This is a genomic window from Streptomyces sp. NPDC041122 (assembly GCF_055592445.1).
Window position 1 is genome coordinate 387,120 of sequence record NZ_JBVIYQ010000004.1, and the last position, 56,373, is coordinate 443,492.

Here is a 56,373-nt window from a genome sequence, read left to right on the forward strand (position 1 = left end):
CCGCCTCGGCACCGCCCCCGCGGCGCGCCCCCGCCCCGTCCGCACCGCACCGAGGAGACCGTCGATGACTTCCCCCGCCTCCCATCCGGCCGGACGTGCGGCACTCGTCGCGGCCGCCAGGAAACTGGCCGCCCGCGGTCTCGTCCACGGCGGCACCGGCAACGTGTCGCTGCGCACCGGCGACGGCACCATCCTCATCACCCCGACCGGCGCCGACCTGGCAACGGTGGAACCGCACGAGCTGTCCGTCGTCGACGGCTACGGCGTCCACCTCGACGGACTCCCGCCGTCCAAGGAGGTGTTCGTGCACACGGCCGTGTTGCGGGCGCGCCCCGACACGCGTGCCGTCGTCCACACCCACTCCCCGCACGCCGCGGCAGTGTCGTGCCTCGACGGCCTCGATCCGGACGATGCGCTGCCGCCGCTCACCGCCTACTTCGCCCTGCGCGTCGGACGGCTCTCGCTCTTGCCGTACTTCGCGCCCGGCGACCTCCGACTCGCGGATGCCGCCGAGGCCGGCGCCCGTACGCACACGGCTCTGCTGCTGCGCCACCACGGGCCCGTGGTGGCCGCGCCCGGTCTCGACGCCGCCGTCGAGGCCGTCGAGGAACTGGAGCAGACCGCGCGGATCCACCTCCTGTTGCAGGGCACGGACCACGCACGGCTGACCGAGGAGCAGCGCACGGCCCTGGCGCCCCGGCCCTCTCGACCGGTCGCGCTGTTCAGCGCCCTGGCCATCAAGAAGGCGCTGGACGACACCGTCCTGGAGTCATTCACCAGTACCTGCGGCATCGACGTCGACGGTGTCTACGAACCCACGAACGTCCTCCTCGAACGGATCGCCGAGGGGGCCCGCCCCGACGTGCTGGTCGGCGTGTCAGGCGCGGTGGACAAGCTGGCCGCCGCCGGAGTGCTCGACGCGTCCTCGGTGTGCCCGCTCGCCCGGGTGGGCATCGGGGTGGCCGTACCGCCCGGCTCACCCGACGTCGACCTGTCGACCACTGGCGCGCTGGTGCGGACGCTGACGTCCGCGCGCTCGGTGGCGTACTCCCGCACGGGTGCGAGCGGTGTCGCCTTCGCCGGTCTCTTGGCGCGGCTCGGTATCGCGGATGAGGTCAACTCCCGCGCCACGGTGGTCGAGAAGGGGTTCACCGCGCTCGCGGTGGTCGACGGCCGGGCCGATCTGGCGGTGCAGCAGTTGAGCGAGTTGCGTTTCGTGCCGGACGCCAGGGTCGTCGGCCCGCTGCCGGACGATGTCCAGCACTACACCGACCTCTCGGTCGCGCTGGGCGCGGACGCGGTCGGCCACTCCGGGGCCTGGGCCCTGCTGCGGCATCTCACGGGGACATCGGCGCTGGACGCCTACCGCGCGGCAGGCCTGGAAGACCCACGCCGATGAACGCCATCCTCGCGTTGGTCGCGTTCATCGGGGTCATCATCGTGTGGAACGTGGCGTTCAAACGGAACATCGGCGAGGCCATGATCCTCGGATTCCTCGCGAGCGCCGCGTTCGGTGGCGTCCAAGCGCCGCGGGTGGCCTGGGAGTGCCTGGTCGAGGGGCTGAAGTCGGAGATCACGTTCGCCGCCCTCGCGTTCGTCTTCGTCAGCGAACTCCTCACGCGCACGGGGCTCGTCCAGCGGATGATCGACATTCTCAGTTCGCTGCTGGGGCGCCGCAAGGGCGGCTCCGCGTATGCGGCGACGGTCGCCTCCGGACTGTTCGGCGCCGTCGCGCACAACGGCGCGGCGATCGTCGCCACCGTCGGCTCGCTCGCCATCCCGTGGATGAAACGGTCCCGGGCCAGCGGTGAGACGGCCGCGCTCGTGCTGTCCGGCAACGCGGGCGTCGGTGCCACCTTCCCGTTCAGCGGCGCCTTCTTCGTGCTGCTCGCCGCGCCGACCGTGGTGCCCGTGCTGACCTCGCACGACGTCGTCGCCACGCTGTTCGTGACGGGAGCGTGGATGGTCGCGATGCGGCTCGTCATCGCGTACGTGATCGTGCGGCGGCGAGGGGTCGGCACGATGGCGTCGCAGGACATCAGGCCGTTGCGCCAGTCGTTCGGCGCGGGCTGGACCTCGCTGCTCGTCCTCGCCGCGGTCGCGGTGCCGGTCCTGCTCACCACGTCACCGGGGAGCGACTGGGCGACGGACCGGCTCGGCGGGCTCGACGCGGCCGACGTGGTGCCGCTGCTGGTGTGGTTGCCGGTGATGATGCTGCTCGCCGGGCTCGTGGTGGAGCGGCGGGCGCTGCCGCACGGGACGGGCGAGTGGTGGCGGATGCTGGGGGAGATCGGTCCGAAGCTGGGGCTCGTGGGCGTGACGATGGTGTCCGCTTTCGCCGCCTCGGAAGTGCTCGGCCGGCTTGGCCTCGGCGAGCAGCTCGCGCCGCACCTGGAGGATCTGCAGGGCGTGCCGCCGGTGGTGGCGGCGCTGGTGGTGGGGCTGGTCATCGTCGTCGTCGCGGGGCCCCTCAACACGACCTCCACCCTGGCCGCCGTCGGCCCCGTCGCCTTCGCGGCGCTCACGGCGGCCGGGATCCCCGCGCATGTGGCGTTCGCCGCGGTCATCGTGTGGGCCTCGTCCGAGGGGTGCTCACCACCGGGCGCGGCCCCGCTGTACGTGGCCGCCGGTATCGCCGACATCAATCCGGCACGCATCTTCCTGCCCGTCGCCCTCTACTACCTGGTTCCGTCGTACCTGTTCGGCGTTCTGATCGCCGTGGGCGCGCTCTGGATACCGGGGTGAGTGGCGTACGGAGACGTACGGAGAAACGGAGAGTCGCCATGCGAAGTTCCCCGCGGAGTTCCGCGCAGAAGGTCACCCAGGGGCCACGACGTCCCCTGATCCGTACGTTCCTCTCGGGCGCGACCCGTGTCCTCCTCGTCGCCTTCCTCCTCGGCGGCTGCGCGGTGGTGGCGGGGCAGGTCGTGGCGCTCGCCACGGGAGACCGGCGGGTGATGGAGGTGTTCGGCACCGAGGTCACCGAGGTGGTGTGCATCGTCGCGGGCGTGGCGGGACTCTGCTCGTTCCTGCATCTGTACGTACGGGAAGGAGGCATGGGAGCGCACGGGAAGAACCGCGAGGACAGCTGAGCCGAGGGGCGGTCCTCCCCCGGCCCCGACGGTCTCCCACAGGCGCCGACAGGCCCGCTGCGGTCAGCCCAGGAAGCTCAACCGCACCTTGCGGTCCGGATTGTCGACGTTCGTGTCGACCAGGCACACCGACTGCCACGTGCCGAGCTCCAGGCTTCCGCCGACGACCGGCAGGGTCGCGTGCGGCGGGACCAGCGCGGGCAGGACGTGGTCGCGGCCGTGGCCCGGGCTGCCGTGCCGGTGCTGCCAACGGTTGTCCGCGGGGAGCAGCGTGTGCAGCGCGGCGAGCAGATCGTCGTCGCTGCCCGCTCCCGTCTCCAGGATCGCGATGCCCGCCGTTGCGTGCGGGACGAACACGTTGAGAAGGCCGTCGCGGCCGCCGGCCGCCTCGCGCAGGAAGGCCTCGCAGTCGGCGGTGAGGTCGGCGACCGTCTCGGAGGAGCCGGTGGTGACCCGCAGGACCCGGGTGGTGAATGCATCGGACATACGCCCATTCTCCCGCACTCACCCATCCATTCGCTGATACTGGGAGTCCGTCTGTCGAGACGCCATTGACCGTGCGTGCGCGATCTGGCTACGTTCTGCGGCATGTTGCGTTCAGCCCTGCTCACCACGCGCGGTCACATCGACCTGCTGCGGGTGGCCTCCTCCGCGTGTCGCCGCGGCTGCTGACGCCCTTTCACCCGCTTTCGCGTTTCCCTCTCCGCCCGGTTGCCCGATGGGCGCCTCGTGCCGCTCGCGTGTACCGGCAGGAGTACGCATCCCCCTGTGCCTCACGGCCTCCTTCTCGGCCTGATCCGCAGGGCTGACCCTCGGGCGTGACCCGCTGGTCGCCGCGTACCCCTGTCCCGCCGCACACCCGAGCGCCGTCCCGCACCCGGCTCCCGGCGCCCCTCGGCCCGAAAGCCACCCTCCCTCCTGCCTCCACGGAGTGCCTGTGCGCATCAGTCATGCCCCGCCGCATCCATCGACGCCCGACATATCCGGCATCACCCTCTCCAAGGGTGAGCCCACACCCCCCGACACCGGCCCCCGCACCGAGTCACTCCCCGGACCGGCCTCCACGCCGGGCCCCGACCTCGTCGCCCTCGTCCCCGCCTCCCGCCGCCGCACCCGCGTCCCCCGCTGGCTGCGCCGCACCTCGGGGCCGCTCGCCCTGCTCGCCCTCTGGCAGGTCCTGAGCGTCACCGGGGTACTCGCCGGGGACGTGCTCGCCTCGCCCGGAACCGTCGCCCGGGTCGCCGGTGATCTCATCCGGGAGGGGTCACTGCCCACCGCCATGGGAGTCTCCCTGCAACGCGTGGCCCTCGGGCTGCTGTTCGGCACCGTCGCCGGCACGGCCCTGGCGCTCGTCGCGGGACTCTTCCGGCTCGGCGAGGACCTCGTGGACGCCAGCGTGCAGATGCTCCGCACCGTGCCGTTCGTCGGGCTGATCCCGCTCTTCATCATCTGGTTCGGCATCGGTGAGGCACCCAAGATCGCCATCATCTCGCTCGGCGTCTCCTTCCCGCTCTACCTGAACGTGTACGCGGGGATCCGCGGCGTCGACGCCCAGCTGATCGAGGCCGGAGAGTCGCTCGGGCTGTCGCGCTGGGGTCTCGTGCGGCACGTCATCCTGCCCGGCGCGCTCCCCGGGGCCATGACGGGGCTGCGGTACTCGCTGGGCGTCTCCTGGCTCGCCTTGGTCTTCGCGGAACAGGTCAACGCCGACGCCGGCATCGGCTTCCTCATGGTCCAGGCCCGCGACTTCCTGCGCACCGACGTGATCGTCGTGTGCCTCGTCGTCTACGCCTTTCTCGGCCTGACCGCCGACTTCGTCGTCCGCACCCTCGAAAGGCTGTTGCTCCAATGGCGACCGACGTTCACCGGCCGGTGACCACCACCGCACCCGCTCCCCGGCGCCCCACCCACGCCACCGCGCCGTCCGCCGTCCGCGTCGACGGGCTGACCCGCAGCTTCGACGGCCGCGCCGTCATCGACGACCTGCGCCTCGACGTCAGGCCCGGCGAGTTCGTGGCGCTCCTCGGCCGCAGCGGCTGCGGCAAGTCGACGCTGCTGCGGATCCTCGCCGGCCTCGACCGCGACATCGAGGGCACCGTGCTGGTGCCGCGCCGCAAGGCCGTCGCGTTCCAGGCACCCCGGCTGATGCCGTGGAAGCGGGTGTGGCGCAACGTCCTGCTCGGGCTGCCGGGCAAGCCGGACCGGGATGTCGCCGAGCAGGCGCTGACCGAGGTGGGCCTGAAGCACCGCACCGACGCCTGGCCCAAGACGCTCTCCGGTGGCGAGGCCCAACGCGCCTCGCTGGCCCGCGCGTTGGTGCGCGAACCCGACCTGCTGCTGCTCGACGAGCCGTTCGGGGCGCTCGACGCCCTCACCCGCATCAAGGCACAGCGCCTCGTCGACGAACTGTGGCAGCGGCGGGGCTGCGCGGTGCTCCTCGTCACGCACGACGTCGAGGAGGCTGTGCTCCTGGCCGACCGAGTGCTCGTGATGGACGACGGCGTCATCGCGTACGAGACCGAGATCGATCTGGAGCGTCCGCGCGGCATCTCCGACCCCCGCTTCGGCGAACTGCGCGCGGAGCTGCTCCGGCGGCTCGGCGTCGACGCCGACACATCCGCCCCCTGACCGCAGTCCGCGCCGCCCTCCCGTCCCCGCCCCGCGCCTCGACCGAACCGAACGGAACCGCCATGCGACCACCCCGCTCCGCCCTCTCCCCCACCCTCCTGCTGCTCCCCCTGGCCCTGCTGCTCAGCGCCTGCTCCGGCACCTCGTCCGCCGGCACCTCGATCGGGGGTTCCGGTGGCGGCACCGACGGCAAGGGGTCGCTGACCCTCAACGTCGGCGATCAGCGCGGCGGTTCGGAGGCCGTGCTGCGCGCGGCCGGTGAACTCGACGATCTGGACTACAAGATCCACTGGTCGACCTTCACGTCCGGTCCCCCGCTCCTGGAGGCCATCAACGCCAAGGCCGTGGACGTCGGCGCCATCGGCAACACCCCGCCGGTCTTCGCCGCGGGCGCCGGCTCGAAGATCACCGTCGTCGCCGCGACCCACGGCACGGCGGCGGGCGACGCGATCCTCGTGCCCGACGACTCGCCCCTGAAGAAGCCCGAGCAGCTCAAGGGCAAGTCCGTCGCCGTGGCCCAGGGTTCCTCGGCCCACTTCCAGCTGGTCGCCTCCCTGAAGAAGGCCGGGCTCGACTTCAAGGACGTGAAGGTCAAGTACCTGCAGCCCGCCGACGCCCTGGCCGCCTTCACCAGCGGCAAGGTGGACGCCTGGGCCGTCTGGGACCCGTACACCTCACAGGTCCTGCGCGGGAAGAAGGGACGCGTCCTCACCGATGGCGACGGGCTGGTCAACGGCCTCGGCTTCCAGGCCGCGGCCCCCGGCGCCCTCGCCGACAAGAAGAAGTCCAAGGCGATCTCCGACTACCTGGAGCGGCTCCGCCGGGCGCAGGACTGGGTCTTCAAACACCCGGAGGCCTGGGCGAAGGTCTGGGCGAAGGACACCGGTCTTCCCTACGAGGTCGCGCTCGACGCGGTGAAGCGGACCAACGGCACCCGGGTGCCGGTGGCCGTCGACCATGACGTCGTCACCTCCGAGCAGAAGATCGCGGACACCTTCAGCGCCTTGAAGCTGATCCCGCGCCGCATCGACTTCGGCGACTACGTCGACACCCGCTTCAACGGCGACCTGCCGCCCTCCACCACCGAGCCGCGCTCGTACCGCAAGGAGTCCTGACCATGACCGTCCACCTGCACTGGTTCCTGCCGACCGGCGGCGACGGCCGCACCCTCGTCGACCGGCACGCCTACACCGACGGCGGCATCACGCGCTCCCGGGTCACCCCGGTGAGCGGCGTGCGCGCGCCCGACATCGAGTACCTGGCGCAGATCGCCAAGGCCGCCGAGCAGTTGGGCTTCGAAGCGGTGCTCACGCCGACCGGCACCTGGTGCGAGGACGCCTGGCTGACCACGGTCGCCCTCGCCCAGCACACCGAACGGCTGAAGTTCCTCGTCGCCTTCCGCCCGGGCGTGCTCTCCCCGGTGCTCGCCGCCCAGATGGCGGCGACGTACCAGCGCATCACCCGTGGCCGGCTGCTGCTCAACGTGGTCACCGGCGGCGACTCGACCGAACAGCGACGGTTCGGCGACCATCTGGACCACGACCGCCGCTACGCCCGCACCGACGAGTTCCTCTCGGTCGTCCGCGGAACCTGGAGCGGCAAGCCGTTCGACTTCGCCGGCGAGCACTACCAGGTCGAGGGCGGGCTGACCGCGCTGCCGCCGGACCCCCTGCCGGAGATCTTCTTCGGCGGCTCGTCGGCGGCCGCGGGACCGGTCGCGGCGCGCCACTCGGACGTCTACCTGACGTGGGGCGAGCCCCCGGAGCAGGTCGAACAGAAGATCAACTGGATTCGCGGGCTCGCCGAGAAGGAGGGGCGCACGGTCCGCTTCGGCATCCGCCTGCACACCATCTCGCGCGATTCGGCCGCCGACGCGTGGGCGACCGCGAACCGGCTGCTCGACGACCTCGACCCGGACACCGTCGCCGCCGCGCAGGAGGCGCTCGGGCGCAGCGAGTCGGTGGGCCAGCAGCGCATGCTGGCGTTGCACGGCGGCTCCCGCGACAAGCTGGAGATTTCGCCGAACCTGTGGGCCGGTGTCGGCCTGGTGCGCGGTGGGGCCGGCACGGCGCTGGTCGGCGCGCACGCCGATGTCGCCGACCGGATCGAGGAGTACCACGCGCTCGGCGTCGAACACTTCGTGCTGTCGGGCTATCCGCACCTGGAGGAGGCGTACTGGTTCGGTGAGGGTGTCCTTCCGGAGCTGGCTGCGCGCGGGCTGCTGCCGCGGATCCCGGCGTCTCCGCTCGCGGGCGTCCCGGCAGCGAACGGCCGTCCGGCGTCCGCTCCGGGCGGGGCTCCCTTGCTGGTGGCGGGGGGCCGCTGAGCCTCGCCGGCCGTTCCGGGGGGGGCTCACCGTTCGCAGGGATCCCGTGCGTCGCATCGGGAAGATCCCGAACCCCGACACAGTTAGTAGAAGCGTGAACGACATCGGGGTACGAGACGCGGCCGCCACGACGGCGGTCCAGGACGTGGACGCGGTCGTCATAGGCGCCGGACAGGCGGGTCTGTCCGGCGCCTACCACCTGCGCCGGGTCGGCCTCGAGCCGGACCGGGACTTCGTGGTCCTCGACCACGCGCCCCGGCCCGGCGGCGCCTGGCAGTTCCGCTGGCCCTCCCTGACCTACGGGAAGGTGCACGGCATGCACGCTCTGCCCGGCATGGAACTGACGGGCGCGGACCCCGCACGCCCGTCGTCGGAGGTCATCGGGGAGTACTTCGCGGAGTACGAGCGCCGCTTCGACCTGCGGGTGCGGCGCCCCGTCGACGTGCACCGGGTCCGCGAGGACGGTGCCGGCTCCGGCAAGGACGGGCGGCTGCGCGTCGAGACGTCGGCCGGCACCTGGTCGACACGTGCGCTGATCAACGCGACGGGCACCTGGGACCGGCCGTTCTGGCCGCGCTACCCCGGTCAGGACACCTTCCGGGGACGGCAGTTGCACACCGCGATCTACCCGGGGCCCGAGGCCTTCCGGGGACAGCGTGTCGTGGTCGTGGGCGGCGGAGCGTCCGGCACGCAACACCTGATGGAGATCGCCCCGTACGCGGCCTCGACGACCTGGGTCACCCGGCGGCCTCCGGTGTTCCGGGAAGGTCCGTTCGACGAGAACTGGGGCCGCGCGGCCGTCGCCCTGGTCGAGGATCGGGTGCGCAGGGGCCTGCCGCCGCAGAGCGTGGTCTCCGTGACGGGGCTGCCGGTGAACGACGCCATCCGGCAGGCCCGGGCGGACGGCGTACTCGACCGCCTGCCGATGTTCGACCGGATCACGCCGACCGGGGTGGCATGGGACGACGGGCGGCGTATCGACGCGGACATCATCCTGTGGGCGACGGGTTTCCGCCCGGCGATCGAGCACCTCGCACCCCTGCGGCTGCGCGAACCGGGCGGCGGCGTCCGCCTCGAGGCCACCAGGGCCGCCGCCGACCCGCGCGTCCATCTGGTGGGGTACGGGCCATCGGCCAGCACGATCGGCGCCAACCGTGCGGGCCGTGCGGCGGTCCGCGACATCCAGCGGTTGCTGGCGGGGGCGCCCGCCGCGGTGTGACCCGGGTCAGGGCGCGGCGACGTTGACCAGGCTCTTGTACGGGAGGTAACGCGGCACGCTGGGCAGGGTGGGGGCCGGAGTGACACCCTCCAGGCTGTCGATCATCATGGCCAGTTCGACGGTGCCGCCGCCCTCGTTGAAGCGCCGCCACGACGCCATGTCCGCCCACTCCGCGTGGTTGCGCACCCGCCGGCCGTCCTTGCTCGTATGGAAGTGCGCGGCGAGCAGCCCGGGCGGGCGGGTCCGCTCCAGGATCCCGATGACTCCGTCGACGAACGACCGCTGGCTGTCCGGGCCGTCAGTCTCGAACATGGGCGTGACCAGCGCACCGGGGTCCCGGTCCGCTCCCTCCTCGGGCGCGTAACTGCGATAGATCGCGTAGCGCACCTCGCCGGGCCGCTCGATGCCCAGCACCATGCGGTCGAGCCTGCCCAGGTCCTCGGAGCTCCTGGCCGCCCGTGTCCACCGGCGGTAGGAGTCGTCGTCCGTCCACTGCGCGTAGTTCAGGACCTCGCGGCCGTTCTCGCTGAGGAACGTGGTGAACGAGAGCATGCCCGCCGGGCGTTCCTGCTGCTCCCACTCCTCGATCACGAGGTCCGCGGCCTGCTTCTGGACCCCTGGGGCCGGCAGCGTCCAGGAGCTGACGAGGATCGTCCCGGCGTCCGCGCGCCGGACGTCGGGGAAGGTACGTGATATCGGTGCGGCCACGGTCGGCTCCTCTGCATACTGAGCGGTATGGTCGGTGAAAAGCGTTGTACCTGAACCACGGTTGAGGTCAAGGCGGAGCCGGCCCGGCGGCCGAAACACCCCCCCCTCCGGCCTCCCGCTACTTCGCCTTGTTGAACTCCCCCACGTTCTTCTGGTGTTCCTCGAAGCTCGCTGTGAAACGTGTGTCCCCCGGCTTCACGGTCACGAAGTACAACCAGTCCCCCGGGGTCGGATTGGTCGCCGCCCGCATCGCCTCCTCGCCGGGGTTGCCGATCGGCGTGGGCGGCAGCCCCATGCGCGCGTAGGTGTTGTACGGGCTGTTGATCTGCGTGTCGCGTTCGCTGGTGGCCAGGGTGGAACGGTTGAGCGCGTAGTTGATGGTGGAGTCCATCTGCAGCGGCATCCCCCGGTCGAGACGGTTCTGGATGACCCGGGCGACCTTGCCCATGTCCTCCTTGGAGCCCGCCTCTGCCTCGATCATGCTCGCAATGGTGACGGTCTGGTAGCCGTTCGCGGCATTTTGGTCGGCGCCCGCCGTGACCTGGCCGACGCTGAACTTCTGTTGGGCCGTATTCACCATGTAGGAGAGCACGGATGCCGGAGTCGACCGGGAATTGATCGGATACGTCGCCGGGAACAGATAGCCCTCGGGGTTGCCGTGGGCGTCCGGGGGAAGTTTGAGCCCGGCTTTCGGGAGGGCCTTCTTCGTGGTGCCCTCGGGCACCTTGAGGGCCTTGTCCACGGCCGCGTACACCTGACCCGAACGCCACCCTTCCGGGATGGTCAGGGTCTGCGGCTTCGCGTCGCCGTCAGGAAGCAGCAGCGGCACCGCCACGGCGGTGGCCGCAGCGGCGGCTCCGATCGCGATCAGGGCGATCTTGCCCCGCCGCGTCAGTCGAATCGTGCCCCGTCGCGGAGTCTTGGTCTGCATGGAGGCACGGTAACCCGCACATGCCCACATTCCGGACATATCTTCATGTCGCGGGCTCCAGTTGGGCCTCTCTGCGGACGAGGGCCGCGTAACGGCCGTCCCGCGCGATGAGCTCCTCGTGGGTACCGCGCTCCGCGGTGCGTCCGGCGTCCAGGACCACGATCTGGTCGGCGCCGCGGACGGTGGAGAGCCGGTGGGCGATGGTGAGGGTGGTCCGGTCGGCGGACAGGGCGTCGATGGCCTCCTGGACCGCCCGCTCCGTGCCGTTGTCCAGGGCGCTGGTCGCCTCGTCGAGGATGAGGACCGGAGGGTCGCGCAGGATGGTGCGGGCGATGGCGAGGCGCTGCTTCTCGCCGCCGGAGAAGCGGTGCCCGCGCTCGCCGACCACGGTGTCGTACCCCTCCGGGAGAGAGGCGATGTGGTCGTGGATCTGGGCGGCACTCGCGGCGGCCACGAGCTCCTCGTGGGTGGCTTCCGGCTTGGCGAAGCGGAGGTTTTCGGCGACCGAGGCGTGGAAGAGGTACGTCTCCTGGGAGACCACGCCGACGGCGCGCGCCAGGGTGTCGAAGTCGAGGTCGCGCACGTCGACCCCGTCGAGGGTGACGCGGCCGCCCGTGACGTCGTACAGCCGGGGGACGAGGTGACTCAGGGTCGACTTTCCCGAGCCGGTGGGGCCGACCACGGCGAGGCTGCCGCCCGCGGGTATCGCGATGTCGATGTCCTGAAGGGTGGGGGCCGACGTCTCGTCGTAGCGGAACTCGACGCCCTCGAAGCGGACCTCGCCCTTGATCTCGTCCAGGCGCACCGGCTCCCCGGGCTCGGTGATGTCGATGGGCAGGTCGAGGTACTCGAAGATGCGCTGGAAGAGCGCGAGCGAGGTCTGGATCTGCACACCGGTGGAGAGCAGGCTCACCGTCGGCCTGAACAGTCCCTGCTGGAGCGAGACGAAGGCGACGAGGGTGCCGATCGAGACGGTCGGGCCGCCCAGCCGGAAGGCGAGGCCGGCGGTCCAGTAGATGACGGCGGGCATCGCGGCCATGACGATCGAGATGACGGACATGCGCCAGCGGCCCGCCATGTTCGACCGGATCTCCAGGTCCACCAGCCGCTCGGACTCGTCGGCGAAGGACTTGGTCAGGGAGTCGGCGCGCCCCATGGTGCGGCCGAGCAGGATGCCGCTCACGGAGAGGGACTCGGTCACCGTCGCCGCCATCACGGCCATCTGCTTCTGCCGCTGCGTGGCGATCTTCTTGCGCTCGCGGCCCACACGCCGGCTGATCCAGACGAAGACGGGCAGCAGGAGCAGCGAGACGACGGTGAGCCGCCAGTCCAGGGCGAGCATGGCGACGATCGTCGCGATGACGCTGGTGAGGTTGGAGACCAGGGAGGTGGCGGTGGAGGTCACCGTCGCCTGCATGCCGCCGATGTCGTTGGCGATGCGGGACTGGACCTCGCCCGTGCGGGTGCGGGTGAAGAAGGCCAGGGACATGCTCTGCAGCCGGCCGTAGACCGCGGTGCGCAGGTCGTGCATGACGCGCTGGCCCACAGAGGTACTGATCAGGGTCTGCAGGACGCCGAAGACGCTGGTGACGACCGCGCTGAGGATCATGCCGAGCGCGAGCAGGCTCAGCAGGCCCGTACGCCCCTCGGGCAGCGCGGTGTCGAGGATCTCCTTGAGCAGGAACGGGGTGGCGACCGAGACGAGCGAGGCGGCGCAGACCAGCAGGCCCACGATCGCGAGGCGGCCTCGGTAGGGACGGAAGAGGCGGAGGATGCGGCGCATCTGGCGCGGCTGCGGCTCCTCGACGCCGGGGGCGGAGGGCTGAGGCGTCCAGGCGGGTTCGTCGTGGCGCATGGGCTCCTTCGGGATCTCGGACGACGATGACTCAGGGAGCATAGCTCACTGTTACCTATACTCACAATGCACAAGGTCCTGATAATGTTCCGGCATGAACACCCCGGACCCCGACGGCCTGCTCGCCGAACAGTTGCTGCGGCTCACCCGCAGGCTGCAGCGGATCCAGAAGCGCCATCTGGTGCCGATCGGCATCACGCCCGCCCAGTCCCGCCTGCTGCGCACCCTCGCGCACTACGAGACCCCGCCGCGGATGGCCGACCTCGCCGAGCGCCTCGAAGTCGTCCCCCGCGCCGTCACCACCCTGGTCGACGGCCTGGAGTCCGCCGATCTCGTGCGGCGCGCGCCCGATCCCACCAACCGCCGGGTGATCCGCATCGAGCTCACCGACGCCGGGCTCAAGGCGCTCGGCGAGCTGCGCAGCGCGCGGCGCTCCGCCGCGGAGGACATCCTGGCTCCGTTGGACACCGAGCAGCGCGCCCAGCTGGGCGTCCTGCTGAACGCCCTGTTCGACGTGCCGGGAATCCGCCGCTGCTGAGGCCTCCGGTCCGCCGGGCACGACCGTCCGCACCGCCGAGCACCACCGCCGGGTACGCCACCGCAACCGCCGAGGAGAGCTCATGCCCCTGCTGGAGCCCGAGCCGGACGCCCTGCGCCCCGGTCCCGCGTCACGCCTCCAAGGCCCGTCGCACGACCGCGTGCCCGACCGGCGGGCCGCCGGCACCCCCGAGCCGCTGCGCTCCGGGCTGACCGTGCTGCTCGGCGCGGACAAGGTCCTGACGAAGGTCTCCGACCTGGTGCGGTACGCCTCGGACGCCAGCCCCTACCGCTTCGTGCCCCAGGTCGTGGTCGTCGCCGAGGACATCGACGATGTGTCGGCCGTCCTGTCGTACGCGCGCGGCAACGGCCGTGAGGTCGTCTTCCGCGCGGCGGGCACCTCCCTGAATGGCCAGGCGCAGGGCGAGGACATCCTGGTCGACGTCCGCAAGCACTGGTCGGGCGTGGAGGTGATCGGCGGCGGCGAGCGGGCCCGGATCGGCCCCGGCACGACGGTGGTGCGGGCCAACGCCACGCTCGCCCGGTGCGGCCGGGTGCTCGGCCCCGACCCGGCCAGCGCGATCGCCTGCACCATCGGAGGCGTCGTCGCGAACAACGCGTCGGGCATGACCGCGGGCACCACCCGCAACTCCTACCGCACCGTGGCGTCCCTGACCTTCGTCCTGCCCTCCGGCACCGTCGTGGACACGGCGGCCCCGGACGCCGACGCCCGACTGGCGCACGCGGAACCGGAGCTGTGCGAGGGCCTGCTGGCGATCAAGCGTGAGATCGAGGCCGACGCCGCACTGGTGGCCCGCATCCGCGCCAAGTACGCGATCAAGAACACCAACGGCTACCGCCTCGACGCCTTCCTCGACGGCGCGACCCCCGTGGAGATCCTGCGTGGCCTGATGGTCGGTTCCGAGGGGACCTTCGGCTTCATCTCGGAGGTCGTCTTCGACACGCTGCCGCTGGACCGGCACACGAGCACCGCCCTGCTGTTCTTCCCCTCGCTGCCCGCGGCGGCGGCCGCTGTACCGCTGTTCAACGCGGCCGGTGCGCTCGCCGTCGAACTGATGGACGGCAACACGCTGCGCGCTTCGGTGGCCGTGCAGGGGGTTCCCGCCGACTGGGCCGGGCTCCCGAAGTCGACCGCGGCACTCCTTGTGGAGTTCCGCGCTCCGGATCAGGCCGCACAGGACGCGTACGAGGCGGCCGCCTCCCAGGCTCTCGAAGGGCTCGAACTGGTCGCGCCCGTGGCGTCGGTGACCAACACCTTCACGCGCGACGCGAAGACGATCGGCGGCTACTGGAAGGCGCGCAAGGCCTTCGTCACCGCGGTCGGCGGCTCCCGCCCCTCCGGCACGACGCTGATCACCGAGGACTTCGCCGTCCCGCCGGGGCGGCTCGCCGAGGCCTGCGAGGCCCTGCTGGACCTCCAGACGCGGCACGGCTTCGACGCAGCCGTCGCGGGCCACGCCGCGCACGGCAACCTCCACTTCCTGCTCGCCTTCGACGCCGGGGTCCCCGCCGACGTGGAGCGGTACGCCGCGTTCATGGAGGAGTTCTGCCGGCTGACCGTGGAGCGCTTCGACGGCTCGCTGAAGGCCGAACACGCCACGGGCCGCAACATCGCGCCGTTCCTGGAGCTGGAGTGGGGCCCGCAGGCCACGGAGTTGATGTGGCGCACGAAACAAGTCATCGACCCGGACGGCGTCCTGGCCCCGCGCATCGTCCTCGACCGTGACCCGAAGGCCCATCTGCGCGGCCTCAAGACCATCCCGAAGGTGGAGCTCATCGCCGACCCGTGCATCGAGTGCGGCTTCTGCGAACCGACCTGCCCGAGCGAGGACGTGACCACGACGCCGCGCCAACGCATCGTGCTGCGCCGCGAGATGATGCGCCAGCCGGAGGGTTCCCCGGTCGAGAGCGGCCTGGTGGCGGCGTACGGCTACGACGCCGTGGACACCTGCGCCGGCGACTCGACCTGCCGCATCGCCTGCCCGGTGGGCATCGACACGGGCGCCCTGATGAGGGACTTCCGGCACGCCCGGCACTCCCCGCGCGAGGAGAAAACGGCGGCGCTCGCCGCGCGGAACTTCAAGGCCGTCGAGGCGGCCGCGCGCCTCGCGGTGGCCGCCGCCGACCGGATCAGCGACCGGCTGCTCACAGCGGTGACGCGTACCGCGCGCAAGGCGGTCCGCCCCGATCTCGTCCCGGAGTGGCTGCCGCAGATCCCCGCGGCCGCCGCGCGCAGGCTGCCGCGCACCGCGCGTATGGACGCCACCGCCGTCTACTACCCGGCCTGCGTCAACCGCATCTTCGCGGGCCCGGGCGACCGCTCCCTTGCCGAGGCCGTGGTCGCCGTCTCCGCGCGCGCGGGCAGGCCGGTCTGGATCCCGGACGACGTCGCGGGGACGTGCTGCGCGACGATCTGGCACTCCAAGGGGTACGAGGCGGGGAACAGGGTCATGGCCAACCGCATCGTCGAGGCGGCCTGGGGCTGGACCGCCGGCGGGCGGCTGCCGCTGGTGGTCGACGCGTCGTCCTGCACGCTCGGCATCGCGCACGAGGTCGTGCCCTACCTGACCCCGGACAACCGCGAGCTGCACCGGGAGCTGACCGTCGTCGACTCGATCGTCTGGGCCGCCGACGAGCTGCTGCCCCACCTGACGGTGCGCCGGACGGTCGGTTCCGCCGTACTGCACCCCACCTGTTCCATGCAGCACTTGGGCGACGAGGCGCACCTGCGCGCCGTCGCCGAGGCCTGCGCCGACGAGGTGGTCGTCCCTGACGACGCGGGATGCTGCGCCTTCGCGGGCGACCGCGGCATGCTCCACAAGGAGCTCACGGAGTCGGCCACCCGCAAGGAGGCCGCGGAGGTCACGTCCCGCTCCTTCGACGCTCACCTCTCGGCCAACCGCATGTGCGAGGTCGGCATGGACCACGCGACGGGCCGCGGGTATTACTCCGTACTCCTGGAGCTGGAACGCGCGACGCGCCCCTAGGGCGGCCCCCGGACTCACACCCCCGGGGATCAATCCACGACGTCCGCGGCAGAACGCCGCGGCGCCCTCGCTGACACCACGAGAAGTCCAACTCCACGACCACTTCGGCCTCTTGCGCACCGGCCCTCCCCCCACCAGGGTGGCTTCCACCCCAGTGGTAGAGACCAGCCGCTCATCAGCTACGGAGGTCCGATGCACGACGAGAACGCGACACCGACTCCCGACGGCACCCACCCCGACGACTCCGCCGAGGGCACACGGGGAGACGGCCGCTCACGCCGTGCGGTGCTCCGGACGGCCGGCCTCGCCGGCGCGGGTCTGGGGGTCGGCGCCTTCACGGCCGGGACAGCGCACGCGGACACGCCCACGGCCGCCGAAGCCGCCGCTGCCGCGGACGAAACGGTGCCGGACACCGCTCAGGCCCCCGCCCGCAAGGGCAAGACCATGATCGGCGTGCCGTTCCAGCGGCGTTCCACGGTCCGGGTCGGGATCATCGGGCTCGGCAACCGCGGCGGCAGCATGATCGACCTGTTCCTCGCGATACCGGGCGTCCGGGTCGTGGCGTTGTGCGATCCGGTCAAGGAGAAGACCGCGGCCGCCGCGAAGAAGGTGACGGCCGCGGGTCAGCCCGCCCCGGCGACGTACACCAAGGGCGAGCACGACTTCGAGAACCTGTGCAAGCGCGGTGACATCGACTTCGTCTATGTCGCGTCACCCTGGGACTTCCATTTCGAGATGGCCAAGTCGGCGATGCTGAACGGCAAGCACGTCGGTGTGGAGTGTCCCATCGCCCTGCGTCTGGACGAGCTGTGGGAGCTCGTCGACCTCTCCGAGCGCACCCGCAGACACTGCATGCAGCTGGAGAACTGTTGTTACGGCAAGAACGAGATGCGCGTCCTGCGGATGGCGCACGCGGGCAAGTTCGGCGACCTCCTGCACGGCGCGGGCGCCTACAACCACGACCTGCGCGGTCTGATGTTCGACCCCGACTACTACGAGGGACCGTGGCGGCGCCTGTGGCACACCCGGCTGCGCGGCGACCTCTACCCCAACCACGGCTTCGGCCCGGTCGCCAACTACATGGACGTCAACCGCGGCGACCGCGTCACGCACATCTCCAGCTTCGGCACGCCCTCGCTCGGTCTCGCCGAGTACCGCAGGGCGCACATGCCCGCGGGCGACCCCAGCTGGAAGGAGACCTACATCGAGAGCGACCGCACGATCAGTCTCGTCCAGACGGCGAAGGGCCGGGTGATCCGCCTCGAACACGACGTGTCGACGCCCCATCCCTACAGCCGCATCAACAGCCTGGGCGGCACACGCGGCGTCTTCGAGGACTACCCCGAGCGCATCTACATCGAGCCGGACCACACGAACGACGAGTGGGGGGACTTCGCGAAGTACGCCGACTTCGACCACTGGCTCTGGAAGGAGCACGCGAATCCGCCCGGCGGGCACGGCGGCATGGACTACATCATGGTCTTCCGTCTGATGCAGACCATGCGGCTCGGCCTGGTGCCGGACTTCGACGTGTACGACGCCGCGACGTGGACCTCGCCCGTGCCGCTGAGCCATCTGTCGATCAAGGCGAAGGGCGCGCCGCAGGCGATCCCCGACTTCACCCGCGGCCTGTGGAAGAAGGCACGCCCCGGCATGGACTCGGAGAAGCCGGCGGAGGCCTGACGGGCGCCCGCGGCCCTACGCGGTCAAGGGCCGGTCAGCAACGCCGACGGTCCTCGGTGAGGGTGCCCTGGACGGTGGACAGGGTGCGGTCGTAGCAGCCCGTGTCGCCGATCAGCCGGTAGCGCTCGCGTGACGTCCCCACGGCGTGGCGCTGGTCGCGCGGAACGTTGGCGGTGTAGGTCGCGTCGCCGTCGTAACGATCGTCCCGCACCGACCAGTTGACGCGCCGTCCACCGCCGCTCGTGCGGCTCTCGGACCGGTCGCCGAGAGAGATCTCGGTCCGCAGCCGGTCACCGGCTCCGAGGGTCGTCGTGCCGTCCATGGTGTACGTGCGGTCGGTGCGCACGGCCCGGCGGCCCGTCGTGACCGTCTCACGGTCGGTCCATGCGGCCTCGAGCGCGTCCATCGCCTCGCCGTCGGTCCAGCGGTGGACGGAGGTGTCGGCGAGCGTGCGGTCCACGGTCGTCGTCACACGGCCGTGCGAGGTGTTCACGTACCCCGAGACGCTGAGCCGATGGCCGCCCGTGGTGTCCAACCGGTGCGGCTCCTGGCCGGAACCGGGCTTGTACGTCGACTCGTTCACCGGCGCGTCCTCGCTGTGACGGATCAGCCGGCCCGTGACGTGGTCGCTCTTGTCGTCCTGCCAGACCAGGACGTTGACCGGGGTGCTCCAACCGGTCTGCGCCGCGGGGACACCGACGACGGAGACCTCCACCTGGTGCGGGCGGCCGTCGTTGAGGATGCCGGCGAAGGGTGTCAGGTCGTACTCGACGGGCTTGATGTCGAAGGCGCGGGGGCCGGGGATCACGTACCAGAGAAAGGGGTTGGACCAGCCACCGGTCCAGACCGTCGGGAACGGCGCGGCGATGCCCGCCAGTTGGCCGTCGACCGTGACCTGAACCTCGCGGTAGGGGCCCTTGTCGGCCTTGCAGGAGTAGGGCGCGGTGTCCGGCACGGTCAGATACCAGTACTCCTCGCAGCCGCCGCCGGAGCCGGTGGCATACACCTCGGCGACGATGCGTTCGCTGTTGCGCGGGGTGGTGAGGGAGGTGCCGTCCCCGAGCGGAATGACACGATCGGGGGCCGACTGCGGCGTGGCGCGGCGCTTCTGCTGCTGCGCGTAGAACGTCAGCGTTGCCTTGACGTCGATGATCCCGGTGTAGGTGTCGTCGACGACGTTGCCGATGAGCATCTCGACCTGCTGGTCCCGGCTCAGCGTCTCGCTGTAGCGGGTGACGTCCTTCTCGACGGACCACTTGATGCCGTCGGCCGACGGCTCCGGCGTCGAGGTGCGGAAGACCTCGACACCACCGATGCGCAGATAGCCGAGCCGGTCGTACTGCCGACCCTTCACCTTGCCGTCCAGGCGCAGGACCACCTTGCCCCAGCGCCCGGGGCCGCACTTCTTCGGAGGGCTGAAGGTCCCTCTGTACGGGGTGAAGTCCTTGAACCGGGCCTCCGCGACGGTCACTTCGCATGACCTGGTGTGCGGTCTCGGCACCGGCGGGGCCGCGGTGACCGGATCGTGCCAGTCGGAGCCGAATTCCGGCGGGGGCGTAGCGGCCGGGCGCACGCCCTCGGCCGTGGCCGGGCCGGCGCCGAGGAGAGTGCTCGCGGCGAGGGCCGCACCGGCGAGCATGGACATGACGCGTCTTCTCATGGGGGATTTCTATGGGCAGTTCCCGATCACCGCAATGGTGCTGCCCGACGCTTCACTTCCTCGTGATGCCTCCCGAGGCTGAGCTCCCACATGGTGCTGCCCGACGGCTCACGCCCGAAGGTTGGCCTTGTCGCCCATCACCACGACCGGGTGCTGCTTCGGGTCGAGGGTGCGCAGCAGTGACTCCATGCCCGCCTTGGACAGGCTCACACAGCCCGACGTGCCGCTGCCGTGGTCCATGTGCAGCCAGATGCTGCCGCCCTTCTCCTGCCCCTGCGGCCGGGTCGGGTCGTTCGGCGGTGTGCCCTTGGCGCGGTTGTAGTCGATGGCGATGACGTAGTCGAAGTCGTGCCAGTGTGTCTTCGGCCAGTAGTGCGGGGCCTGGATGGACACCGACTTCGTGTACGGGACCTTGGCGCCCGGGTCGGCGAGAACCCCGCCCGCGTCGGTGAGCGTGAACACGCCCACCGGGCTGCGCTTGTCGTTCTCCCTGTGGTCGGTGGTCCAGCCCTTCTTGCCGTTGTGCGCGGGCCAGCTGCGGGCCTTCTCCCAGGTCTTGTCCTGGTCCGACGACTTCGTGTAGAGCACGACCGTCGAGTCGGCCGAGTCGACGCCTTCGCCGTAGACCGCGACCACCTGTCGGGAGTTCCCGGGGATCTTGGACTGCAAGCGGTCACCCACGTCGGGGATGCGCCGGAGATCAGCGGCGGCGGCGCCCTTTCCGCTGCCCTGGGCCCCCTTGCCGTGCCCGGCGTCGCCGTCCCCCGGACCGTCGTCGTCCCCACTCGCGCAAGACGTCAGAAGAACACCGCAGGCCGCTGCCGCGACCCCGATTCGCACCACACCGGCTATACGCATCCGCCCATGGTCGCACCTGGTCCGCGCTACTCCCGCGCGGCCCCACGGCCCACGCCGGGACAGGGCCGATTCTTTACCCCGGGGCGGAAAACCGTTTGCCTCGGACTACCGCGCGAGGTGAACCTTTCACGGTTTGCAATCGCCGTCCGCTCCCTGGCCATGGTCCGGAGCGACGGCCGCCGCACCGAGCCCTGGGACGTCATGCAGATTCGCGACCTTCCGTTCCCCGACCCCGGCGTCCCCGATGCCCGGTCGGGGCCGCGCTTCCTGCTGTGGCTGGGCCGCAACCAGCTCGGCGGGCAACTCAAGTCCCTCGCCTGGGGCCTGCTGCACTTCTCCTGCATCGCGGGGCTGCCGTACATGGTCGGCGTCGCCGTCGAGGCCGTACTCGACCGCTCCGGCGGCCGGCTCGCCTTCGCGGGCGCGCTGATCGGTCTACTCGGCGTCGGCATCGCCCTGGGCGACACGATGCTGCACCGCACCGCGGTCACCAACTGGATCACGGCCGCGGCCCGCGTGCAGCAGCTGCTCGCCCGCAAGACGGCCGCACTCGGCTCCGCGCTCACCCGGCGTGTCGCCGCCGGTGAAGTCGTGGCCGTCTCCACCGGCGACGTCGAGAAGATCGGATGGTTCGTGGAGGCGCTGTCGCGGTTCGCGGCGGCCGCCCTCACGGTCGTCCTGGTCTGCGTCGGGCTCGTCGTCTACCAGCCCGCCCTTGGCGTCGTGGTCGCCGTGGGCATCCCGATGCTCGCGCTCGCCGTGCTCCCGCTGCTGCCCCGCGCCACACGTCGGGCGGACTTCCAACGGGAGAAGGCGGGCCGGGCCACCGAACTGGCATCGGACACCGTCGCCGGACTGCGGGTGCTGCGCGGCATCGGCGGCGAGGAACTCTTCCTCGACCGCTACCGCCGCGCCTCCCAGGAAGTCCGCACCGCGGCGGTGCGCAGTGCCCGGATGTGGGCGGTCATCTCGGCGATCCAGGTCTTGATGCCCGGCCTGCTGCTGATCGCCGTCGTCTGGTACGGCGTGCACCTGGCCCGTGAGGGCCGCATCACGGTGGGCGAACTCGTCACCGTCTACAGCGCGATCATGATGCTCAACTACCCGCTGCGGCACTTCGAAGAGATCGCCATGGCGTACTCGTTCTCCCGCCCCTCCGCGAAGCGGGCGGCCCACGTCCTCTCGCTGAGTCGGGCGGCGGAGGAGCCGCGGGGTGAGGCCGAGGCAGGCCTGCCCGGAGATGCCCGCGCGCACCTGTCCGCGGACGTCTCCGCCGCGCCCGGCGGCGACCTGTACGACCCGGCGACCGGCCTGCTCGCCCCGGCCGGCCGGCTCACCGCCGTGGTCTGCGGCGACCCCGACGAGGCGGGACGGCTGCCCGAACGCCTCGGCGGCCACCCCGCAGTCGAGGACGCCGCGAACCTGCCCTCCGTACGGCTGGGTGACGTGCCCCTGGACGACGTGCCCCTGGACACCGCCCGCACCGCGGTCCTGGTCCAGGACAAGGATCCTGTTCTGCTCTCCGGGACGCTCCGGAGCCTGCTCGACGTGCCGGCCTCGGGAGCCGTCAGCCCTGAGGCGGCCCTCAGCGCCGCCCAGTGCGCCGACGTCCTCGACGCACTGGCCCAGGCATCCGTCGACGACGACCCGATGACCGCCCACCTCACGGAACGCGGCCGCTCCCTCTCCGGGGGCCAGCGCCAACGCCTCGCCCTGGCCCGCTCGCTGGTCACGGACCCGGAGACGCTGGTGCTCGACGAGCCGACCTCCGCCGTCGACTCGCACACAGAGGCCCGCGTCGCCGACGGCATCCGGCGACTGCGCCGCGGCCGCACCACCGTGGTCCTGACCTCATCGCCGCTGCTCCTGGACCGTGCCGAGCGCGTCGTGTTCCTGGCCGACGGCGAGGTCGCGGCCGTGGGCGAACACCGTGAACTGATCCACAGCGAACCGCGGTACCGCGCGGTCGTCACCCGCGAAACCGACGCCGAACGCGTCACCGCGGAGTCACCGACAGAAACGGATGCCCTGACAGATTTCGACACGGAACTCGACACCGACTTCGACATCGAGGAGACGGCATGATCGGCCTGGCGCCCCCGGAGTACGATCCGGCGGCCCCCACGACGACGGAGACCCTGCCCGTCGGGTCGGCCGCGACCGTACGCGCCTACGTGAGCGACCTCTTCCGACGGCACCGCCGCCCCTTCCTCCTCCTCATCCTGGTCAACACGCTGGCCGTCGTCGCCTCGATGGCCGGCCCCTATCTGCTCGGCAACCTGGTCGAGAAGGTCTCGGACGACGCCCGCGCACTCCATCTGGAACTCACCATCGGGATGTTCGCCCTCGCGCTGCTCGTCCAGGCCTACTTCGTGCGCGAGGTACGGCTGCGCGGTGCGATGCTCGGCGAGCAGATGCTGGCGGACCTGCGCGAGGACTTCCTCGTACGCTCCGTCGGGCTGCCGCCCGGTGTCCTGGAACGCGCCGGCACCGGCGACCTGCTCTCGCGCATCACCACCGACATCGACCGACTCGCCAACGCCATGCGCGAAGCGGTGCCGCAGCTCGCCATCGGCGTGGTCTGGGTCGTCCTGCTGCTCGGCGGGCTCGCGGTGACCGCGCCACCGCTGGCGCCCGCCGTGCTCATCGCCGTACCGCTCCTCGTCGTGGGCTGCCGCTGGTACTTCAAGCGGGCGCCTGCCGCCTACCGTTCGGAGGCCGCCGGATACGCCGCCGTGGCGGCCGCCCTCACCGAGACCGTCGACGCGGGGCGCACCGTGGAGGCCCATCGACTCGGCCCCCGCCGCATCGAGATGTCCGAACGTCGCATCAAGGAGTGGACCGCCTGGGAGCGATACACCCTCTACCTGCGGTCGGTCCTCTTCCCGGTGATCAGCTTCACCCATGTGACGGTCCTCTGTTCCACGCTGATGATGGGTGGCGTCTTCGTCCTCCAGGGATGGATCGGCGTGGGCCAACTGACGACCGGCGTGCTGATCGCGCAGATGCTCGTGGATCCGCTGGGGATCATCCTGCGCTGGTACGACGAGCTTCAGGTCGCCCAGGTCTCGCTGGCCCGGCTCGTCGGTGTACGCGACATCGAGCCCGACACCGGCGACTCCTCCGTCGTCCCGGAGGGCCGCCTCGTCGTCGCCGACGACGTGCACTTCGGTTACCGCGCGGGCGTGGACGTGCTCCGCGAGGTTTCCCTCGCTGTGGAGCCCGGCTCCCGCGTCGCCCTGGTCGGCCCGTCGGGCGCGGGCAAGTCCACGCTCGGCCGGCTTCTCGCGGGCATCTACGGGCCGCGCATCGGTCATGTCACCCTGGGCGGCGCGGCGTTGGCGGCCATGCCCGCGGAGGAGGTGCGTGCCCACGTGGCCCTGGTCAATCAGGAACACCACGTCTTCGTGGGGTCCCTGCGCGACAACCTCCTCCTGGCGCGGACCGGTGCGCGGGACGCCGAACTCTGGGCCGCGCTGCGCGCGGTGGACGCGGCCGACTGGGCACAAGGCCTGGATGACGGCCTCGACACGGAAGTCGGCTCCGGCGGCTTCGCCTTGACGCCGGCGCAGGCACAGCAGATCGCCCTGGCCCGCCTGGTCCTCGCCGACCCGCACACCCTGGTTCTGGACGAGGCGACCTCGCTCCTCGACCCGCGTGCGGCACGACATCTGGAACGCTCCCTTGCCAGGGTGCTCGACGGCCGCACGGTCGTGGCCATCGCACACCGGCTGCACACGGCACACGACGCGGACGTGATCGCGGTGGTCGAGGAGGGGCGGATCAGCGAACTGGGCACCCACGACCAACTGGTGACGGCGGACGGTGCGTACGCCGCACTGTGGCGGTCCTGGCACGGGTAGGAGCAGCACGTCCGGACCTGACGTCAGTTGCATGGACGCCTGGTTGACTGCCGGCGCGATGTGCGGGCGAGCGGTCACAGTGGGGACAGCTCGCCCTGTCCCCGTGTGAGCAGGGGTAGTTAGGGTTCGTGAATGGCTGCATCTCCCACGGATCCCGGCACCCCCGACCGCCGCGGGCCTGCCCGCTACCTCTGGTGGGTGACCGTCAGCCAGCCGCGACGCGTGGCTCTCGGCGCCCTGTTGGGCAGCGCCTGGATGGTCTGTCTCACGCTTCCCCCGTACATCCTGTCGCACGCGATCGACGACGGACTGCGGCCGGGCGACCGGTCCGTCCTGCTCGGCTGGTCAGCGGCGCTGTTCGGCATCGGTGTGGTGAACGCGTGGCTGGCGATCATGCGGCACCGCACGATGACGCGGATCCGTCTCGACGCGTACTTCCGTACCGTGCGCGTCGTGGTCGACCACGCGACACGGCTCGGCGCCGCTCTGCCGCGCCGGCTCTCCGCGGGCGAGGTCGTGACGATCGGCCACTCCGACGTGGGCGTGATCAGCCAGACCCTCACCGTGACGGGCCCCGGCGTGGGGGCGTTGCTCTCCTATGTCGTGGTGGCCGTGCTCCTCTTCTCCGTTTCCGCCCTTCTTGCCCTGGTGGTGCTGGCCGGCGTCCCTCTGCTCGCCGTGCTGGTCGGACCGTTCCTCGGCAGGCTGCAGGGAGCGGAGACGGACTACCGGGACCACCAGGGCGCCCTCGCGGCGATACTCGGTGACCTCGCCGGCGGATTGCGTGTCCTGAACGGCATGGGTGGCAAGGCCATGTTCGCCGCCCGCCACCGGGACAGCTCGCGTCGGCTGCGGGACGAGGGGTACCGCGTCGGATCGAGCACGAGCTGGATCCAGGCCTTCGGGCTCGGCCTGCCCTACCTGTTCCTGGCCGCGGTGACGTGGCTCGCCGCGCGCATGGCCGCTCAGGGCGCCATCAGCGTGGGCGAGTTGGTGGCCGTCTACGGCTACGTCGCCGTGCTCGTGGTGCCGGTGACCTTCTTCATCGAGGGCGGATACGACATCGGCAGGGGGCTGGTCGCCGCGCGACAGGTCGTGAACTTCTTGAACCTGGAACCCGAGTTCCCGGAGTCGGCCCGTCCGGCAGCCCAGCAGTTTCCTGAGGGCACCGAGCGGCGGGCGGATCCCGATGCGGGCCCGGTTCCCGGGCCTCAGGTGCCGTCCGTGCTGCGGGACCCGCGGTCCGGTGTGGAGGTCACGCCCAACATCCTCACGGCACTCGTCACCAGCCATGCGTCGGACGGCATCGACGTCGTCGATCGCCTCGGCCGCTTCTCTCCCTCCTGCGCCACCTGGGGGCCGGTCCGGCTCGACACCATGGCGCTCGACGAGGTGCGTTCCCGGATCCTGGTGGCGGACAACGAAGCCGACCTCTTCGCCGGCACGCTGCGCGCGGCGATCTCCGGCCGATGGTCGCCGGGGGAGGCAGCCCTCGCACAGGCAGTCGACGACGCCATGGCCCGCGACATCGTCCTCGGACTTCCGGACGGCCTCGATGCGCTCCTCGAAACACACGGCCACAACCTGTCCGGCGGGCAGCGTCAGCGCGTCCGCCTGGCCCGCGCCCTTCTCGCAGACCCCGAAGTCCTCTTGGCCGTCGACCCCACGTCGGCGGTGGACGCCCACACGGCTGCGAACATGGCGGCCCGGCTGCGTGCCGCCCGCCAAGGCTGTACGACCCTCGTGACCAGTACTTCGCCGCTCCTCCTCGACCAGGCCGACACCGTGTACTACCTGGTCGACGGAGAAGTGGCCGCCGTCGGCCGCCACCGGGACCTGTTGGCCACGCGCCCCGACTACCGGCGCCTGGTGTCGCCCGGCGACGAGGACGGTGACGAAGCGGAGAAACCGCACACACCACGCCGTCACGAGCCCTCGCGACACTCCGCCGCCAGGCCGAGTCATGAGGCACTCCGATGACGCATGCCATACCGCCCGGTCGTCGTGAGGCATCCGGGGCCGCGCACGGGCTCCTCCCCGTGGCCGACCGGCGACAGGTCCGCAGAGCCGCAATCCGTCTCATTCGCCAGGACACCCCGGCCTTCGTCACGATGATCGTCTTCAACGCACTCGCCGCGTCCGCCGGGCTGGTCGGGCCCTGGCTCCTGGGGCGCATCATCAACACGGTCAAGGACGGCGGGGGCGTCGCCGCCGTCGACCGTCTCGCGCTCGGCATCCTCGCCGGGGCAGTCGCCCAGCTCCTTCTCGCACGCCACGCCCGCTATCTCGCCCACCGCTTCGGTGAGCGCACCCTCGCCCGGATGCGCGAGCAGTTCGTCGACCGAGCTCTCGCCCTTCCCGCCTCGGTCGTGGAGCAAGCCGGTGCCGGGGATCTGACCGCTCGCGGCACCACCGACGTCGCGACGGCCGGGCAGACACTCCGTGACACGGGTCCCGACATCTTCGTCGCGGCCGTGCAGGCCCTGTTCATCCTCGGCGCGGTCTTCCTCCTCGACCCACTGCTCGGTGTCTGTGGCGTGCTCGGTCTCACCGGCATCTGGTTCGCCACACGCTGGTACCTGCGCCGAGCACGCTCCGCGTACCTCGAGCAGGGAGCGGCTCACTCCGCGCTGGCGGAGGTGCTGGCCGCCACCGCCTCCGGGGCCCGCACCGTCGACGCCTTCGGTCTGCGCGAGCGTCGCGTCGCCGACAGCGAGACCGGCATCGAACGGTGCGTGGCCGCCCGTGACAGGACGCTCTTCCTGCGCAGCGTGCTCTTCCCGTCCATCGACATCTCGTACGCCGTACCGGTCGTCGCCGTGCTCCTGGTCGGCGGCGCTCTGCACGGACAGGGCTCCGTGAGCCTGGGCACTGTGGTCGCCTCGGCCCTGTACCTGCGGCAGCTCTCCCAGCCCCTGGACACGATCTTGCAGCAGGTCGAACAGGTGCAGAGCAGCGGCGCCGCCTTCGCCCGCGTAGAGGGACTGGCCGCCGCGGCGGCAGGAGCCACCGATGCCTGCGCCCCGACTGCCGCGTACTCCGCCCCGGCCTCCGGCGGCGCGCCCGAGCAAGGCCGCATCGAATTGCGCGGTGTGCGGTTCGCCTACGGCAGCGGCACCGGTGTGTTGCGCGGCGTCGATCTCTCCGTACGTCCGGGCGAGCGACTGGCGATCGTCGGGCCCTCCGGCGCCGGCAAGAGCACGCTGAGCCGTCTGCTGGCCGGTATCGAATCGCCGACCTCTGGCACCGTCACCGCCGGGGGCCTGCCGGTCGCCGACGGGGCGCCCGACCGGCTGCGCCACCAGGTCGTCCTCGTCACCCAGGAGCACCACGTCTTCCTGGGCACGCTCCGGGACAATCTGCGCATAGCGGCGGAGTCCGCACCTGACACCGCCCTCGAAGCGGCCCTCGCCGCGGTCGGCGCGGACTGGTACGACAGCCTGCCGGACGGGCCCGGCACGGAGCTGGGCCCCGGAGGCCTCCGGCTGCACGGCGCCCAGGCCCAGCAACTGGCACTGGCCCGTGTCGTCCTCGCGGACCCCCACACAGTGATCCTCGACGAGGCCACGGCGCTCCTGGAGCCGACGACGGCACGGCACACCGAACGAGCTCTGGCCGCGGTCCTGCGCGGGCGCACCGTCATCGCCATCGCTCACCGTCTGCAGACGGCGCACGACGCGGACCGGGTGGCGGTCATGGAGTGGGGCCGGATCACCGAGCTCGGCACGCATGACGACCTCGTGGCGGCCGACGGCGCCTACGCGGCGCTCTGGCACTCCTGGCACGGAGAGCCCCCGAACACCGCCTGAGCGAGTGTCGCCCCCGCGCGGAACGTCACCCCCGCGGCAGTGCTCGTTCAGATGAAGTTGAGCGCGGCCGCGCCACCCACTCCCCCGAGCAGCATGAACGCCGGCATGAGCACCTTCAGCTCGATCCAGCTGCCGGCCCGGAACCGCATCACCTTCGGCGGTCCGATCGGATACCAGCGCTTGCGGCCGATGGGGATGGGCCACAGGATCGGGCATCCTGAGACGGTCAACGCGTCGCCGACATCGTGCACCAGCGCCCCGAGCACGATCGGAAGCCCCAGCCACAAATACTCCTGGCCGGACGCGGTGAACAGCCAGTCCGCGCCGTTGCCGGGCTTGTCCAGGATGCCGGCGAGGATCCAGGCGCTCGTCGCGGCCAACAGCCACACCAGCACGTCGCTGCTCGAGCCGCGGGACGCCCGCCACAGCAGGCCCTCGATGGCGAGCACCATGTGGACGAAGAGAATCCCGAGGACCGCCCAGCGTCCCCCGAAGATCGCCAGGGCCGAGGCTCCGGCTCCGATCAGCACGGCCCACAGCCAGGTGTGCGTAAGCGTGCGGTGACCGCCCGAGCGGCGCGGGTCCCCCTGCTTGCGGGTCGCTTTGTAGACCGCGTACGAAAGTTTGTCGACGATCTCGCACATGCCCCGGGAGAGGGGCCCGAAGGCTCGCGAGATGGTCGCCGACTTGTGGTCGAGATCGGGCGCGAGCGCCGCTCCCGCGCAGATCAGAGCCCCCACGAGGAGGACCGGCCAGGGCATCGTGTGCCCCGCGGCCGCCGCAGCGGCACCGACCCCCAGCCAGGCTGCCGCTCCCGACAGCGAGTGTGCCGGTCCCATCATTGCTGTTGCCCGCCCCATTTCCATTGTTCTGACGCCCCGTTGGCGACACAGCGTAGCGTTCGTGATCTTCGTGGGGCCCTCCGGTTCCCTCATCGGGTGAGAAGGAAGGCAAGATGGGGGTGTGACCCTTATCGATCAGCTGCCGCCGGATGCCGACCCCGATGCCCTTTTTGAAGCCTTCTCGTCGTGGACCGAGGACCAGGGCATCACTCTCTACCCGGCCCAGGAGGAGGCGCTGATCGAGGTGGTCTCCGGGGCGAACGTGATCTTGTCCACGCCGACCGGCTCCGGCAAGAGCCTGGTCGCCGCGGGCGCCCACTTCACTGCCCTCGCCCAGGACAAGGTCACCTTCTACACGGCACCGATCAAGGCTCTGGTGTCGGAGAAGTTCTTCGATCTGTGCAAACTCTTCGGCACCGAGAACGTCGGCATGCTGACCGGCGACGCGTCGGTCAACGCCGACGCCCCCGTCATCTGCTGCACGGCCGAGGTCCTCGCCTCGATCGCGCTGCGGGACGGCAAGAACGCCGACATCGGCCAGGTCGTGATGGATGAGTTCCACTTCTACGCCGAGCCGGACCGCGGCTGGGCGTGGCAGATCCCGCTGCTCGAACTTCCGCAGGCGCAGTTCATCCTCATGTCGGCCACGCTCGGCGACGTCAGCATGTTCGAGAAGGATCTGACGCGCCGCACCGGCCGCCCCACCTCGGTCGTCCGTTCCGCCACCCGGCCTGTTCCGCTGTCCTACGAGTACCGTCTGACGCCGATCACCGAGACGCTCACCGAGCTCCTGGACACCAAGCAGGCTCCGGTCTACATCGTGCACTTCACCCAGGCCCAGGCGGTCGAGCGGGCGCAGTCGCTGATGAGCATCAACATGTGCACGCGCGAGGAGAAGGACAAGATCGCCGACCTGATCGGCAGCTTCCGCTTCACCACCAAGTTCGGTCGCAACCTCTCGCGCTACGTGCGCCACGGGATCGGTGTGCACCACGCCGGCATGCTGCCCAAGTACCGCCGCCTGGTGGAGAAGCTCGCGCAGGCAGGGCTCCTCAAGGTCATCTGCGGCACGGACACCCTGGGCGTCGGCGTCAACGTCCCGATCCGCACGGTGCTCTTCACGGCCCTCACCAAGTACGACGGAAGCCGCGTGCGCACCCTGCGCGCCCGGGAGTTCCATCAGATCGCCGGACGCGCGGGTCGCGCAGGCTTCGACACGGCGGGCCTTGTGGTCGCCCAAGCGCCCGAACATGTCATCGAGAACGAGAAGGCGCTCGCCAAGGCCGGTGACGACGCCAAGAAGCGTCGCAAGGTGGTCCGAAAGAAGGCGCCCGAAGGGTTCGTCGCCTGGTCGGAGAGCACCTTCGAGAAGCTCATCGCCTCGGAGCCCGAGCCGCTGACCTCCCGCTTCCGAGTCACGCACACCATGCTGCTGTCCGTCATCGCCCGGCCCGGCAACGCCTTCGAGGCGATGCGTCACCTTCTCGACGACAACCACGAGCCGCGCAAGCAGCAGCTGCGGCACATCCGCCGGGCCATCGCGATCTACCGTTCGCTGCTCGCCGGCGGCGTCGTGGAGAAACTCGACGAGCCAGACGCCACCGGCCGCATCGTGCGTCTGACGGTCGACCTGCAGCAGGACTTCGCCCTGAACCAGCCGCTGTCGACCTTCGCCCTCGCCGCCTTCGAGGTCCTCGACCCCGAGTCGCCTTCGTACGCCCTCGACATGGTGTCCGTCGTCGAGTCCACCCTCGACGATCCGCGCCAGATCCTCGCGGCCCAGCAGAACAAGGCCCGAGGCGAGGCCGTGGCGCTCATGAAGGCCGACGGCGTCGAGTACGAGGAGCGCATGGAGCGGCTCCAGGACATCACGTACCCGAAGCCTTTGGAGGAGCTCCTCTTCCACGCCTACAACACCTACCGCACCAGCCACCCGTGGGTGGGCGACCATCCGCTGTCCCCGAAGTCCGTCATCCGGGACATGTACGAACGCGCGCTGTCTTTCACGGAATTCACGTCCTTCTACGAGCTCGCCCGCACCGAGGGCATCGTGCTGCGCTACCTCGCGAGCGCGTACAAGGCGCTGGAACACACCATCCCGGACGATCTGAAGTCCGAGGACCTCGAGGATCTGATCGCCTGGCTCGGCGAGATGGTGCGCCAAGTCGACTCCAGCCTCCTGGACGAATGGGAACAGCTGGCCAACCCCGAGGTCATGACCGCCGAGGAGGCCCAGGAAAAGGCCGACCAGGTCAAGCCGGTCACGGCCAACGCGCGCGCCTTCCGTGTCCTGGTGCGCAACGCCATGTTCCGCAGGGTCGAGCTGGCCGCTCTCGACCACGTCGAGGAGCTGGGCGAGCTGGACGCCGACGCCGGCTGGGACGCGGACGCCTGGGGCGAGGCCATGGACAAGTACTGGGACGAGTACGAAGACCTCGGCACCGGTCCCGACGCCCGCGGTCCCAAGCTGTTGCTCATCGAGGAGGATCCCGAGCACGGTCTGTGGCGCGTCCGCCAGACGTTCGCCGACCCGAACGGCGACCATGACTGGGGCATCAGCGCAGAGGTCGACCTCGCGGCTTCCGACGAGGAAGGCCGTGCCATCGTCCGGGTCACGGACGTCGGTCAGCTCTGATCGCCCCGAAGATCCACGCACCCCGGACAGGAGTCGAAGAACGGTCATGAACAACCCCGCCGACCGGCTGGTCGACCTGCTGGACCTGGAGCAGATCGAGGTCAACATCTTCCGGGGACGCAGTCCGAACGAGTCCCTGCAGCGTGTCTTCGGCGGCCAGGTCGCCGGGCAGGCCCTGGTGGCAGCCGGTCGCACCACCGAGGGCGACCGGCCGGTGCACTCGCTCCACGCGTACTTCCTGCGTCCGGGCCGTCCCGGCGTGCCCATCGTGTACCAGGTCGAGCGGGTCCGGGACGGGCGCTCCTTCACCACGCGCCGCGTCACGGCCGTCCAGCAGGGCCGCACCATCTTCACTCTCACCGCCTCCTTCCATCAGCCCGAACAGGGCGCCTTCGAACACCAGCTGCCGCCGCGGCTGACGGCTCCAGATCCGGAGTCGCTGCCGACGGTCGCGGAAGAGATCAGGGAGCACCTCGGGGCCCTTCCCGAGCAGTTGGAACGCATGGCCCGGCGCCAGCCCTTCGACATCCGCTACGTCGACCGGCTGCGCTGGACCGCCGAGGAGATCAAGGACGCCGAACCCCGCAGCGCTGTGTGGATGCGCGCCGTCGGCCCGCTGGGTGACGACCCCCTCGTGCACACCTGCGCGCTCACGTACGCGAGCGACATGACGCTCCTCGACGCCGTCCGCATCCCGGTGGAGCCGCTCTGGGGGCCGCGCGGGTTCGACATGGCCTCGCTCGACCACGCCATGTGGTTCCACCGCCCCTTCCGTGCCGACGAGTGGTTCCTCTACGACCAGGAGTCCCCCATCATCACGGGGGGCCGCGGTCTCGCTCGAGGCCGGATCTACGACACCGAAGGCCGCCTGTTGGTGTCGGTCGTGCAGGAAGGGCTGTTCCGTCCGTACGGCGAACGCCACATGGACAGTCCGACGGCAGGCGCGTGATCCGCGAGAGCTTCGGGCAGGAGGCGCGGTGCGATACATCGATGTGGCGGAACGGCGGGCACGGCTGGCGCTGCGGCACCGGCTGACGACGAGCACCAGGTCGGACGACCCCGTCGAAGTGGCGCGTTCCCTGCTGGCCCTGCACGGCACCGATCCGTCGTCCGTGTACGTGGGCGCCTGGGCCCGCATGCGGGACGGCGACGTGGCGGACGTGCAGCGCGCCCTGTACGAGGACCGGTCGCTGATCCGTCTGATGGGGATGCGGCGCACCGTTTTCGTCACCTCTCTGGACGTGGCTCCGGTGCTGCAGGCCGCCTGTTCGCGAGCGGTCGCCGCGCGGGAGCGCCGTCTCGTCCTGCGCATGCTCACCGAATCCGGGGTCGCCGACGACGAGGCGGGCGTAAAGGCATGGCTGGCGGAGGCCGAAGGAGCGGCCCTGCGAGCCCTTGAGGAACGAGGTGAGGCGACGGCGGCCGAACTCGCCGCCGACGACCCCCGATTGAGCACGGAACTCGTCATGGCTCGCGGCAAGAGTTACGAGGGGCGGCAGAAGCTGGCCAGTCGACTCCTTCTGTTGCTCGCGGCCGAGGGGCACGTGGTTCGCGGCAGGCCACGCGGCACGTGGACCTCCCATCAATACCGATGGGCACCTCTGACGGACTGGTTGCCCGCCGGTCTCGCCGACTGGGACACACAGAGGGCCGAAACTGAGATCGCTCGGCGCTGGCTGCGGGCGTTCGGTCCGGCTACCGCGGACGACCTGTGCTGGTGGGCCGGGTGGACCAAGACCCAGACCAGGCGGCCCCTGACCGAACTGCGTCCCATTGACGTCGACTTGGCGGGAACAGCCGGACTGCTGCTCCCGGACGATACCGAGGAGACTCCCCCTCCGGAGCCGTGGGCCGCCCTGCTGCCCGCACTCGACTCCACCCCGATGGGCTGGCGGCACCGCGGCTGGTTCCTCGGGGAACACGGCCCGCGTCTCTTCGACCGGAACGGCAATATCGGCCCCTCCCTGTGGTGGAACGGCCGCATCGTCGGCGGCTGGGCACAGGACGGCAACGGCGATGTCGTGTGCAGGTTCCTGGAGGACGTCGGCGCCGACGCGAGGGATGCGGTGCGGACTGAGGCCGAGCGGCTCACCTCGCGCCTGGCCGGCGTGCGGCTCACGCCACGCACCCGTGGGCGCACATGGCTCGAGGACGAACTGGCCACCGGCTGACGGCCATGGAACGCGCCGGGTCTGACAACCCATGAGCATGCATACTCTCCGGTCGGCATAGTGAGTGATCGACGACGTGGTCGGACCTGACTGGCGGTGCGACGAGTGGGCTGCGAAGGGGATGAGAAAGTGAGCACGAATCCTGACGGGGACAGAGATCGTCTGTTGACGGAAGCGGTGCGCCTGCGCGAGACGGGCCGAAGCGAGGAGGCCAGGGAGCGCCTCGTCGCGCTCTCCGCGGCGCTCCCCCACGATGCAGAGGTGGCCTACCAGACGGCGTGGGTTCACGACACGCTCGGCCTCGAAGCCGAGGCGGTGCCGCACTACGAGCGCGCCCTCAACCAACCCGGTCTGTCGGCCACCGATCGCAGAGGAGCTCTACTGGGTCTCGGCAGCACGTACCGGATCTTGGGACGATACGAGGAAGCCGTCGCCACACTGGGGGGTGCGACAGCCGAGTTCCCCGAGGACGGCGCGCTCAAGACGTTCCTGGCCATGGCCTTGTACAACACCGGCCGGACGCATGACGCAATGGAGATGCTGCTGATGCTGCTTGCCGCCACGAGCAACGACCCGGAGATCACTGGCTACCGCCCCGCCATCGAGGAGTACGCCAAAGACCTGGACGCAACGGTGTGAGGACGGGGCGCTACCGCGCGAAACGGTCTCTGCGCCTCAGGCCCTTCTACGACGCAGCCACCTCATCAAGCCTCCCGGCTCCTGCGGAGGCGCGCTGTTCGTGGGGGCCGGACCGCCCTCTCCCACCGGATCGCTCTTCGCCGCGGGCAGGGTTGGCTCGGGTACGGCACATTCCTGCCCGGGCCTCGGTGCCGGGCGCTGGGCCCGGGCCTGGACGAGGCCGATCAGCAGGCTGGAACGCAGCCATCGGATCTCGTCGGGGTCGTCCGCAGTCATGATCTTCTGCAGAAGCCGTGAACCAGGTGAGTCAGGAGATCCGTACGTACGGGGCGTGGGCTTGAGCCGGTTGAGGTAGGCACGTTCGTACGGGTCCTTGACGATCTCCGCGATCTGTACCGGGTCGAGGAGGGACGTCATGGCGGCGGCGCGCTCCCAGGCATCGTCGGCCTGGCGCAGCAGGAACCCCGCATACCGTCCCCGCCAGTTGCGGGCCCGGAGGTCCTGGCCCTCGTCCAGCCGACGGCGCATGGACTCCGGCAGGCGGCCCTTGAGCAGGGTGCGGTTGACCTCGGACTCGGCGAAGTGCCGCAGCTCTTCGGCGAGATAGAGCCAGACGACCGCGCGGTACCGATTCAGGTAGACCTTCACGGGCGTCACGATGCCCAGGCGGGCAAGGCGAGTGAGGCGGGCCGGGGCGATGTTCATGAGAGCCGCGCCCTCCGTGGTCCCCACGGCCCTGACGCTCTCCCTGAGGGACTCAGGAAACCCCTCTGCCCCGCGGACGCGCTCGATCTCCTCGCGTGCGACGCGCCGCTGACCACTCGACAATTCCCCGATGGTGCGGACTCGCCCCAGCATCACCGCGAGTTCGAACTCGCCCCGCTTCAACTCCAGTTCCCTTGCGGCACGGCTTGGCGTGACCGTCGGCGGAAGGGCCGTCGTGCGGATGGATCGCGTGATGGTGCCACCGGTCATGGTGGTTCTCCCCCGTGAGATGTGATTGCTCTCGGGAAAAACCGTAGCCCGATCACCGCTATCCTCGCTGAGCCTGTGGATAACTCTTGATGGGACAGCGTCAGCGCAGGTCAGAGGTCAACCGTGGGCGTGCGTTCCGGTTGCCGGGCGCCCACGCCCAGGTGTTCACCGACCCGGTTGACGAGCAACGTCATCTCGTAGGCGACCTGGCCGATGTCGGCCTCCGCCGAGCTCAGGACGCACAGGCAACTCCCGTCCCCGGCGGCCGTGACGAAGAGGACCGCGTCATCGAACTCGATCATCGTCTGACGCACGTTGCCGGCGTGGAAGTGTCGGCCCGAGCCCTTGGCCAGGCTGTGCAGCCCCGATGCGACCGCGGCGAGATGTTCCGCGTCCTCCCTTTGCAGATCCGTGCTGGCGGCGGTGACCAGTCCGTCGTTGGACAGCACCAGCGCGTGGCGTACGTGTTCCATCCGTTGCGTCAGGTCGTCCAAGAGCCAGCCGAGCCCCGTTCCCTGCCCCATCTCTCGTCTCCCCGTGTTCGCTCCCCCTGGCTGGAGGATCTGACCTGCCAGCCTTCCCCACGACCGGGTCCCCGGCAAGCATGATGGGGACATGGCACAGAAGATGACCGAGGACGAATGGCGGGCCTTCGTCTCGCACGGCACACGCACAGCCAAGCTCTCGACCGTCAGGGCGGACGGCAGCCCGCACGTCGCGCCGATCTGGTTTCTGGTCGATGGAGACGATGTCGTGTTCAACACGGGAGGGAATACCGTCAAGGGCCGCAACCTCACACGGGACGGGCGCGCGGCTCTGTGCGTCGACGACGATCAACCGCCGTTCGCCTACGTCGTCCTGCAGGGCCGCGTCGCAGTGAGCGAGGACCGCGACGACCTCCAGCACTGGGCGGCCCGCATCGGTGCTCGCTACATGGGTGAGAGCCGGGCGGAGGAGTTCGGGAAGCGCAACGGCGTCCCCGGGGAACTGTTGGTCCGCATGCGGATCGAGAAGGTGTCGGCGTACACCGGTATCGCCGACTGACACCACGCCCGAACTCGCCGGAATCAGCCAACGGAGTCGAGCATGCGGGCGGTATGGACCCGTCCGGCGTACTCGACGAGCCGAATCAGCACCTCCTTGCCCGAATCGCGGTCCCGGGCATCGCACAGCACCACCGGCGTTCCGCGGTCCAGGTCCAAGGCTCGAGACACGTCGCTGGCGCCGTATGTACGGGTGTTGGCGAAGCAGTTGACGGCCACGACGAACGGGATACGACGGTGTTCGAAGTAGTCCACGGCAGGAAAGCAGTCCTCTAGGCGCCGGGTGTCCGCGAGCACCACGGCGCCGAGAGCGCCCTGTGACAACTCGTCCCACAGAAACCAGAACCGGTCCTGTCCCGGGGTACCGAACAGGTACAGCGACAGCCCGGACCTGATGGTGATGCGGCCGAAGTCCATGGCCACGGTCGTCGTGGTCTTCCGGTCGACGCCTTCGGTGTCGTCCACCCACTGGCCCGCCTCGCTCAGCAGTTCCTCGGTGCGCAGCGGACGAATCTCGCTGACCGCCCCCACCAGGGTGGTCTTGCCCACCCCGAAGCCGCCCGCGACCAAAATCTTCAGCGCCATGGCGGCGGTCTCGGCCGCCATGGCGTCAGAGCGCTCGGAGCCCATCGATCACCTCTCGAAGAATTTTTTCGTCGGGAAGCCGAGCGGGCGGCACCGGCCGACTGATCTTGACGCCGCCCATCTCCAGCAGGTCACCGAGGAGCACCCTCACCACGCCCACGGGGAGATCGGCTCCGGCGGCGAGCTCGGCGACGGTCTGCGTCTCCGTGCGGCACAGTTCGATCAGCACCCGGTGTTCCGGGCCGAGCGCGGAGCGGTCACCGGGTTCCGGGGCGTTGGTGTCCAGTGTCACCAAGGCGATCAGGTCGAAGGGGACACCGCGGGGTCCCGGCCTGGTGCGGCCGCCCGTCATCGCGTAGGGCCGGACGAGCGGCCCGGCTTCATTGTCGTACCACTGGCTGCCCGGCGGTCCGGGGAGACTTCCCGGTACGTCCGGGAAGCTGCTCAAGTCGTCGGTCATGCGCTTCGACCGTCCTCGGTCATGGGTTCTGGCTGTCCGCGATCATCCGGCGGCCGGTGGGTTTTCCGCGAAGCGCGCGGGGGTGTCGAGGTGCTCCCCCACGCGCTTGACCATGCGCGCCATCTCGTACGCCACCAGGCCGATGTCGGCCGTCACGGACGTCAGAACCGCGAGGCAGGAGCCATCGCCGGCGGCAGCCACGAAGAGGAAGGCGTCGTCCATTTCGACCATGGTCTGGCGCACGCCGCCGGCTCTGAAGTGCCGCCCTGCCCCTTTGGCGAGGCTGTGAAAGCCCGAGGCCACCGCGGCGAGGTGTTCGGCGTCCTCACGGCCGAGTCCGGTGGAGGCTCCGACCGGCAGTCCGTCGTTGGACAGCACCACCGTGTGCCGCACCTCACCGACGCGTAGCACCAAGTCGTCCAGCAGCCAGTCGAGTTCTCCGGTCCTGCCGGCGGGAATGCTCTGGTCGCGGATCATGCGGGGTCTCCTTCGCTGCTGTCTCTGCCCGGTGTGGGCCTCGGGCCTGCCGGGGGCGCGGTTCTGGCGCCGGGGAGCGGACCGCCCCCGCGTGCCCAGCCTTCGCGGTAGGCGGTCATGCGGTCGCGCACCTGCTCCGGTCTGCGTTCGTCCTGTTGCCTCGATCCTGCTGCTCCCGTCTGCTCCACAGGGCGGTGTTCGCGCAGTTGCGGGGCGAGGCTCGCCTGGCGGACGCGGCGTGGCAGTTCGGCCGACGGATCCTGGTCGACCGGGGCGTCGGGGGCGGGCGAGGCTCCCTTTGCGTCCGTGGCCGTCTGCGCGTCGGCGCCCGCGACATCGAGTGCGTCGGTGGCACGGGGACGGGCGTCGTGGCCGCCAGGGTCCGGGGCGCTGGTGTCGTAGAGGGGGCGAGGGCCGGAGTCGTGTGGCCCTGTCACGGTGGCGGGGTGTGTATTCAGGCCCTGGTGCAGGCGCAGGGTCACGCCCGGCTGCGAGGACGTACCGGTCGATGCCGTCAGCGCGCGGCGCGGTTCAGGGGCCGGTACCGAGTTGGCGTGTGCACGATGGTGCGACGCGTCCTGCACGGGTGCGTGCTCCTCGTCCCACGCTTTCCGGCGTTCCCCAGGGGGTGGCTCTGTCCCCTGTGTGTCCGCGCCGTCCGTGGGGCCGCTGTGCAGGAGCGCGGTGGGCAGCAGTACGACTGCCGTGGTCCCTCCGTAGGGGGACGTGCGCAGGTGCACTTTGATGCTGTGGTGGGCCGCGAGCCTGCTGACCACGAAGAGACCGAGCTGGTCGCTGTCGAACAGATCGAGCGCCTCGGACTGCTCGACGCGGCGGTTGGCCTCGGCGAGTGTTTCCTTGCCCATGCCAAGCCCACGGTCCTCGATTTCCAGCGCGTAACCGTTGCCCACCGGTTCACCGCTGACCCGCACCTTGGTGTGCGGCGGAGAGAACTGCGCGGCGTTCTCCACCAGTTCGGCCAAGAGGTGGGTGAGGTCGGCCACGGCTGTTCCGATGACCGATGCCGCGGGGAGTTGCCGTACCTCCACGCGCGCGTAGTCCTCCACTTCGGACACCGCGGCGCGCACCACGTTCGTGAGGGATACGGGCTGACGCCAGGCCCGCCCGGGGGCAGCACCGGAGAGGATGATCAAGCTCTCTGCATGGCGCCTCATCCGGGTCGTCAGATGGTCGAGCCGGAAGAGGTCACTGAGCTCGTTCGGGTCCTCTGCCCGCCGTTCCATGCTGTCGAGAAGGCTGAGCTGTCGGTGGACCAGCACCTGGGTCCTGCGAGCCAGATTGACGAATACACCGGAGATGCCGCTGGCGAGTTCCGCGCGGTCGATCGCCGCACGCAGCGCCGCCCGGTGGACCGTGACGAGCGCTTCGGAGACCTGCCCTGTCTCGTCCTCCGCAGGTGGCCCAGGGGGTGCCTCCGCGCGGATGTCGATTTCCTCGCCGGCTCGCAGCCGCCGCATGGCGTGCGGGAGCTTGCGACGGGCGATCTCCAGGGCCCCGTTGCGCAGGCTGACGAGCTCGATCACGAGCCCTCGGCCGATGCGGACAGAGATGATCAGTGAGGCGGCGACGGCGACCAGCCCGAGGAGGACGGCGGCTCCCGCCGACGTGAGCACCCCGCGGGTGAGCGGATCGGCCCGGTCGGCGGCGCCCCGGTCGGCAGCTTCCTTGATCGCCTGGAGCTCGCCCCTCACGTCCTTGTACGCCTTGTTCCAGGTGCCCGAGGGCGCCGCGGCGAGTGCCTTGCGGCCGGGCTCGGCCAGCAACACCTTGTCCTCGGTGGTGCGCACGACTTCGTAGGCTCGACCGCTCTCGAGGGCGTGCCATGCGGACTGCTCGGGTCCACGCAGATCCGGGACCGCCGTTTCGGTCAGTGTCCGGCGGGTGTCGACGGCCCCGGTGAACAGCCTGAGCCGCTCTCCTTGCAGTGTTCCTTCCAGCCGGGCCGCGCCGAGCACGGCGTCCTCTCGAGCCAGCATCTCCGCTGCTCTGGAGAATTCGAGGAGCACGCGCGCGTGGGATCCCCACGCGGTGTCCTGCATGCCGGTGAGCGCACCGCTCACCGCGAACGCCTGAGAGATCGTCCTCGTGTACTGGCCGTACGCCGCGTCCCATCCCGTGCGTCGGTCCAGCACGTGTGTGCGCAAGGAGCGCAGGCTCGCGGCACCGGAGACGAAGGCCCTCAGCCGGGCCGCGACGCCTTGGGGCAGTCCCGCGCCGTCGGCGACCGTCCGATGGCCGCCCAGACGCAACTCGGCCACCGCACGGTCGGTGCGCCTGGCTTGTGTCTGCAGCGCGCCACGCCGCTCGGCGCTGGGCTCCGCCGCGTAGCCCACTGCGACGACCCGTTCGGCTTGGAGGGCGCCGACGGCCGCTTCGACGGGCGTGCGCACGTTGGTGTCGGCCTGCTGCGCCTGCCGTAGGTGCGCCACGTCCTGCGCCGTGCTGACGGTCGCGTATCCCCACAGGGCGAGCAGCGACACCACGGGCACCATGAGCAGGCACACGATCTTCGCGCGCACGGTACGTGGGCGGACACGCCACCATCCCGCGCGCGTGGGGGGCCTGTCGGCCGGAGGAGCGCGGAACGTGCCTTCTCCATCCGTGTGTTCCTCGGCGGGTGCACCTGCATGGGCCCTTCGACCGCGCACCGAGCGCTCCGGAGGCTCCGGGGGTGTACCTGGGAACGATTCGGAGGTGCTTCGGGGCATGTCCATGGCCTCCTCGCCGGGGTGGGTGCGGTGTGTGTCGCCCTGCGGCCCTGATCACGGGGTGGCGGCGTCCTCGACCGGCCGCTGGGCCGACACGGAGGCATCGCGTTCGCCCGACGTCGGGGACAGTGCGACGAACGCAGAGGTCAGGAAGAGGTAGGACCCGAGGCCGACGGCGAGGGGGAAGATGAACTGCATCGTCGTGGCCCCGGGCAGTGCGGCTTCGGAGGGGATCACCCGTACGCTCACCGCGAGCATGCCGGTGTAATGCATGCTGCTCACCGCCCCGCCCATGACCAGCGAAGCCCCGGCCACGGCGAGCGGCGAGCGGATGTTGAGACCTGCCCACAGAGCTGCGGTCGCGGCAATGACAGCGATGACTACGGAGAGCCCGACGAGCACCGGGTTGTATCGCACATCGCCATGTAGTCGCAGCGCGGCCATACCCAGGTAGTGCATGCTCGCCACGCCCAGCCCTGTGGTGAGGCCTCCGAGAGCCAGGGCGCGTCCGCGGTCTTGTCCGTATCCGACGGCGAAGACGCCGGTACCCACGACCGCCATGGCCACCACCAGACTCAGGATGGTCAGGGGCACGTTGTAGTGGATCTCCGTGCCGGTGACTCCGAAGCCGAGCATGGCGACGAAGTGCATCGTCCAGATGCCCGTTCCGATGGCGGAGGCGCCGGTGATGAGCCAGTTCCTGCGCGAGCGGCCCGAGGCGCCCAGCGCACGAACGGTGCAGCGCAGCCCGAGGGCCGCGCCGATGCAAGCCATCGCGTACGACAGCACGGGGGTCAGCCATCCGAAGGTGGCGTGGTCCAGGTGTCCCATGGCCCCGGGACGCTAGTCCGACACAGGGCGCGTGACGGGGGCGCATTTCGAAAGCTGATGAAATATGACAGAGAGACGGCTCTGAACGACCGCGTCACGCTCGAACGAGTGCACCCAACGCACGTGCGACTCCGTGCGGGATCATGGCTCGCATGAGCCACGACCACACGAAGGTGCAAGAGTTCTTCACCGCCCGCGCGGCCGACTGGGACACCCGCTTTCCCAACGACGGGCCCGCCTACCGGGCCGCCGTCGCCGAGCTTGCGCTCCGCCCGGGTTCCTCCGTGCTCGACGCCGGGTGCGGGACGGGGCGGGCACTGCCGGCGCTCAGAGGGGCCGTAGGGCCCTCCGGCGTGGTCCTCGGCGCCGATCTGACGCCGGCCATGCTGGAGGCCGCTACGCGCGCGGGCAGGCACCACGACGGGCACCTACTGCTCGCCGACGTGGCACGCCTTCCCCTGCGCGCCGAGACGCTCGACGCGGTTTTCGGCGCCGGGCTGATCAGCCACCTGTCCGACCCGCAGGACGACCTCAGGGAGTTGAGGCGGGTGGTACGCCCGGGAGGGCTGCTCGCTCTCTTCCACCCCATCGGCAGGGCGGCACTCGCGGCACGGCAAGGACGCCAGATCACATCCGACGACCTCCGGGCGGAGGCCAACCTCGGCCCGCTGCTGGCCGGTTCCGGCTGGCGCATGACGTCCTACGTCGACGAGGACGCCCGCTTTCTGGCCATCGCCATCCGCGAAGACTGAGCCGGCCCGGCTCCGGACATTGGTGGTCAGGGCGCTCGGCGGCCGATGGGCAGGGCTACCCGGCGACAACAGCGGCGAACGCTTCCGCGTCGTCGAACATGACGTTGTGCCCCGCGTCCGGCACGGTCACCACCCGCACGCCGGATGCCATCAGCTCGCTCTCCCCGGCGAGCGGCCCGCTCAGTTCGCCCTGTACGTAGACGCGCTCAACGGTGAGCTCCTCCAGCATCCGACGCATGGTGGGACGCGTGCCCGCGACGAGACCGGTGGCGCTGCGATGGAGCGCCACCGGGTCCGTGAGGCGCATGGTGGCACCCCATTCGGTGCCGGCCTGCTCCAACATGCGTGCGAAGCCGTCACCCCGGACGAACTCCTCCTCGGTATAGGTGGCGATGCCGCTGCTGCCCGCTGTCGCAGGAGGGTGTGGGTCGAGGTTGGCCTCCGTCAGGACCAACCGCGACACCAGGTCGGGGCGACGGTGCGCGAGCACGATGGCCATGGACCCGCCCATGCTGTGAGCCACGACCTCCACTCCGGTCAGCCGAGCCTGATCAAGGACGACAGCCAGCGCTCCCGCATTGTCCTCCAGGGTGTAGCCGAAGTCCGTCGGACGGTCGCTGAGACCGTGCCCGGGAAGATCCACGAACAGCGAGCGCCGTCCCGCCAGTTCGGGCCGTGCGGCGATGTGCGCGTGATAGGCCGTGGAATGCGCGCCGAGGCCGTGGACGTACACCCGCGCAGGCCCGGCGCCCTCCACCTCGGTCCACCGCACGCGACTCCCCTGCGCATCGAACCGCACCCCGTGCATCGTCATGTCCCCGCTCCCCTCGTCGTCCTGCCGGGCCTCGCCTGCCCACATGCTCGCGTTGCCGACATGCGGACAATACATCGGAATCGATGTATCACGGAAGGGAGGTACACCTGGCACGGATGGGTACGACAGAATGCAGGCATGCTCGAACTGGCCATCCTCGGATTTCTCTACGACACCGCCCTGCACGGCTACGAGTTGCGCAAGCGGATCACCGCACTCACCGGGCATGTACGACCGGTCGCCGAGAGCACGCTGTACCCCGCCATCAAGCGGCTGGAGAAGGCCGGGCTGCTCGTCCGCGAGACGCAGCCCGGCGCCGTGGCAGCGCCACGCCACGTATTGAGCCTGACCTGCGATGGCGAGCGGGAACTGCGCAGGCGGCTCACGGAGCCGGCGCGCGGCGACATCTCCGACGAGAATCGCTGGTTCACGCTCCTGGCATTCCTCCGCCACTTGGACGACCAGGGTGCTCAGGCGGCAGTGCTGCGGCGCCGGCTCGCCTTCCTGGAGGAGCCTGCCAGCTTCTTCTACGACGGCGAGCGCCCTCTGCCGGCCGAGGAGCTCGACGACCCGTTCCGGCGCGGCATCCTCACGATCGCCCGCGCCACGAGCCGGGCCGAACTCACCTGGCTGCGCGACACCCTGGCGTCACTCGAGGGAAGCGGCGGTTGACTCACCCTGATGCGGGACCGGACATCCACGAACCTTCGGGACCGGGAACGTACCGAGCTCGGCGACCTCGTATCCGTGGAGGTAGCCCTTGATCTCCCGGTTCTGTCGGGCGTAGTGCGGCACACGGCGCGGCGGCATCAGGCGCACCGCGCGGCCTCGCAGGCGCACCGAACCCCTCACCAGAGCACGCGTTGCCGCGCCCGGCCGTTCGTACCGGAACGCCCGCAGGAGCGGGTCGTCGAGCAGTGCGAGGGTTGCGTTGCGCAGTACGGGTGCCACAGGGCGCGGATACCACGACGCCATCAGGTTCAGCGTCGCGTCGGACACCTCGCGTGCCCCTTGGTCCCAGGCGAAGTTGACGTCTTCGTAGTCGTCGAGGTACTTCTCGAACTCCTCGTAGGAGTGCGGGATGCCCTTAATGCCCATGTGCCGTCCGAGCGTGCGGTAGTACGCAGCGGCGGCGGCCGCCTCGTGACGGGAGAGCCTGCGCCAGCCGTACGCATCGATCCACCGTTTCGGCACCACCACGAACGTGCACAGCACGTACCGCATGTCGTCGTTGCTGATGTCGTAGCTGCGGTGCATCTGATTGATCCGGCGGATGGCCGTGCGGCCGCGTTCGCCGGTGAAGCCGTGCTCCACTATGGCGTCCAGGAGGAGCGCGGTGTCGTCGTATCTCTTCTGCGTACGATCCGTCAGTTCGGCGGTCCGCTTGAGCAGTCGGCCGATGCTGGGAATCGCGTAGGTGCGGTAGAGCGCGAGTTCGAGCGCCCGCGCATAGTCCCACGGAAATTCGAATGTCGTGGTGAGCCGGTAGATCGCGAGGAAGTCCTGCTCCGGATCGAGACGCCGGATCTGCTCGAGCCGCGCGAAACGCTGCACCACGCACTCTCCCTTCTGCAGTGGAGCCTCTAACTCTACTTTGGGAGACGACAGTTGAGCGGTCTACGGTGACATCCGTACCGGGGGAAGGTGGACCGCATGTTTGATGTACTCCGCAAGTTCAGGCGCGCCGACAGGTCGGCGCGGCGTGAGGCCGAGTGTGCGCAAAGTCAGGGCGGCCCGAAACGAACGCACAACCTCTTCGAAGCGGCCGCCGTCTATGTGTCGGCGTGCGCCGAGGACGATCAGGACGAGATGGACCGAGCCAGCGACTGGGTCTCACCGGAGGCGTTGTCGTTCGGTGTCAGTGAGCTCGCGTGTCGGGCTGTGATTGCTCTCGCACGCGAACGCGACGAGTCGCCGCGCGAGGTGGCCCGTTCGCTGCTGGGCCTGCCCGCCGCTTGAGGCCACGATGCGCATCGGTACGTCGGACAAGGCGGTCCGCCGACGAATTTCCTGGTCATCCACCCTCGACGATCTCTGTGGCCAATGGTTAGGGTGCGCCGACAGATGAACGATGGGGAGGCTGGCATGGCCGGGACGGACGACGCTGTCGCCGCCGATGACGACGCGCTGTACGTGCTGACTGCGGTGCTGTTGACACCCGCGAAGTTCCCCAGCGTGTTGGGCGACGACTATCCGGAGGCGTGCGCGGCGCTCGGCCTCGCGCCGCTCGCCGCGGGGTACGGGCTGGTGCTCGGCCAGGATGGGGACGGCGCGCGTTGGACGGTAGTGGTGGACGACGTGTCCCTCGTGGCCGTGGCGATCGCTTCCTGGGATTGCGGCATGGAGTACGACCTGTCCCCCGACGAGCGCACGGTGGTCACCGCGCTACCGGGCTGGCCGCTTGCCGTCGCTGTGGCAGCCCCCGGGGTGCCGGCCCCGCACGACCCCGAGCCGGAGCCCGATGCGGAGGAGCGTGTCCGGCTTCCGCTCGCGCCGCCGGCATCGGACACTTGGGGCCCCGCTCAGCGACGGCTCGGAGCCGACGAGATAGCACTGCAGTGGGCAGCCTGGCGTGCCCAGATCGACGACACAGATTTCGCGACGGACGACCCCGCGGGCGACTCCTCGGAGCGCCCAGAGGAAAAGCCCCTGGGCGGTGTACGACGGGTCCTGGCGGAGGCCCGCGCGTACGTGGACACTCCCCCGCCGATGGGCCGGGTGCGGTCGTCCTTCGCCTCGGGTGACGCTCGCACCCTGCGAGCCGACGGTCCAGGCTGGTCCATGGTGGCCAGGACCGATGACATCGCGTTCGTCCTACTGGACGAGGAACCGGGAGAGGTACTTCCGGTGGGTCGTGGGCGGGAGCTTCCCGCTCTACTGGAAGCTCTGGACAAGATGGCGGTCCGCCCCTCCTGAATGTCGCCGTTGATCAACCACACGCCCATCGGCCGCGTCTCGGGCCAGGGCGACACGAGAGCCTGCTGTGGATCGCAGCATCTCTTCTGCAGCGCGTCCTCACCCCTACGGCACGCCTCAGCGGCCTATCTCCCTGCGAGAGGTCCGGCGCAGCCTGCGTCGCTGACTGGGGTCGAGGGCCAGATATGCCGCCGCAGGCACTCCGAGCACGATCAGAAGTGCAACCCACCAGGGCAGCCAGATCAGCAGGATGATGCCGACCGCCACCCCTCCCGCAGCGATCTTCGCGCTTTTCGACATGTCCGTCGCCTCCTTCACGGCTTCTGCCGCTCTCTGTCCTGGGAACGGAATCCGGCGCCTCACGGTTCCTGGACCCAACCCTGACAAAGCCCTGAGTCGCTACCCCTACGGGGCCGGATCACTGGTCCGGGCCCGCCCCGCCGATCACGAGCTCCGGCCGGCCCTACTCGACCCGGAGCGGCTCACCGACTTCGTACATGTGCTGCAGCACCTGGCGATAGGAGTCGACGAACCCTGCCTCGGTGTAGGACATGCCTATCTCGGCGCAGTGGGCCCGTACGAGAGGCTGCGCGAGACGGAGGTGCGGGCGCGGCATGCTGGGGAACAGGTGGTGCTCGATCTGGTAGTTGAGGCCACCGAGGAACCAGTCGGTTGCCGGACCGCCACGGATGTTGCGTGAGGTGAGCACCTGGCGTCGCAGGTGTCCCCATCGTTCGCCGTTCGGGCCGGGCATCTCCATGCCCTTGTGGTTGGGCGCGAAAGCCAGTCCGAGATGCAGCCCGAAGAGGGACTGGTGGATCGCGGCGAAGGCGATGGCATGGCCGATGGGCATGGCAAGGAGGAGCAGCGAGACGTATCCGGCGAGGTGAGCGACGAGCAGAAGCCCTTCCAGCACGCGCTCGCGCGGGCCCTGTCGGCGCAGGTCCTGGAAACCGTAGACCTTCATCGCGATGCCCTGGAGAAGTGTCAGCGGGAAGAACAGCCAGGCCTGGTTGCGGGTGAGCCAACGCCGGAAGCCCACGCGCACCTTGGCCTGTTTGCTGGTCCACACGAGGACGTCTGCGGCGACATCAGGGTCTTTCTCGATGTGGTTGGGGTTGGCGTGGTGCCGGTTGTGCTTGTCGTTCCACCAGGCCGAGCTCATTCCGAGCAGGAGGTTGCCGTGGATCAGGCCGATGGCCCGGCTGACGGACCGGTTCCCGGATATCTGCGAGTGGCCCGCGTCGTGTCCGATGAACGCCGTGCGGGCGCACAGGACGGACAGCACGGGGGCGAGCAGCAGCACCCACCACGAGGTCCCGAGGAGGCACATTCCGGTTCCGACGGCCACCAGCGCGAGGGCATTGACCGCTATGGTACGCGCGTACCAATCGATGCGTCGCTTCAGGAGACCCTGCTCCTTGACCGTGCGCAGGAGGGGCGCGAAATCACTTCCGGTAGTCGGTCTCCCGGGGGCATCTGGGAAGCGTTCCGCGACTGCGGCAGCCTGGGGCATGGCGGGTCTCCGGTGCTCGTGAGTGGCTTGACCTCATAAAACGTACGGATCGGTGACCCAGGGCAGCCATGGCGGCACCACCCGTGTGGGGGCGGGGGGCAGCACCGCTCGGCAGGGGGGCTGACTACACCCTCCGGGACGAAGTGACTTGAATCACTCACCCCTTCCTCCCACGCGGCCACGGGGTGTTGTACTCTCGGCCGCTCCGGTCTCAGTAGTCAAATTTGAGGAATGCGTCATCGCTGTGCACAGGCCCCCTGTCGTGTCCCCCTCCGAGATCTCCGAACTGTCCCGCTGTTCCGTGCTCTTCGTGCCGTGCGACCCTCCGCGCGACGGCCGCGTGGCGTTCTGGTGTGCCGATGGCACCCAGCCCCCGGCCGTCGCCTCCGGTACGTGCGAAGAGCTGGCCCTGGCGGTGCCGGATGGCGACGGCATCGAGCTGGCCGGCATCCCCGCCGTACTGCTTCCTGTACGTGCCGCGCTGCCCGTGCTCACGCGCGCGCGTGCCGCCACCGAGACGCATCCGACCGGCGCCTTCTGGGGCACGGCAGGCGTGCTGGCACTGCAGTTGGCTGCACGCGGACTGCTGCTGCCGGGGCTGACCGCCGACGACCACGACGCGTGGCGTGCCGGACCACTGGGCGCCGAGGACGTGCAGCGGTTGCGCGATCTGGCCGCGGCGATGCCGCCTGCCGCCCATGCCATGCCGTTGGACCACGACGCCCCGCTGCGACTGCCCGAGCCGGAGCGTCTGCTGCGCCAGTTCCTCGACGCCGTGGCCGACACGCTCCCCCGCTCCCCCGCGGCGCCTCTGGCAGCGGGCGGGCCGGTCTTCGCCGCGCCGGAGCCCCAACACGTTCCCGAACAGCGTGCCTGGGCCCTGGACGTGGCGGCCGGGCATGACGCCGGCGTCCGGATCTCGCTGCGGGTGGAGATCCCCGGACTCGCCTCAGTCGTGGAGGACGGCACCCGGTTGCCCTTCCGCGCGGTCCTACAGGTGCACAGTGTCAGCGATCCCTCCCTCGTCGCGGACGCGGCGGAGGTGTGGGCCGAAACCACGCTCTCGGAACCGGCGTTCGGACCACGCGCGCGGATGGACGCCCTGCTCGCGCTCCGGCGTGCCACGCGCGCGTGGCCGCCACTTGCCCCGTTGCTCTCCGCCTCGGTTCCTGATGCCGTCGAGTTGGCCGATGAGGACATCAGCTCCCTCCTGGGCGAAGGTGCCCGCGTGTTGGCCGTCGCGGGCGTCGACGTGCACTGGCCCAAGGAGTTGGCCCGTAGCCTCACCGCTCGCGCGGTCGTCGGCCCTCCCGACGAAGACGGCGACGGTCACCACAAAGGGCCCGGCAAACTCACCTCGGACACGCCGTCCTTCCTGTCTGCCGAGGCGCTCCTCGCCTTCAATTGGCGTTTCGCGGTGGGAGACCAGCAGCTCACCCGCGCGGAACTGGACCGGCTGGCCGAGGCCAACCGCCCCGTGGTGCGCCTGCGCGATCAGTGGGTCCTCATCGACCCTGATGAGGCCCGCCGTGCCCGTAACCGGCACGACCACAAGGTCACCCCGATCGACGCGCTCAGCGCCGCACTGACCGGCACCGCCGAGGTCGGGGGAGAACACGTCGACGTGCAGCCGACAGGCTGGCTCGCCGCACTCCGTGAGCGCCTCGCCGACCCCGAAGGCATGGAGGCCGTCGGCCAACCCCACGCACTCGCCGCCACCTTGCGCGACTACCAGCTGCGCGGGCTGAACTGGCTGGCACGCATGACCTCGCTCGGCCTCGGCGCCTGCCTCGCCGACGACATGGGTCTCGGCAAGACGATCACGCTGATCGCGCTGCATCTGCATCGTCGGACACAGCCGGAGACAGCGGGGCCGACGCTGGTGGTCTGCCCGACGTCGCTCATGGGCAACTGGCAGCGCGAGATCGAGAGGTTCGCTCCCGGCACCCCCGTCCGTCGCTTCCACGGCGCGCGGCGCAGCCTCGACGGCCTGGAGGAGGGCGAGTTCGTACTGACGACGTACGGCACGATGCGACTCGACGCGGAGAAGCTCGGGCAGGCCTCGTGGGGCATGGTCGTCGCCGACGAGGCCCAGCACGTGAAGAACCCGTACTCGGCCACCGCGAAGCAGCTGAGGAGCATCCCCGCACGCGCGCGCGTGGCGCTGACCGGCACCCCTGTGGAGAACAACCTCTCCGAGCTGTGGGCCATCCTCGACTGGACCACGCCCGGCCTGCTGGGCAGACTCAGCACCTTCCGTACGCGCTACGCCCAGGCGGTGGAGGGTGACACGGATCCGGGCGCCGCCGAACGGCTCGGCCAGCTGGTGCGTCCGTTCCTGCTGCGCCGCCGCAAGTCCGATCCGGGGATCGCACCCGAGCTGCCGCCGAAGACGGAGACCGACCGCGCGGTCTCGCTCAGCGCGGAGCAAGCCGGCCTCTACGAAGCCGTGGTTCGGGAGACGCTCGCGGACATCTCCGGCGCCGACGGCATCGCCCGCAGGGGGTTGATCGTCAAACTCCTCACCGGCCTCAAGCAGATCTGCAATCATCCCGCGCAGTACCTCAAGGAGGCCGAGCCCCGCATTCCTGGGCGCTCAGGAAAACTGGAACTCCTGGACGAACTGCTGGACACGATCCTCGCCGAGGGCGCGAGTGTGCTCGTCTTCACCCAGTACGTGCAGATGGCGCGGCTGATCGAGCAGCATCTGGCAGCCCGCGGCGTCGCCTCACAGTTCCTGCACGGTGGGACGCCCGTCACGGCGCGAGAGGCCATGGTGCAGCGCTTCCAGGACGGTGACGTACCGGTCTTCCTGCTGAGTCTGAAGGCCGCCGGAACGGGCTTGAACCTCACCCGGGCCGAGCACGTCGTGCACTACGACCGCTGGTGGAACCCCGCCGTCGAGGCGCAGGCCACCGACCGGGCGTACCGCATCGGCCAGACACAGCCGGTACAGGTGCACCGACTGATCGCGGAAGGCACGATCGAGGACCGCATCGCCGACATGCTGGTGCGCAAACGGGAGTTGGCGGACGCCGTCCTCGGTTCCGGCGAGTCCGCTCTGACCGAGTTGACCGACGCCGAGTTGTCGAATCTGGTGGAGCTGCGAGGGGGCACGCGATGAGGGACATCCACGACGAGTCGTTCGGTGTCGAGACCGACGGCACGCGCGCGGGGACGCAGCCTGCAGAGCGTACGTTCGCGCCGCTGCCGCCCGTGCACGGCCGGGCGTTCGCGCAGACGTGGTGGGGCCAGGCCTGGATGAAGGCGCTGGAGGACACGGCGCTCGACCTCCAGCAGCTCAAGGTAGGCCGCGGTCTCGCGCGTGCGGGCGCCGTCGGGGCGGTCTCGGTGCGGCCGGGCCGGATCACTGCGGTCGTCAAGGATCGCGACGGCACACCACACCGTTCCGATGTCCTGCTGCAGGAGTTGGGCCCGGAGGCGTGGGACCGCTTCCTGGGCATGGCGGTCGAACGCTCCGGGCACATCGCGGCGCTCCTCGACCGCGAGATGCCGCCGCATCTAGTGGAGGACTCCGCGGCGGCGGGCATCGAACTCCTGCCGGGTATCGGCGACCTGGAGCCCGAGTGTGACTGCGACGCGTGGGATCACTGCCGGCACACGACCGCGCTCTGTTACCAGGTGGCTCGCCTCCTGGACGAGGACCCTTTCGTCCTGCTGCTGATGCGGGGTCGCGGGGAGCGGGCACTCCTCGACGAACTGCAGGTGCGAAGCATCGGCACGGCGGCTGGGTCGCAGGAACCGCAGGAAGAGGTCCAGGAGGCTGCTCCAGAGGGTGTCAGCGCCGCAGAGGCCTATGCGGGCGGCGGCATCCTCCCGCCGCTTCCGGCGCTGCCTCAGGTACCCACGGAGCCGGGTACGCCCCCGACGCTGGATACGGAGACCGAGCCCGCGTCCGGTCTCGACGTGACAGCGATCGAGTTCCTGGCCGCGCGAGCGGCCGCCGAGGCCCACAGGATGCTGGCGGACGCGCTCGCCCCCGGTCACGCAAACCTTCCGGTAGAGGGCGAGTTGAACGAGAGCGAGGATGCCGTGCGTCTGGCCGCTGCACAGCCCGTCGCCACGGTCGAGGCGCGGCTCGCGGCGGTATCGGAGCGGGGGCAGGACGGCCTCGCTCTCGCCGTGCGGGCGTGGAACTACGGGGGCCGTGCGGCCCTCGACATACTCGAGGCGGAGTGGCTGCCGCAGGGCGAGGCACTGGCACGCGCGCGTGCCGCTCTGGACTCCGCCTGGGACGACGACGAACGGCCTCATCTGCTTGAGGCGGGAAACCGCTGGACCGTGGCCGGCGCCGACCTGCAACTGCGCCACGGACGGGACGGCCGCTGGTGGCCGTACCGCAGGGAACACGGCCGGTGGGTCCCCGTCGCGTCCGCGGCGGCCGACCCTGCGACGGCGCTCGTGGTGGCCTCCGGAACCGAGTAGCGACGCCCCTGCGCGGACCGCTGACGGAGTGAGCCGCGAATGATGGCACATGGCCGAAACACACGCGGCGCCCACCGGCGCGATGGCGGTGGAGACCCGCGCGCCGGGAACACCGGCGCGCGCACTCCCCCTGGCCAGCGATTGAGCGCGGCCATGGCATCGGCGAGCGTGGACCCCGTCGGATCAGGGAGGTCTGACTGACCGCAAGGGCCGGCCAAGGCCCTCGGAGCGGGATCGGGCACGTCAGTTCCGTCAGCGCGACCTATCTGAAGGGGGTTTGTTCCGGGCACCGCGCCCCTCGGGTGCTGATTGGCCCGACGAAGGCCGGTGGCGCCTCCTGCCCCTCGCGGGAGGCGCCACCGGTACGCCTACATCTGCCGGCTCTGGTCCGCCGCGCTTATGCGAAGCAGCTTCAACAGGAGGCTACAAGCCCCGGATGAGTGACCTCAGGGCCGGGCCGCCAGAAGATGATCCATGGCCAACTGATCGAGGTGCTCGAAGGCCATGCCGCGTGCGGCGGCGCCCTCGACGTCGAAGGCCTCGAAGGCGCTCCCGTCGGCGAGCAGGCCGGAGAGTCCGTCGTCAGCCGTGGGCATCGCCAGTTCGTCCAGACGCGCGGCACGCAACGCCTCACGCACCTCGGGGTCGGCCCGGAAAGCAGCCGCGCGCTCCCGCAGGATCAGGTAGTTGCGCATGCAGCCGGCGGCCGACGCCCAGACCCCGTCGTAGTCCTCCGTGCGCGGCGGCTTGAAGTCGAAGTGCCGGGGGCCTTCGTAGTCACCCCTCTCCAGGAGATCCACCAACCAGAACGCACTGCGCAGATCACCCGCGCCGAACCGCAGATCCTGGTCGTACTTGATGCCGGTCTGACCGTTCAGGTCGATGTGGAAGAGCTTCCCCGACCACAGCGCCTGGGCGATGGAGTGCGGGAAGTTCAGGCCCGCCATCTGTTCGTGGCCCACTTCAGGGTTGACGCCGAACAGTTCGGGCCGCTCCAGGCGCTCGATGAAGGCAAGAGCGTGGCCCACTGTGGGCAGCAGAATGTCGCCGCGCGGCTCGTTCGGCTTCGGCTCGATCGCGAACCGGAGGTCGTAGCCCTGGGCGGTGACGTACTCACCGAGCAGGTCGAAGGCCTCCTTCATGCGGTCCAGCGCGTCGCCCACATCCTTCGCGGCGCCCGACTCCGCCCCCTCCCTGCCGCCCCACGCGACATAGGTGCGCGCACCCAGCTCCGCCGCGAGGTCGATGTTGCGGATGGTCTTGCGCAGCGCGTACCGGCGTACGTCACGGTCGTTGGCCGTGAATCCGCCGTCCTTGAAGACGGGGTGGGTGAAAAGGTTCGTGGTGGCCATCGGCACGACGAGACCTGTCGCGTCCAGCGCCTGCCGGAAACGCTTGATGTGCCCCTCGCGCTCCGCTTCGGAGGCACCGAAGGGAATCAGGTCGTCGTCGTGGAACGTCACTCCGTAGGCACCCAGTTCGGCCAGATGTCGGACCGAGTCCGCGGGGTCGAGCGCCGCCCTGGTGGCGTCCCCGAACGGGTCCCTCCCCTGCCACCCGACGGTCCACAGGCCGAAGCTGAACTTGTCCTCAGGAGTGGGCTGATAGTTCATGTGCGGCTCCCTCACCTATTTCGTCATGGCGGTTTACAAATTAGTATCCGAGGGCGCCGCTGGGAAGAGGAGGGAACTCCGGGGCATACCCGGAAGGACCCCAGGAACGGAGACCGTCATGTCAACAGCGCCCACAGCCCAGGGCCCGCTCGTCGTCGGCGTGGACAGCTCCACCCAGTCCACCAAGGCATTGGTCGTCGACGTCGGCACCGGCCGGGTCGTCGCGAGCGGCCAGGCACCGCACCGGGTGAGCACCGGCGAACACCGCGAGAGCGATCCCCGGGACTGGTGGGACGCTCTGTGCACCGCCCTCCGCCAGTGCGGAACCGCCGCTCACGAGGCCGCCGCGGTGTCGATCGGCGGCCAGCAGCACGGGCTCGTGACGCTGGACAAGGACGGATCCCCGGTGCGGCCGGCCCTGCTCTGGAACGACGTGCGGTCGGCACCACAGGCACGGAGTCTGGTCGATCGCCTGGGCGGCCCCAAGGTGTGGGCCGACAGGGTCGGCAGCGTCCCGGGGCCGTCCTTCACGGTGACGAAATGGGTCTGGCTCACCGAGCACGAGCCCGGCTCCGCCCGCGCCACAGCAGCTGTCCGCCTACCACACGACTACCTCACCGAACGACTCACCGGGCTCGGCACGACCGACCGCGGCGACGTCTCCGGAACGGGATGGTGGGCGTCGGGAACGGAGCAGTACGACGAGGACATCCTCGACATGGTGGGCCTCGACCCTGCTCTCCTGCCCCGCGTCGCGCAGCCCGGGGAGGTCGTCGGAACGGCCCGGGGCGGCAGTGAACTTCCCTTCTCCAAAGGCACGCTGATCGCCCCTGGCACGGGCGACAACGCGGCCGCCGCCCTGGGACTCGGACTCCGCCCCGGCACACCGGTGCTGAGCCTCGGGACCTCCGGCACCGTCTACGCGGTCTCGGAGAACCGTTCCGCGGACCCGAGCGGAACCGTCGCGGGCTTCGCCGACGCGCGCGGCGCCTGGCTGCCGCTGGCCTGCACCCTCAACTGCACACTGGCCGTCGACCGTGTAGCGGAACTGCTTCACCTGGAGCGCGAGGCGGTCGAGCCGGGCAGCTCGGTCACGCTCCTGCCCTACCTGGACGGCGAACGCACCCCCAACCTGCCCCACTCCTCCGGCGTCCTGCACGGCCTGCGGCACGACACGACACCAGGGCAGCTGCTGCAGGCCGCGTACGACGGAGCGGTGCACTCACTGCTCGGCGCCCTCGACCGGGTACTCGACCCGCGAGCCGACCGTTCGTCGCCCCTTCTGCTCATCGGGGGCGGGGCACGCGGCACCGCCTGGCAGCAGACAGTACGTCGACTGTCCGGACGCCCCGTGCAGATCCCCGAGGCCCAGGAGTTGGTCGCGCTCGGTGCGGCGGCCCAGGCGGCAGGTGTACTGACCGGCGAGGATCCGAGCGCGATCGCGCGCCGCTGGGACACAGCACGCGGTCCGGTACTCGACCCGGTGGAAAGGGACGAAACAACGCTGGACCGGATCTCCGGGGTACTCTCCGACGCGGCGCCGCTCCTGGACCGGGCGCCCCACGGGGAGTGAGGACCGACCGAGGCATGACCGCACCGCTGCACGATGCGCACAGCACGACCTCCGGTGCGCGGCTGCCCGACACCCAGCAGGGAATGCGTCGCCGCAACCTCTCCCGGGTGATGCACACGGTCGCCGCGCACGGGCCGCTGTCCCGCGCCGCCGTGGCCTCCCGTATCGGGCTGACGCGCGCCGCGGTCTCCACGCTGGTGGACGAGTTGATCCGCTCGCGGCTGCTGGACGAGCTGGGTCCCGAGCGTCCCGGGCGGGTGGGGCGCCCCGGGTCCGCCCTGGCCGTCAGTGCGCGGGGCCCGGTCGGCATCGGTGCGGAAGTGGGCGTCGATCACCTCGCCGCATGCGCCGTCGACCTCCGCGGAGAAGTGCGTGCCCGTGCCGTGCGTCCCGCCCCCAATCGCGGGCGGTCACCCGTCCCCGTGCTGGAGGAGCTCACGCTCCTGGTGGAGCAGGTCAGCGCCGAGACCCGAGCGGCCGGCCTGATTCCGGCGGGGCTCGCGGTGGCGGTCCCCGGGCTGGTGGCCCGCGGCACACGGACGGTCGTTCGCGCGCCCAACCTGGGATGGGACGACATCAACCTTGGCGAGCTCGTCTCCTCCGATCTGCCACTGACGGTGGACAACGAAGCCAACTTCGGCGCGCTCGCCGAACTGTGGCTCGGCGAGGAGACCCCCGACGACTTCCTCCACGTCTCGGCGGAAATCGGTATCGGCGCCGCGCTCGTGGTCGACGGCCACGTACTGCGGGGTGCGCACGGCTTCGCCGGCGAGCTCGGACACGTGCCCGTACGTCCTGACGGTCCGGCCTGCCCGTGTGGGGGTCATGGCTGTCTGGAGCAGTACGCCGGTGAGGAGGCCGTGCTGCGGGCGGCAGGCCTGGACCCTGGTGCGGAGCGGAGCGAACTACTCGCCGAGCGCGCAGCCGCAGGCGACGTCGCGGTACGACGAGCGCTGCGCGGCGCCGGCGAGGCCCTGGGCATCGCTCTCACCGGTGCCGTGAACCTGCTGGACCCACGGGCCGTGGTGCTCGGCGGGGCCCTGTCGCGCCTTGCGCCATGGCTGCTGTCCGCGCTGGAGCACGAGTTGACGGGCCGTACGGCAGGCCGGGCTTGCGGAGTCACGGTCTCCGGTCTGGGACCGGATGGTCCGTTGTTGGGCGCGGCGCACTCGGCGGCAC

Annotated in this window: 49 protein-coding genes (2 of these 49 running past the window's edge); 30 read left to right on the forward strand and 19 right to left on the reverse strand. The window is 70.3% G+C overall.

Features of this window, described 5'->3' with window-relative positions:
• The 4 genes in view from otnK to ACZ6B8_RS17845 are tightly spaced (at most 38 nt apart) and all read left to right on the forward strand, a layout consistent with a single transcriptional unit that may run on beyond the window.
• Nucleotides 1-68: the end of a 3-oxo-tetronate kinase gene (otnK, locus tag ACZ6B8_RS17830; protein WP_471607780.1), read on the forward strand. The gene continues 1,261 nt to the left of window position 1, outside the view; 68 of the gene's 1,329 nt are visible here — the last part of the coding sequence; the start codon falls outside the window, past its left edge; its stop codon occupies nt 66-68.
• Complete coding sequence (locus tag ACZ6B8_RS17835; protein WP_471607781.1) at nt 65-1,399, forward strand: class II aldolase/adducin family protein; 1,335 nt, start codon at nt 65-67, stop codon at nt 1,397-1,399. The genes otnK and ACZ6B8_RS17835 overlap by 4 nt, the downstream gene beginning before the upstream one ends.
• Entirely contained in the window at nt 1,396-2,745 is a 1,350-nt protein-coding gene (locus ACZ6B8_RS17840; RefSeq protein WP_471607782.1) for a TRAP transporter large permease subunit, read from the forward strand. Before ACZ6B8_RS17835 ends, ACZ6B8_RS17840 begins: the two co-directional genes overlap by 4 nt.
• A 38-nt stretch (nt 2,746-2,783) precedes the next feature.
• Nucleotides 2,784-3,092 (forward strand): hypothetical protein, encoded by a 309-nt coding sequence (locus tag ACZ6B8_RS17845; RefSeq protein WP_471607783.1) that lies wholly within the window; start codon nt 2,784-2,786, stop codon nt 3,090-3,092.
• 63 nt (nt 3,093-3,155) lie between these two features.
• Here ACZ6B8_RS17845 and ACZ6B8_RS17850 read toward each other — a convergent pair whose 3' ends face one another.
• Nucleotides 3,156-3,578, reverse strand: a complete 423-nt coding sequence (locus tag ACZ6B8_RS17850) for a secondary thiamine-phosphate synthase enzyme YjbQ (protein WP_471083118.1) — start codon at nt 3,576-3,578, stop codon at nt 3,156-3,158.
• 102 nt (nt 3,579-3,680) lie between these two features.
• On the opposite strand from ACZ6B8_RS17850, the gene ACZ6B8_RS17855 reads away from it, so the two are divergent.
• From ACZ6B8_RS17855 to ACZ6B8_RS17880, 6 genes are all read left to right on the forward strand, one after another.
• Nucleotides 3,681-3,764: a putative leader peptide gene (locus ACZ6B8_RS17855; protein ID WP_355809829.1), complete on the forward strand. Its 84-nt coding sequence runs from the start codon at nt 3,681-3,683 to the stop codon at nt 3,762-3,764.
• Nucleotides 3,765-4,029: 265 nt separating this feature from the next.
• A complete protein-coding gene (locus ACZ6B8_RS17860; protein ID WP_471607784.1) occupies nt 4,030-4,968 on the forward strand; it encodes an ABC transporter permease in 939 nt (312 codons plus the stop codon).
• Entirely contained in the window at nt 4,941-5,720 is a 780-nt protein-coding gene (locus ACZ6B8_RS17865; protein WP_471607785.1) for an ABC transporter ATP-binding protein, read from the forward strand. The genes ACZ6B8_RS17860 and ACZ6B8_RS17865 overlap by 28 nt, the downstream gene beginning before the upstream one ends.
• A 62-nt stretch (nt 5,721-5,782) precedes the next feature.
• Nucleotides 5,783-6,835, forward strand: coding sequence for an ABC transporter substrate-binding protein (locus tag ACZ6B8_RS17870; protein WP_471083110.1), 1,053 nt, complete (start codon nt 5,783-5,785; stop codon nt 6,833-6,835).
• Nucleotides 6,836-6,837: 2 nt separating this feature from the next.
• Nucleotides 6,838-8,046, forward strand: a complete 1,209-nt coding sequence (locus ACZ6B8_RS17875) for an LLM class flavin-dependent oxidoreductase (protein WP_471607786.1) — start codon at nt 6,838-6,840, stop codon at nt 8,044-8,046.
• Nucleotides 8,047-8,140: 94 nt separating this feature from the next.
• Nucleotides 8,141-9,265, forward strand: a complete 1,125-nt coding sequence (locus ACZ6B8_RS17880; protein WP_471607926.1) for an NAD(P)-binding domain-containing protein — start codon at nt 8,141-8,143, stop codon at nt 9,263-9,265.
• Between the two features lie 6 nt (nt 9,266-9,271).
• Here ACZ6B8_RS17880 and ACZ6B8_RS17885 read toward each other — a convergent pair whose 3' ends face one another.
• The 3 genes from ACZ6B8_RS17885 to ACZ6B8_RS17895 form a co-directional block, all read right to left on the reverse strand.
• Nucleotides 9,272-9,973 carry an antibiotic biosynthesis monooxygenase gene (locus tag ACZ6B8_RS17885; protein WP_471083105.1) on the reverse strand — a complete coding sequence of 234 codons (702 nt, stop codon included), beginning with the start codon at nt 9,971-9,973 and terminating at the stop codon, nt 9,272-9,274.
• Between the two features lie 118 nt (nt 9,974-10,091).
• Nucleotides 10,092-10,904, reverse strand: coding sequence for an endolytic transglycosylase MltG (gene mltG, locus ACZ6B8_RS17890; protein WP_471607787.1), 813 nt, complete (start codon nt 10,902-10,904; stop codon nt 10,092-10,094).
• Nucleotides 10,905-10,947: 43 nt separating this feature from the next.
• The gene (locus tag ACZ6B8_RS17895) at nt 10,948-12,759 is read right to left on the reverse strand and encodes an ABC transporter ATP-binding protein (RefSeq protein WP_471607788.1); all 1,812 of its coding nucleotides are present in this window, start codon (nt 12,757-12,759) and stop codon (nt 10,948-10,950) included.
• Nucleotides 12,760-12,853: 94 nt separating this feature from the next.
• Between ACZ6B8_RS17895 and ACZ6B8_RS17900 the strand changes: the two genes are divergently transcribed.
• The 3 genes from ACZ6B8_RS17900 to ACZ6B8_RS17910 all read left to right on the forward strand — a co-directional run bounded on the left by ACZ6B8_RS17900 (nt 12,854) and on the right by ACZ6B8_RS17910 (nt 17,987).
• A complete protein-coding gene (locus tag ACZ6B8_RS17900; protein ID WP_471083096.1) occupies nt 12,854-13,297 on the forward strand; it encodes a MarR family winged helix-turn-helix transcriptional regulator in 444 nt (147 codons plus the stop codon).
• 82 nt (nt 13,298-13,379) lie between these two features.
• A complete protein-coding gene (locus tag ACZ6B8_RS17905) occupies nt 13,380-16,304 on the forward strand; it encodes an FAD-binding and (Fe-S)-binding domain-containing protein (protein WP_471607789.1) in 2,925 nt (974 codons plus the stop codon).
• A gap of 192 nt (nt 16,305-16,496) precedes the next feature.
• Nucleotides 16,497-17,987, forward strand: a complete 1,491-nt coding sequence (locus ACZ6B8_RS17910) for a Gfo/Idh/MocA family protein (protein ID WP_471607790.1) — start codon at nt 16,497-16,499, stop codon at nt 17,985-17,987.
• A 34-nt stretch (nt 17,988-18,021) separates the two neighbouring features.
• On the opposite strand, the gene ACZ6B8_RS17915 is transcribed toward ACZ6B8_RS17910, so the two are convergent.
• Both ACZ6B8_RS17915 and ACZ6B8_RS17920 read right to left on the reverse strand, forming a co-directional pair.
• Nucleotides 18,022-19,647, reverse strand: a complete 1,626-nt coding sequence (locus ACZ6B8_RS17915; protein WP_471607791.1) for a peptide-N4-asparagine amidase — start codon at nt 19,645-19,647, stop codon at nt 18,022-18,024.
• A 108-nt stretch (nt 19,648-19,755) separates the two neighbouring features.
• The gene (locus ACZ6B8_RS17920) at nt 19,756-20,505 is read right to left on the reverse strand and encodes a L,D-transpeptidase family protein (protein ID WP_471083083.1); all 750 of its coding nucleotides are present in this window, start codon (nt 20,503-20,505) and stop codon (nt 19,756-19,758) included.
• A gap of 201 nt (nt 20,506-20,706) precedes the next feature.
• Here ACZ6B8_RS17920 and ACZ6B8_RS17925 point away from each other — a divergent pair, with 201 nt between their 5' ends.
• The 4 genes from ACZ6B8_RS17925 to ACZ6B8_RS17940 all read left to right on the forward strand — a co-directional run bounded on the left by ACZ6B8_RS17925 (nt 20,707) and on the right by ACZ6B8_RS17940 (nt 28,177).
• The gene (locus tag ACZ6B8_RS17925) at nt 20,707-22,590 is read left to right on the forward strand and encodes an ABC transporter transmembrane domain-containing protein (RefSeq protein WP_471607927.1); all 1,884 of its coding nucleotides are present in this window, start codon (nt 20,707-20,709) and stop codon (nt 22,588-22,590) included.
• Nucleotides 22,587-24,368: an ABC transporter ATP-binding protein gene (locus ACZ6B8_RS17930; RefSeq protein WP_471607792.1), complete on the forward strand. Its 1,782-nt coding sequence runs from the start codon at nt 22,587-22,589 to the stop codon at nt 24,366-24,368. Before ACZ6B8_RS17925 ends, ACZ6B8_RS17930 begins: the two co-directional genes overlap by 4 nt.
• A 132-nt stretch (nt 24,369-24,500) precedes the next feature.
• Nucleotides 24,501-26,348 carry an ABC transporter ATP-binding protein gene (locus ACZ6B8_RS17935; RefSeq protein WP_471607793.1) on the forward strand — a complete coding sequence of 616 codons (1,848 nt, stop codon included), beginning with the start codon at nt 24,501-24,503 and terminating at the stop codon, nt 26,346-26,348.
• On the forward strand, nt 26,345-28,177 hold the full coding sequence (locus ACZ6B8_RS17940) for an ABC transporter ATP-binding protein (RefSeq protein ID WP_471607794.1): 1,833 nt from the start codon (nt 26,345-26,347) through the stop codon (nt 28,175-28,177). The genes ACZ6B8_RS17935 and ACZ6B8_RS17940 overlap by 4 nt, the downstream gene beginning before the upstream one ends.
• Before the next feature lie 47 nt (nt 28,178-28,224).
• On the opposite strand, the gene ACZ6B8_RS17945 is transcribed toward ACZ6B8_RS17940, so the two are convergent.
• Complete coding sequence (locus tag ACZ6B8_RS17945) at nt 28,225-29,019, reverse strand: metal-dependent hydrolase (protein ID WP_471607795.1); 795 nt, start codon at nt 29,017-29,019, stop codon at nt 28,225-28,227.
• Between the two features lie 121 nt (nt 29,020-29,140).
• Here ACZ6B8_RS17945 and ACZ6B8_RS17950 point away from each other — a divergent pair, with 121 nt between their 5' ends.
• From ACZ6B8_RS17950 to ACZ6B8_RS17965, 4 genes are all read left to right on the forward strand, one after another.
• Nucleotides 29,141-31,654 (forward strand): DEAD/DEAH box helicase, encoded by a 2,514-nt coding sequence (locus tag ACZ6B8_RS17950; protein ID WP_471607796.1) that lies wholly within the window; start codon nt 29,141-29,143, stop codon nt 31,652-31,654.
• A 46-nt stretch (nt 31,655-31,700) separates the two neighbouring features.
• Entirely contained in the window at nt 31,701-32,603 is a 903-nt protein-coding gene (locus ACZ6B8_RS17955) for an acyl-CoA thioesterase (RefSeq protein ID WP_471607797.1), read from the forward strand.
• Between the two features lie 37 nt (nt 32,604-32,640).
• Nucleotides 32,641-33,825, forward strand: coding sequence for a winged helix DNA-binding domain-containing protein (locus tag ACZ6B8_RS17960; protein ID WP_471607928.1), 1,185 nt, complete (start codon nt 32,641-32,643; stop codon nt 33,823-33,825).
• Nucleotides 33,826-33,954: 129 nt separating this feature from the next.
• Nucleotides 33,955-34,464, forward strand: coding sequence for a tetratricopeptide repeat protein (locus tag ACZ6B8_RS17965; protein ID WP_471083066.1), 510 nt, complete (start codon nt 33,955-33,957; stop codon nt 34,462-34,464).
• A gap of 36 nt (nt 34,465-34,500) precedes the next feature.
• Here the strand turns inward: ACZ6B8_RS17965 and ACZ6B8_RS17970 are convergent, their stop codons facing one another.
• Both ACZ6B8_RS17970 and ACZ6B8_RS17975 read right to left on the reverse strand, forming a co-directional pair.
• A complete protein-coding gene (locus ACZ6B8_RS17970; protein WP_471607798.1) occupies nt 34,501-35,439 on the reverse strand; it encodes a DUF6397 family protein in 939 nt (312 codons plus the stop codon).
• A gap of 110 nt (nt 35,440-35,549) precedes the next feature.
• Entirely contained in the window at nt 35,550-35,963 is a 414-nt protein-coding gene (locus tag ACZ6B8_RS17975) for a roadblock/LC7 domain-containing protein (RefSeq protein ID WP_355809535.1), read from the reverse strand.
• A 91-nt stretch (nt 35,964-36,054) separates the two neighbouring features.
• On the opposite strand from ACZ6B8_RS17975, the gene ACZ6B8_RS17980 reads away from it, so the two are divergent.
• On the forward strand, nt 36,055-36,483 hold the full coding sequence (locus ACZ6B8_RS17980; protein WP_471607799.1) for a PPOX class F420-dependent oxidoreductase: 429 nt from the start codon (nt 36,055-36,057) through the stop codon (nt 36,481-36,483).
• 23 nt (nt 36,484-36,506) lie between these two features.
• Here the strand turns inward: ACZ6B8_RS17980 and ACZ6B8_RS17985 are convergent, their stop codons facing one another.
• From ACZ6B8_RS17985 to ACZ6B8_RS18005, 5 genes are read right to left on the reverse strand one after another with little or no spacing between them, the layout of a single operon-like run.
• Nucleotides 36,507-37,112 carry a GTP-binding protein gene (locus ACZ6B8_RS17985; RefSeq protein ID WP_471083058.1) on the reverse strand — a complete coding sequence of 202 codons (606 nt, stop codon included), beginning with the start codon at nt 37,110-37,112 and terminating at the stop codon, nt 36,507-36,509.
• Complete coding sequence (locus ACZ6B8_RS17990; protein WP_471083056.1) at nt 37,093-37,527, reverse strand: DUF742 domain-containing protein; 435 nt, start codon at nt 37,525-37,527, stop codon at nt 37,093-37,095. The genes ACZ6B8_RS17985 and ACZ6B8_RS17990 overlap by 20 nt, the downstream gene beginning before the upstream one ends.
• 42 nt (nt 37,528-37,569) lie before the next feature.
• Nucleotides 37,570-38,004 (reverse strand): roadblock/LC7 domain-containing protein, encoded by a 435-nt coding sequence (locus ACZ6B8_RS17995; protein ID WP_471607800.1) that lies wholly within the window; start codon nt 38,002-38,004, stop codon nt 37,570-37,572.
• Entirely contained in the window at nt 38,001-40,739 is a 2,739-nt protein-coding gene (locus tag ACZ6B8_RS18000) for a sensor histidine kinase (protein WP_471607801.1), read from the reverse strand. The genes ACZ6B8_RS17995 and ACZ6B8_RS18000 overlap by 4 nt, the downstream gene beginning before the upstream one ends.
• 48 nt (nt 40,740-40,787) lie before the next feature.
• Nucleotides 40,788-41,564, reverse strand: a complete 777-nt coding sequence (locus tag ACZ6B8_RS18005) for an MHYT domain-containing protein (RefSeq protein ID WP_471607802.1) — start codon at nt 41,562-41,564, stop codon at nt 40,788-40,790.
• 143 nt (nt 41,565-41,707) lie between these two features.
• On the opposite strand from ACZ6B8_RS18005, the gene ACZ6B8_RS18010 reads away from it, so the two are divergent.
• Nucleotides 41,708-42,316, forward strand: coding sequence for a class I SAM-dependent methyltransferase (locus tag ACZ6B8_RS18010; protein WP_471607803.1), 609 nt, complete (start codon nt 41,708-41,710; stop codon nt 42,314-42,316).
• A 55-nt stretch (nt 42,317-42,371) separates the two neighbouring features.
• On the opposite strand, the gene ACZ6B8_RS18015 is transcribed toward ACZ6B8_RS18010, so the two are convergent.
• Entirely contained in the window at nt 42,372-43,124 is a 753-nt protein-coding gene (locus tag ACZ6B8_RS18015; RefSeq protein WP_471607929.1) for an alpha/beta fold hydrolase, read from the reverse strand.
• Nucleotides 43,125-43,268: 144 nt separating this feature from the next.
• On the opposite strand from ACZ6B8_RS18015, the gene ACZ6B8_RS18020 reads away from it, so the two are divergent.
• A complete protein-coding gene (locus ACZ6B8_RS18020) occupies nt 43,269-43,802 on the forward strand; it encodes a PadR family transcriptional regulator (protein ID WP_471607804.1) in 534 nt (177 codons plus the stop codon).
• Here ACZ6B8_RS18020 and ACZ6B8_RS18025 read toward each other — a convergent pair.
• Nucleotides 43,779-44,684 (reverse strand): oxygenase MpaB family protein, encoded by a 906-nt coding sequence (locus ACZ6B8_RS18025; RefSeq protein ID WP_471607930.1) that lies wholly within the window; start codon nt 44,682-44,684, stop codon nt 43,779-43,781. The two genes, ACZ6B8_RS18020 and ACZ6B8_RS18025, sit on opposite strands and share 24 nt — an antisense overlap.
• A 99-nt stretch (nt 44,685-44,783) precedes the next feature.
• Here ACZ6B8_RS18025 and ACZ6B8_RS18030 point away from each other — a divergent pair, with 99 nt between their 5' ends.
• The gene (locus ACZ6B8_RS18030; protein ID WP_471607805.1) at nt 44,784-45,089 is read left to right on the forward strand and encodes a hypothetical protein; all 306 of its coding nucleotides are present in this window, start codon (nt 44,784-44,786) and stop codon (nt 45,087-45,089) included.
• A 126-nt stretch (nt 45,090-45,215) separates the two neighbouring features.
• On the forward strand, nt 45,216-46,046 hold the full coding sequence (locus ACZ6B8_RS18035; RefSeq protein WP_471607931.1) for a hypothetical protein: 831 nt from the start codon (nt 45,216-45,218) through the stop codon (nt 46,044-46,046).
• 117 nt (nt 46,047-46,163) lie between these two features.
• Here ACZ6B8_RS18035 and ACZ6B8_RS18040 read toward each other — a convergent pair whose 3' ends face one another.
• Both ACZ6B8_RS18040 and ACZ6B8_RS18045 read right to left on the reverse strand, forming a co-directional pair.
• Nucleotides 46,164-46,346, reverse strand: coding sequence for a hypothetical protein (locus tag ACZ6B8_RS18040; protein ID WP_471083040.1), 183 nt, complete (start codon nt 46,344-46,346; stop codon nt 46,164-46,166).
• A gap of 163 nt (nt 46,347-46,509) precedes the next feature.
• The gene (locus tag ACZ6B8_RS18045; RefSeq protein ID WP_471607806.1) at nt 46,510-47,562 is read right to left on the reverse strand and encodes a fatty acid desaturase family protein; all 1,053 of its coding nucleotides are present in this window, start codon (nt 47,560-47,562) and stop codon (nt 46,510-46,512) included.
• 244 nt (nt 47,563-47,806) lie between these two features.
• On the opposite strand from ACZ6B8_RS18045, the gene ACZ6B8_RS18050 reads away from it, so the two are divergent.
• Nucleotides 47,807-50,686 carry a DEAD/DEAH box helicase gene (locus ACZ6B8_RS18050; RefSeq protein WP_471607807.1) on the forward strand — a complete coding sequence of 960 codons (2,880 nt, stop codon included), beginning with the start codon at nt 47,807-47,809 and terminating at the stop codon, nt 50,684-50,686.
• Nucleotides 50,683-52,008 (forward strand): SWIM zinc finger family protein, encoded by a 1,326-nt coding sequence (locus tag ACZ6B8_RS18055; protein WP_471607808.1) that lies wholly within the window; start codon nt 50,683-50,685, stop codon nt 52,006-52,008. Before ACZ6B8_RS18050 ends, ACZ6B8_RS18055 begins: the two co-directional genes overlap by 4 nt.
• A 446-nt stretch (nt 52,009-52,454) precedes the next feature.
• On the opposite strand, the gene xylA is transcribed toward ACZ6B8_RS18055, so the two are convergent.
• Entirely contained in the window at nt 52,455-53,621 is a 1,167-nt protein-coding gene (gene xylA, locus ACZ6B8_RS18060; RefSeq protein WP_471607809.1) for a xylose isomerase, read from the reverse strand.
• Between the two features lie 118 nt (nt 53,622-53,739).
• Here xylA and xylB point away from each other — a divergent pair, with 118 nt between their 5' ends.
• Together xylB and ACZ6B8_RS18070 are read left to right on the forward strand one after the other, a co-directional pair.
• On the forward strand, nt 53,740-55,194 hold the full coding sequence (gene xylB, locus ACZ6B8_RS18065) for a xylulokinase (protein ID WP_471607810.1): 1,455 nt from the start codon (nt 53,740-53,742) through the stop codon (nt 55,192-55,194).
• A gap of 14 nt (nt 55,195-55,208) precedes the next feature.
• On the forward strand, nt 55,209-56,373 hold the 5' portion of the coding sequence (locus ACZ6B8_RS18070) for an ROK family protein (RefSeq protein WP_471607811.1). The gene runs 68 nt beyond the window's last position; the window shows 1,165 of its 1,233 coding nt (coding positions 1-1,165); it begins with the start codon at nt 55,209-55,211; its stop codon lies off the right edge, out of view.

What these genes read in the sequence shown, in the direction of transcription:
- ACZ6B8_RS17835 (WP_471607781.1), top strand. Translation starts at nt 65, where the DNA reads ATGACTTCCCCCGCCTCCCATCCGGCCGGACGTGCGGCACTCGTCGCG.
- ACZ6B8_RS17840 (WP_471607782.1), top strand. Translation starts at nt 1,396, where the DNA reads ATGAACGCCATCCTCGCGTTGGTCGCGTTCATCGGGGTCATCATCGTG.
- ACZ6B8_RS17845 (WP_471607783.1), top strand. Translation starts at nt 2,784, where the DNA reads ATGCGAAGTTCCCCGCGGAGTTCCGCGCAGAAGGTCACCCAGGGGCCA.
- ACZ6B8_RS17850 (WP_471083118.1), bottom strand. Translation starts at nt 3,578, where the DNA reads ATGTCCGATGCATTCACCACCCGGGTCCTGCGGGTCACCACCGGCTCC.
- ACZ6B8_RS17855 (WP_355809829.1), top strand. Translation starts at nt 3,681, where the DNA reads ATGTTGCGTTCAGCCCTGCTCACCACGCGCGGTCACATCGACCTGCTG.
- ACZ6B8_RS17865 (WP_471607785.1), top strand. Translation starts at nt 4,941, where the DNA reads ATGGCGACCGACGTTCACCGGCCGGTGACCACCACCGCACCCGCTCCC.
- ACZ6B8_RS17870 (WP_471083110.1), top strand. Translation starts at nt 5,783, where the DNA reads ATGCGACCACCCCGCTCCGCCCTCTCCCCCACCCTCCTGCTGCTCCCC.
- ACZ6B8_RS17875 (WP_471607786.1), top strand. Translation starts at nt 6,838, where the DNA reads ATGACCGTCCACCTGCACTGGTTCCTGCCGACCGGCGGCGACGGCCGC.
- mltG (WP_471607787.1), bottom strand. Translation starts at nt 10,904, where the DNA reads ATGCAGACCAAGACTCCGCGACGGGGCACGATTCGACTGACGCGGCGG.
- ACZ6B8_RS17895 (WP_471607788.1), bottom strand. Translation starts at nt 12,759, where the DNA reads ATGCGCCACGACGAACCCGCCTGGACGCCTCAGCCCTCCGCCCCCGGC.
- ACZ6B8_RS17900 (WP_471083096.1), top strand. Translation starts at nt 12,854, where the DNA reads ATGAACACCCCGGACCCCGACGGCCTGCTCGCCGAACAGTTGCTGCGG.
- ACZ6B8_RS17905 (WP_471607789.1), top strand. Translation starts at nt 13,380, where the DNA reads ATGCCCCTGCTGGAGCCCGAGCCGGACGCCCTGCGCCCCGGTCCCGCG.
- ACZ6B8_RS17910 (WP_471607790.1), top strand. Translation starts at nt 16,497, where the DNA reads ATGCACGACGAGAACGCGACACCGACTCCCGACGGCACCCACCCCGAC.
- ACZ6B8_RS17915 (WP_471607791.1), bottom strand. Translation starts at nt 19,647, where the DNA reads ATGAGAAGACGCGTCATGTCCATGCTCGCCGGTGCGGCCCTCGCCGCG.
- ACZ6B8_RS17920 (WP_471083083.1), bottom strand. Translation starts at nt 20,505, where the DNA reads ATGCGTATAGCCGGTGTGGTGCGAATCGGGGTCGCGGCAGCGGCCTGC.
- ACZ6B8_RS17925 (WP_471607927.1), top strand. Translation starts at nt 20,707, where the DNA reads ATGCAGATTCGCGACCTTCCGTTCCCCGACCCCGGCGTCCCCGATGCC.
- ACZ6B8_RS17930 (WP_471607792.1), top strand. Translation starts at nt 22,587, where the DNA reads ATGATCGGCCTGGCGCCCCCGGAGTACGATCCGGCGGCCCCCACGACG.
- ACZ6B8_RS17935 (WP_471607793.1), top strand. Translation starts at nt 24,501, where the DNA reads ATGGCTGCATCTCCCACGGATCCCGGCACCCCCGACCGCCGCGGGCCT.
- ACZ6B8_RS17940 (WP_471607794.1), top strand. Translation starts at nt 26,345, where the DNA reads ATGACGCATGCCATACCGCCCGGTCGTCGTGAGGCATCCGGGGCCGCG.
- ACZ6B8_RS17945 (WP_471607795.1), bottom strand. Translation starts at nt 29,019, where the DNA reads ATGATGGGACCGGCACACTCGCTGTCGGGAGCGGCAGCCTGGCTGGGG.
- ACZ6B8_RS17955 (WP_471607797.1), top strand. Translation starts at nt 31,701, where the DNA reads ATGAACAACCCCGCCGACCGGCTGGTCGACCTGCTGGACCTGGAGCAG.
- ACZ6B8_RS17970 (WP_471607798.1), bottom strand. Translation starts at nt 35,439, where the DNA reads ATGACCGGTGGCACCATCACGCGATCCATCCGCACGACGGCCCTTCCG.
- ACZ6B8_RS17975 (WP_355809535.1), bottom strand. Translation starts at nt 35,963, where the DNA reads ATGGGGCAGGGAACGGGGCTCGGCTGGCTCTTGGACGACCTGACGCAA.
- ACZ6B8_RS17980 (WP_471607799.1), top strand. Translation starts at nt 36,055, where the DNA reads ATGGCACAGAAGATGACCGAGGACGAATGGCGGGCCTTCGTCTCGCAC.
- ACZ6B8_RS17985 (WP_471083058.1), bottom strand. Translation starts at nt 37,112, where the DNA reads ATGGGCTCCGAGCGCTCTGACGCCATGGCGGCCGAGACCGCCGCCATG.
- ACZ6B8_RS17990 (WP_471083056.1), bottom strand. Translation starts at nt 37,527, where the DNA reads ATGACCGACGACTTGAGCAGCTTCCCGGACGTACCGGGAAGTCTCCCC.
- ACZ6B8_RS17995 (WP_471607800.1), bottom strand. Translation starts at nt 38,004, where the DNA reads ATGATCCGCGACCAGAGCATTCCCGCCGGCAGGACCGGAGAACTCGAC.
- ACZ6B8_RS18000 (WP_471607801.1), bottom strand. Translation starts at nt 40,739, where the DNA reads ATGGACATGCCCCGAAGCACCTCCGAATCGTTCCCAGGTACACCCCCG.
- ACZ6B8_RS18005 (WP_471607802.1), bottom strand. Translation starts at nt 41,564, where the DNA reads ATGGGACACCTGGACCACGCCACCTTCGGATGGCTGACCCCCGTGCTG.
- ACZ6B8_RS18010 (WP_471607803.1), top strand. Translation starts at nt 41,708, where the DNA reads ATGGCTCGCATGAGCCACGACCACACGAAGGTGCAAGAGTTCTTCACC.
- ACZ6B8_RS18015 (WP_471607929.1), bottom strand. Translation starts at nt 43,124, where the DNA reads ATGCACGGGGTGCGGTTCGATGCGCAGGGGAGTCGCGTGCGGTGGACC.
- ACZ6B8_RS18020 (WP_471607804.1), top strand. Translation starts at nt 43,269, where the DNA reads ATGCTCGAACTGGCCATCCTCGGATTTCTCTACGACACCGCCCTGCAC.
- ACZ6B8_RS18030 (WP_471607805.1), top strand. Translation starts at nt 44,784, where the DNA reads ATGTTTGATGTACTCCGCAAGTTCAGGCGCGCCGACAGGTCGGCGCGG.
- ACZ6B8_RS18035 (WP_471607931.1), top strand. Translation starts at nt 45,216, where the DNA reads ATGGCCGGGACGGACGACGCTGTCGCCGCCGATGACGACGCGCTGTAC.
- ACZ6B8_RS18040 (WP_471083040.1), bottom strand. Translation starts at nt 46,346, where the DNA reads ATGTCGAAAAGCGCGAAGATCGCTGCGGGAGGGGTGGCGGTCGGCATC.
- ACZ6B8_RS18045 (WP_471607806.1), bottom strand. Translation starts at nt 47,562, where the DNA reads ATGCCCCAGGCTGCCGCAGTCGCGGAACGCTTCCCAGATGCCCCCGGG.
- ACZ6B8_RS18055 (WP_471607808.1), top strand. Translation starts at nt 50,683, where the DNA reads ATGAGGGACATCCACGACGAGTCGTTCGGTGTCGAGACCGACGGCACG.
- xylA (WP_471607809.1), bottom strand. Translation starts at nt 53,621, where the DNA reads ATGAACTATCAGCCCACTCCTGAGGACAAGTTCAGCTTCGGCCTGTGG.
- xylB (WP_471607810.1), top strand. Translation starts at nt 53,740, where the DNA reads ATGTCAACAGCGCCCACAGCCCAGGGCCCGCTCGTCGTCGGCGTGGAC.